Below are 57671 nucleotides of genomic sequence, written 5' to 3'. Positions count from 1 at the left end.
GGGTCCGATGCGCGGACGGGCGCATGCGGGGAAGACGAAGGCGCGCAAACGCTTGCGCGCCTTCGTCTTCCCCGATCAATGTCAAGGAGCGCTTAACGAACGTACATTGCGTTGCTTATGCCGGATATGATATGCTTGTAGTCGCCGTCTTGGTATATCCACACGCCTTGCTCGGTGCCGCCGGACAAACGAATGGCGACCCCGTCCCCGTCAAAGGGGAGAACTTCACCGTCGGAGGCGCCGATGAATACGCGGATTTCCGTTGTGGTCATGAAAGTGGGGTCCGTGATTTTAGAAAAATGCCCGTCGGCGCTTGCGATGAACCCATAAAATCCCGACTCGGTTACCGCAAGGGATGTTATACCTGTTGGGCCAAATTCCTGGGCGTTTGGTGTCGATGCGCTCATTTTATAGAGTGTTTGGCCGGCGTCGAGCATGTAGAAATACCCGCCCTTCTTACCCGCGGAATTGATACTGCTGGGTGGACCAGTGAGCGCATTCGTGAGTATTTCCGTAATGCTTCCGCCGGATATGCCGAATATCTTTATGGAATTTGATACATCAAGTGTTATAAGGTAGACGCTTTCACTCCCGGCCGCCTTAAACATAAAAAATGGGGAATACGTGCCCAGGAGAGAAGTTAAATCTTCCCTGTCTTCGAATGGATCGGCTTTCTGGAAGCTGTCCTCATGAAGCCTGCAAAGGTATATGGCGCCGCTCCAATCGCCCAGAAGAAGCACTTCCCCGTTGCTATCCGACAGATAATATACGTTACTTGGCGGGTTGGGACCGCCCAGAGCAGCCCATGATGAATACCCATCGGAATGGGTCCACACGGATGTGCCCCCGACTACCGCAAAAACGGTACTGCCACCCGCCCCGATCATGGTAGGAACAATACTGGTCATGGTGTCGATTTGCTTATGATAACCCGGCCGGGCGATATCGAGCATGGTGGTCGTGCTGAAGCCCATCGAGTACACGAGATCCACGCCGTTTTTCGCCATGTCGAACAACCCGATCCGGTCGCAACCGTAGAGCAGGCCGGCCATCAGGAATGGAACAATCAGGAAGGCAATTCTTCTATGCATATCGGTTCTCATATTTTCACTGTATATAAGTATGGTATCATGGTGTCGGGGAGTCAATAAAAATATCGGGCCCGGGGCGGGGTGTTTTAGGGTATTCGGTCCGGTGGCGGGGCATCCCGGTGGGCGCTCCCCTGAACAGGATGCCGGATCGTATCGCGGGGGATGCATAGTTATGCCTGGGGTAATATCAGCACCCACAGGACTTCCTGAAAGAGCGCGTGCTCACCTGAATGAATGCATAGTTATGCCACAGGTAATATCTGCGCCCCGCGTATTCCGGGGCCGGCTAGTACCCCTGCATCAATACGGTATGCGGGTTCAGATAGAACATCTTCAGCCATCCGCGATTTTCCCGCTCCCAGAGCCAGAAATGCGGTAGTATGCTGAAGATCGTGTAATGGAGGTGCGGGCAGTCCGAGGTGCCGGTGTTGCCCACCGCGCCGATCACCGATCCGCGGCATACGACGGGCAAGTGGAAGCGCCTGCGCACGCTGAGATGCCCGTACAGGTGAACCCGGAGCTTGGGGCTGAGCACCAGCATGGCCTCCCCGTATTTCCCCAGGCTGCCGGAATAGATAACCAGTCCATGCGTCGCCGCAAGCACGGGGGTGCCGTAGTGCTTGATAATGTCGATCCCCTTGTGTTTCTCTTCCGCGGTGCACCAGGGGCAATCCCAGAACAGGTAGGGGTTCCAGTCGTAGGGCTGGGCCCCCAGGACGGGTATGATTGTTTTTTCAGGGCACGCGTAAACCCAGAGTGCGCACAGGAATATGAGCGCGGGGACACGAGCTTTTTTTTTGCGGGACGCGATCGATTGTATGAATCCGAGAACGATCGCCCTTATCATGCCAAGTAACATGCGTTTCGGGAATCTTTGCCTTTTAATATCAGCCGGGTATTATCGAGCTGTTCGGCCCAGGCCCGGGAGCGGATTCAAGCCGAATAGTATGCACTGTCTGAATTGGCAAGCAATTTTAGTGCGGCGTGTGCCACTCAGGATCGGGGACAGCGCGCGCTATTCTCAGGATTTTGCATTTCGGAAGATCGGCCGCCGGGATACAGGCTTCAGGGCACCATGTATTGTTTTAATCTTGCATATAATTCCGGAAGATGGAACGATACTGCAATGGCTGCGTCCACGAATCGATCTTTGCGCCGCTTAGCAGGGCCATTATCGATCGATTAAGGCGGAAATCCCTCGATTACCGGATGATGGAATGGTGCGACTTATCACGGGCGTTCTAATACTTACAACATTGTATATCGGCGCCGCAGGCGCATACGCCGTTGAACCGGCTTCGGGAACGGAAAGCCCGGAGGATTTCCGCGGCCTGGTCCTGCGCATTCCCCTCGTCGATGTCCCGTTCAATTACGCGGACGGATATTCTTTTCCCTCGATGAACCAGTCGCTCTATCTGTCAAAGGACGCGGCGCAGGCGGCCCATTCGGCGCTTTCCAGCATGCTTCTGCCTCAGGGCCGGTGGACCGAATTCTTCGGGCTCGCGGTATTCGATTTTTTATTCTTCACTCTGCCCGGCGGAAGCGCGTGGGTGCACGAGGAATGGCATCGCGCCGTAATGACGAACCGCGGGATCGCGAGCTTCGACGACGTGTATAAATTCGACCTGTTCGCGGAATCCATCGCGGTGAGCCATGTGCGGGACGCGGACCTCGTCCGGCTCAAGGACCGGCACCCGGCCGAATTCGTGCGCTTGTCCGCGGCGGGCAACGAGGCGGAAATCGAGCTTGCCACGCTCATGCGGCGCGACAGCTTTTTCGAGGGACGCCGGCTGGGCCTTGACAGCCTTTACTGGTGGTTCAGCCTCATCAACTCATGGTATTACGTGTACATGTGCGGGACCCCGGACGCGACCAGGTTCACGGACCAGATGAACCGTGAGGACGGGACGGACGTGGCACGGCGTGACTTCACCGGGCTCGATTTCACCGCCTGGGTGTACGACCTGTTCCGGCCGGACGAGCCCTACGCCGCGCGCGGAACCCACCCGTCGGGCGTCGGGATCGACCGCTACATAAAATATTCCGATCTTACCGGCGACGAGCGGCGCTACCTGCGGCTTCAGGGAAAACTCGCGCTCATCAATTTCATCTCGCCCCAGCTCCTGGGCGTCGATTATTTCGGGTCCGAGAGCCCCTTTGGCGGCGATCGTTTCTTCTGGAATTTCGCCGCGGTGCACCATCTCACGCCCTTCGGCTACACGATCGACGCAAACCTGTTTCTCATGCGGCGGGCCGAGAAGCTTCACATAACGGCGCACGCGTACGCGAACCGCCGCGGCGCGATGCCGGGCCTCCACGCCGCGCTGGTGCGCCGGCCCGTTGCGCTCTTCGGGAATCGTGCCTACCTGAACGCGACCCTGGGTGCCTGGATTCAGCCGGAGGACCAGATGTTTCGCGGAAACCGGAACCGGCCCGGCGGGGAGTTCATCGCAGGCGTCGACGTGCCCGTCGCGGAGAGGTTGGAGCTCTATATGGAATGCGGTGCGAAGAGCGAAGGCTGGGTCGCGGGAAATGTAAGCCTTGAGCGCGATCTCCAGATGCGCGCGGGGGTAAGCGTTATCCTTTAGGGGTGCGGCTTCTTCGCGCGCTTGAAGTATTCCTCGAACAGCTCCTTGTCGATCTGGAGCAGGCGCGCGCGTATCTCCCTCATGTTGTCGAAATCGTAGTGCTGGAACTCGTAATAATCCAGCATCCAGAGGTACTTGGTAATGAGGCGCGGCGTGATATTGGTGCCGCGCACCTTTTCGGGCCCCAGCCCCTGGAAATTTTTTTCCAGGCTGTATATCTCCCGCTTGATGGTCTCCACCTGCTGGCTGTTGAGCTGGCGCTTCACGTAGAACACGTCCTCGGTATGCCCGTAGACGGGTATCCATTCGCGCGGGTCGATCGCGTCGGGACGCCGCTCCGCCACGATGAGCGTGAGGTCCGTGATCGGCGTGCATTTCAATAAGACCATGTCGATTTCCGAAGGGTTGAGAAAGAATGCCTCGCGGAAAAGCAGGAGGGACTTCGGGATCTCCTGCGCGTGGAAGTACGCCTCCCCGAGAATGGCGAGGAGCTTCGCGCTCGAACGGTACGAGCTCCTCGCGTATTCGAGCGTCTCTATCGTATGCTTGTATTCGCCCAGGGTGAGAAAACAAAGCCCCAGGTTCATGAGGAGATCGAAGTTGTCCGCGGTGCTCTCCTGTCCCTGGAACGCGGCCTTGTAATTTTCGGAGGCGGAAAAAAACACGTGGCGCATCGCCGCCCGGTACGCGTTCGTATCGGCGATCCCCTTTTCCGCCGCGTATTTCTTGAAGACCTCCCACTGGGTCATGAGGAAATCCGCGGTGTGCTTTCCCTTCTCGAGGCGGCGCACCTCGCCCGCGCGGTTCGCCCAGAACTTGGCCGTGCGGTACGCCTCGGCCAGTCCGGGGTACTCCGGGTTCTGGCCCATGAGCGAATCGATCCTGTTCACCGCGGCGGCGAACTCGCCCTGCTCGATGAGCTCGTATGCCTCGTTGATGCCGAGCAACAGCGGGTCGTCGGAAAAGGTGAGCTGACCGTTCTTGTCCATGGTCTAAAGCTCGATCCTCCGGTCGGGGTCGAGGTGGTGGCTGTTCTGGGTGAAGACGATCACCTGCCGGGTGCGGGCCGCGTGGCGAAGGATCGATTTCAATTTCTCCGCGCGCATGTCGTCCATGAACACGAACGGGTCGTCCGCGATGACCGGAAGGGCGAGCCCGGACTCGACCATCATGTCGGAAAGGCCGAGCTTCACCGAAAGGGCGAGGATATAGACCAGGGGGGCCGATAAACCCTCGGGTTCGACGCCGCTCGTGATGAGCCGGCGCACCTGATCCCGGTCGACCGCGGTGATGTACTGGTTGCCGGTGATATGGTTGAACTTGTCGAGCGTGGAGTCCACCAGCGCGTGCAGCCTCTCATCCTCCCTCTTCGCGATCACCTCGACGAATAATCCAAGGATGTAGCGCATCGCGTCGCCGTGCGCGCAAAGCTTCCGGTGCTTGTGCTGGAGCCTTTCCTTTTCCGCCGATGCCGCCCCCCGCTCCGCCGAGAAGTCGCCGCTCACCACGCTTTCCTCCTCCAGTTGCGTGCGCTGCCGGATGAGCGCGTCGCGCCGCCCGGTCTCCGCGGCGAGCTCGCGCTCCGTTACCGCAAGCAACTCGCTTATCGCATCCTCCGACGCGGCCGCCGGGTCGGGCACCCCTGCGAAACGGAGCGATTCATGAAGATCGGCCTTGGCGCCCGCGCGCCTGGATTCGAGGCCCGCCGCGTGTCCCTGCCGCTCCGCGCGCCACGCGTCGTCCCGGAGACCCTCACGGAGCTTGAAGAGGTCGAGCTGCTTTTCGGTGTAGTCGCCGTATTCTTCGAAGTATTGAAGCAGGATTTCGTATATCGACTCCAGCCTGTGGTCTTCCAGTACGATTTCGTTCTCGCGCAGGATAACCACGAGCCTCCCTTCAATCGATGATTTTCTCTGCCACAGGCCGTCCAGCGATGAGCGCCGGAAGGCGAGCATGAAGCGTGCGTAGAGGTAGCCGATAAAAGCGAGCGGAACGCCCAGCAGTACGGCCGTCAGGTAGCCTCGGACCCCGGCCGGAAGCGCGACGAAATTTCCCCTGAGGACCAGATAGGCGAGCGTGAGGGCGGAAAACACCGTGACACCCGCGTACAGGTGGGTCCGCCAGGCGCGTCCCGACCTGTCCATGTGAAACTTGTCGAGGGCGACGTGTACGTCCCGGATCTCCCTGTACGTCTCCTGGAGTTTTTTCAAATTCTGCCGCTTGGTGTCGGAAAAATCGCGGAACTGGGGGAACCGCGACCTGATCTCGAATTCGAGCTGTTCGATCTGCAGGCGCCGCGTTTCCTGTTCGCCCAGCTCCCCGGCGCACGAGCGCAATTCGGACTCCAGGAGGGTAAGCTGCTCCATGTCCGCGAGGGATTTTTCCAGCAGCTCCTTCCTGTGCTCCAGATCCCTCGTGGTCCGCTCGGACGAGGCGAGGTCCTCGTCGAGAATACTTCTTTCCCTGGCGAGCTTGCCCCCCTTGGACTGCTGCATGTCGAGTATCTGTATCTTCTTATCCGCGTCCTTGATGAGCATTTCGTGCCGGAGGATCTCGTTCATGAGAGGATTATGGACCTTCTTATCCATGTCCTCCGTCCCGAAATGGTCGACGATCTGCCGGTAGAGGGCGTAGAAACGCGACGCGTCGTCCAGGAACAGCGGTTTCAGATTCTCGTACCGGGGGGCCCCGTTCTGCATCGCGTCGGTGGGCGAGGGTATGAAGCACGCCGCCATATAGTCCGCGCATCCGACCCGCAGGTAGATTTCGTATAACGCCCTGTCGGCGTCCCCGGAGCCCAGTCCTTCGAGCACGCGGTCGGATACCGTTCCCGCGGCATCGTCGCAGGGAAGTCCGTGGTAAAGCGCGGTCTCCGCGCCCCCCGAGCGCCTGGTTATCTGGTAGAGCTTGTCGCTGTTGCGCGTGTACCGGTAGCTCGCGTCCCGGCTCTCCGCGTCAAGCTCGAGATAGAGATCGCTCCATGCCTGGTTTTTCAATACCTCCCCGCCGCGGGGACAACCCCAGATCGTTTCCACCAGCGCGCGCGAGACAAGGCTTTTCCCGGAGCCGTTGCGTCCGTAAATCACGGACAATCCCTCCGGCAGGTCGACCAGCCTGTTGCCGAACATGCCCGGCTTGGACACCATGAAGCGCGCTATCCTCACAGCCAGTCCTCCGGGGTATAGCGTGCGGTGAGGGCGATATCATGGAGGGTGCCGGCAAGCGTTTCGGAATCGACCGGTTCGGGGACCCCGCCGGCCGATACGCGCTCGCCCAGGAGGCGGAAAAACTCGCCGCGCAGCGATTTTTCGCCGGCATAGCCCTCTATTATCGTCCGGAGGCCGGGCACCGTTTCGTCGCGGATGATCAGGCGATGGTAGGCGCGGGAAAGCTTTTCCATTACGCGCCGATCCAGCTCGTAATCCCGCCGTCCCGTAAGGGTGCAGGTAAGAATGGTCCGCGGCGAAATCCCCTGGGCCAGCCGGGAGAGTATTTCGTCGGGTTTCACCGCGGCGCAGTCGAAGCTGATCGACTCGAGCCGTATCGAGTTAACCGCGAGGCGTTTGATCTGATATATCTCGTCGTTCTGTACCGAGATGGAAAGGACGAATCGATCTCCCGTTTCGTCCTCGCTGGTTGCCTCGGGACTCCCCGCGCAGGCGCCGATAATCCTGTTCCGGTACTTAAAGAGCTTGAAGAAGTGGAGGTGCCCCAATGCGTAGAAATCGAGACCCATGGCGCGGATATCGCTTTTCTTTAAAATGGGCGCACTGCCGGAATCGCCGTCCTCCCTGAGCCGGAAATCCGCGTGGAAGAGGCCCGCGTGGAAGCCCGGCTCATGGGTGCGCCGGAGGGACCGGATGAGATCGCCCCTCCCGGCGGGCGCGCCGTAGATCCAGATCGTCTGCCCTTCGCGCGAGACCGTGAAGCAGGAGTCGCTGCCCGACCCCGAAAAAAGGTGGCTCACGCCAAGCGTGGAAAGAAATTCCGCGGGTCCGCCCGATTCCCCGCATTCACGCTCCCCGGGTGAAAGAACTATCTCCACCCCGCGGGCGCGCAGCTCGGCGAATTCGGTGCGCGCCATTTCGAACGTGATATCGGATACCAGGGCGCCGTCGAAGAGGTCGCCCGCCACGAGCAGCGCGTCGTGCTCGCGCGCGAGCCCGCAAATTTTCCTGAACGTGCTCTGGCGCGCGGATTCGGGCACGGGTGAATGCTCGTCGCCCATTCCAAGGTGAAGGTCGGATGTCAGTAATATCCTAAACATTGTGTGTACCGGTAGAGAAGGTGATCCCCAGGCGCGCCGAAATTTTCTCTACATGCTCCCGAGTTTTTCTTGAAATGTCCATACTAATTTTATAGGGTGGGGCAATAATTGCACCCGATACGGGAGCACGCGGCGCACCCACCTCACGGCGCGTCCCTCACTCCGCCGCGGAGGGGGGCGCCTCTCTACAGTATCGGCATTCCGCGCGGCGGGCGTGATCCATAATTGGAAGATACGGCGGCATGGGAAAGATACTGGTAGTCGACGACAATCCATCCATCCTGAAATATGTCGAGGACATACTGGAGGGCTCGGATCGCGAGATCACCTCGTGCGGGGACGGCATATCCGCGCGTGATGCGTTCAGGGCGTCCAATTTCGACCTCGTAATATCGGACCTCGCCATGCCGGGAATCGACGGTTTCGAGCTTATCACCGAGATTCGTGCGATGGACCCGGACGTGCCCATCATCATCATCACCGGGGTGGGGGGCGTCGACGAGGCGGTGATGGCGATCAAGAAAGGCGCGAGCGATTTCGTGATCAAGCCGTTCCAGCACCAGGAGTTCCGCGTCAAGGTCGAAAAAAATCTCGAGTACTACAACCTCAAGAAGGAGGTCGAGCGGCTCAAGCGCGAATGCGGGGACAGGGACGGCCAGGCGATCGTCGTGGGGTCGAGCCAGATCATGAAGCGCCTGGTGTCGAATATACGGCAGGTGGCCCGCTCCAACGCGTCCATCGTGATCTACGGCGAGAGCGGCACCGGGAAGGAGCTCATCGCGAAGTCCATACACCGCGAGAGCGACCGGCGCGATCGCCCCTTCCTCCCGATCGACTGCAGCGCGCTCACCGAGACCATAATCGAATCGGAGCTCTTTGGCCACGTGAAGGGGGCCTTCACCGGCGCCGACCGCGCGAAGAAGGGATTGCTTGAGGAGGCCGACGGCGGGACGGTGTTCCTGGACGAAATAGGCAACCTCAACTGGCAGACGCAGAGCAAGCTCCTGCGCTTCCTCCAGGAGCGCGAGGTGAAGCCGGTGGGATCCAGCAAGGTGACCAAGGTAAACGTCAGGATTATCAGCGCCACCAACGCGAACCTGAGAAAAGAAATCGAAACGGGAAAATTCCGCGAGGACCTGTTCTACCGCCTCTCCGGGATCGAGCTGAACGTGCCGCCGCTGCGCGACCGGCTGGAGGACCTGCCCTATCTCGCGGAGCACTTCATCCGCAAGTACGCGCGCGACCTGGGGAAGGAGACAGCCTTCATAGACGGGGAAGCGATTGAAATTCTAATGAAGCGGGCATGGAACGGCAACGTGCGCGAACTCGAACACCTTATCGAGCACGCCATCGTGGTCGAGACGCACGAGCGCGTGACCGCGGCCACGATACTGCGCATCCTGCCCGAGCGCGCCGAGAATGTCGCGGGCAACGGTTCCCCTTCCATTGACGCGCCCCGGACCGACCTCGGGGAGGTCGTTGCCTCGTTTGAAAAGGGCCACATCCTGAAAGTGATCGACCTGGCCGGAAATAACCGCGCGCGCGCCGCCCGGATGCTGGGCATCAGCAGGAGCGTGCTCTACGAGAAGCTGAAGAAACACGGGATCGAGTGAATCGGTGCCTGGGCCTAATACTTAAAGTATCCCCCCCCCCCACGCAGTCCTCGAAATACGGTCTCTACATGTTGTCCGCAAGTTGTCGGCGTGTTAAATGCCATTTTTCCGCACCCCTTTTTCTCCTTCAAAATGCTTTTCTCTTTTTACGAAAACCCTATATTTAACTTGACAAATGTTAGCATATTTGCTAACTTCATATAATGAAACGAGAGATTCAACTGTATACAACTAATGATGGGAAATGCCCAATGAAAGAATTTCTCGATTCTTTACCAAGAAAGGTATTCCAAAAAGTTACGTGGGTTCTACAATTGCTTGTTGAACTCGAGAAAATTCCATCTACATACTTTAAAAAAATTGTTAATTCAGATAATATATGGGAATGTCGGATAGATTTTAGCTCAAATACATATCGCATCTTTTGCTTTTTTAAAAACGGATCAATAATAATTCTCACACATGGAATTATGAAGAAATCTCAAAAAACGCCACAAAGCGAAATTATGAAAGCTGAAGAATACAAGAAAGATTTTTTACGGAGGAACAAATGATAAAATTCAGCGACTACTTGGAAACCAGGCTTAAATCTGACACAAAGTTGGCAAATAAGTTCTGGGATGGATATGACAAATTTAAAATAGGGGTTATTTTAAAAGAGGCGCGTATTCAGGCAGGCCTATCCCAGGAGGAAGTTGCTAAGAAAATCCATACAACTAAAAGCGTTATATCTAGAATAGAAAATCATGCCGAAGATATAAGACTTTCGACATTGGATAAATTCGCAAAGGCTTTAAATAAAAGCATTCAAATATCTATTTTCTGATTTGGGCGGAAAAACGGCATATAACACGGCGTCATGTGTTTCGTCGTTGCGCTCCTCGGCCTCCGAGCCCAATATCAGAAGATGGGCGTTACGGCACATTTTCACCTCCGCTACGCCGCGGTGAAAACGTCGCATACGCCGGGCATGGTAAAGGCATATTGGTTGCCGGCGGATCGAACCGTCCAACGGGACGGTCGTATTTACATGATTAATTTTACATATTCAATGAATTATAGTTGACTCCGCCCGTCATTTTCCGATAACCTTCCCGCATCCACGCCATTGCATTACAGAGCTTACTCATTCCTGCTACAAAAAAAAACCGTGGAGGATGCTCTATGCTTAGCAAGATAGTTGTACGCACGTCGCACAGCGGCGGAATGCGCAAAACGGGTACCTGCCGAAGGAATACCCCCTCCCGTTCGTCCTGTCTTCTGAGATTTCTATTAATCGTTCCCGTCATTTTTGTCTTTATCCTTAACGTTTCCTGTTTTGGCGGTGGCGGCGGCAAGGATTCCGGCGATCCCGACCCCGGAAGCAGCTATACCCTGACCTTCAATGTTACTTATACCGATGCCGGGACGTATACAAGCGGGGACACGATATACGTAGAGCTCTACAAAAACCCAGCGGATATTGGCAACGTTGAAGCGGGCTCCTTCCAGGGGAAAAGAACGATTTCCTCCGTGAATGGAACGGTGAGCTTTGATCTGGCGGGCGGCACCTATTATGCCCTGCTGTATCTCGATAAGGACTCCGGGGGCTCTCTCTCGGAAGATGACTTTTATGTGATTTATAACAACCAGACCATAGAAGGAACGCCAACGGCCATAAACCTTTCCGAATCGAAAAGCATCGATATAAGCTTCAATAATGCCAATTCATATACCGAACCAGCATCAGGTCCGCTTAGTTTTAACCTTGCCTACACGGGAGCGCACTACGCAGCGGGTGATGATATTGTCGTAGAGGTCTATGACAACCCGGCAGATCTTGGCGACATTGGTGCGGATTCGTGGTGGGGTCTGGGACGGATAAGCGCCGCGACCGGGACGTGGAGCATCGATCTGCCTCCCGGAACCTATTATGCCATAACCTATCTTACGAAAAACGAGAATGAGTTTTTCGATTATGGCGATTATTACGAGATTTACGATAACAAGAACCTCGCGGGAGCGCCCACCGCGATACACCACTCCGGATCGACCGCCATCACCATAAGCCTCGATGATACCAACTGCTACACCGATCCATATAAATATCTCACGGTTAACTATGCGTATACGGGCACCCACTATACGTCCGGCGCATCAATCGATCTGGATGTTTATACCTCATCAATGACTTTAGTGGATAGCGACTACGCACAGGCAGCCTCGGGGAGCTTTCTTATGCGCGTGGATCCGGGGACCTATTATATCGTCGTATACCTGGACCTTGACAATAACTGGGAAATCGGCACGGGCGATTACTACGAGCTCTATGACGGCGTGAGCAAGACCGGTACGCCCACGGCCATTGATTTGAGTACTTCATCGCAAGAGGTTACTGTCAGCTTTGGGGACGCGTACCAGTGGTGAGCAGCCGGACATGGGGAACAGAAGCGCCGTAAGGCATAAAAACAGCTATTTCGCGGGGGAAAAAGATATGACGGGGAAACTAAACTCTGTAGCGCGCCTTTTTTGCCGGGGCATGCTTCTTTGCATGGCCGTATTTATGGCGGCCCCTTTGCTCGCCCAGACGGTGACGCCGGGCGGCACCTTTTCCCATTCATTGGATATTGAACTCCCGCCCGGGACCGCCGGCCTCATGCCGAAACTTTCCCTCGTGTACGATTCGGGAAATTCCGTAAACGGCAGGCTTGGCCTGGGATTCGACCTGCAAGGAATATCCTATATAACCCGTGATAATTCGCATCCCCTGCGCTACGACGGTACCGACCACTATACCACCGAATCGGATCGGCTGGTATGCGTGAATTCCGGCGAACGGGAATATCATACCGAGAACGAGAGCTTCGTTAAGTTTATAGAAAGCACCACAAGGACCGGTGACGGGCCCGAATCGTGGACGGCCTATTCGCCCGACGGAATGCTCCTCTTTTATGGAACGACCGGGGATTCGCGCATTGAGGCGCTCGACCAGGACGGCTCGGTGCGTGTGTGGGCCCTGTCGCGGGTGGAGGACGCCCACGGCAACTACTATACGATCGAGTACGACGAGCGGGACGGCGAATGGTACCCTACAAGGATCGTGTATACGCGCGGCGACGATATCTCCGAGTACCGCGTGATCGAGTTCTCCTACGAGGGGCGAAGCGATACGGTCATCAAGTACGATTTTGGCACCCGCGTGGAGACGCTGCTCCGGCTTCGCGAAATCTCCATCCACACCGGCGTCACGGAAATCTTTTCCCTGCAGACCGGCGGCGACCTGGTCCATCGCTATGAGATAGAATACGCGCCGGTAACGGAAAGCCGCGTGGAGCGGATTCGCGAATTCGACGCAAACAATGAAGAGCAGCCGTCAACCACGCTGGATTGGGAGGGCGACGATACGCTCGCGTATGACGGATACTACGAAACTATTGCACATTCGCTGGTGAACGGAAGAAAGCTCGTCACCGCGGATTTTGACGGCGACGGCGTGACCGACGCGATGAGTTATAGTGAAAACACGTATTCCTCCGGCGGAGATCCTGAAACGAGCACCTACTGGACGAGATTTGAAGGCTTTCGCTGGCATATCAACGATATGCCGGTATTTGGCTCCCTTCACTTTAATCACTACTCAAACGGTACAATCGCCCAAAATATGGGAGACGATGGAGTAATTGAAACCGGCGATTGGAATGCGGACGGCAGAACCGATCTCCTTTGGTATAATACCGCGACGGGCCAGAACGTCTGGTTTATCAATCAGGGTATATCGGGATCCACGCTGGTATTTACAGTCGTGGATGACCTCGTTTCCAGAAATATCGTCCACAAAAATGGCGGAGCCGTTATCCAGGGGGATTGGAACGGTGACGGACTCACGGATATTATGTGGTTCAATAGAGGGTCCGGCTCCAACTACTGGTATCTCAATAAATGGAACGGGACTTCTCTCGTTTTTGCCCAGATCAATCCCCTTGATCCCATATCCCGCGAGGCAATCAATGACGACGGCGTGTTGTATGCCGGGGATTGGAACGGCGACGGCCTCACCGATGTCATGTGGATTCAGAATTGGAGCGGAAAGAACCGTTGGTACATCAACCGGGGGTTGGCTCCCGCATCGAACGGCATATCCTTTGATTCTTCGCCGAATCCCATTTCGGGCGGCATTATCGATGATGGCGGATTTTATATTGTCGACTGGAACGGCGACGGCCTCACCGACGCCGTATGGTATGGAAAAGTAAATCATACTTATTATACAAGGTGGTTTGTCAATAAAGGAATGCATTCATCGGGTATTTCTTTCGACTTTTATTCCGGGCCAAACGGAGGCGCCGTAATTCCAGATCCCGCCATTGATGACCCGGTAGGGGCGCACTTCTTTTTTGCCGACTACAACGGCGACGGGCGCGGGGACGCACTCTGGTATAACAATTGCACCGGCGATATGTCGTATTGCGGCGCCAACCGCTTCTTCACGGTTGACAGGACCTCCGGCGGACATTTGTACGCGGGCCGCCGCCTTGTTAACGGCGCGGACCCGATCGATCATGAGGCGATTGACGAGCACGGTGGCCTTCGCTTTGGCGACTGGAACGGCGATGGGATTTTGGATCTCATGTGGTTCAACAGTGATGATAAAGGGAAAAACCGCTGGTATGTCAATTCCATAAAGAGGCCGCGGATACGTGAGGTGCATACCGATAGCGGGGCGGTATTCAAGGTCGAGTACAAATCGTCGGTGGAAATCGCGGCTGCACCCTACGCGTCGCAAAAACAGTATCCGTACGCCCCCAACCCCGCCCCCCGGATGCTCGTCTCCAGGACGACCACCGGCGACGGCAGGGGCGCGGAGTACACGAAGTCGTACCAGTACGGCCAGGCGTTCGTGAAGCTGGGACCGCCTTACGCGCGCACGGACCTGGGGTTCTCATGGGTCCGGGAAAACGACGAGGGCGCAGGCACCTACACGGTGAGCGAGTACGAGCAGGACGACGCGGCGCTGGCCGGCGCCGTGAAAAAATCGGTGACCTGTCTTGCAAACGGCACGCCGTTACGCGAACACACCTATTCATATTCACATCTCAATTCCGTAGAAACGCGCTTTAACGGCGTCGCATGCGTGCGGCCCTCGGGCGAGCGGGAGATGGCCTATGAAGGGGGAGCGCCGCTTTTCACAAGCGAAAAAAGCTTTGAATATAACGAGTACGGCGCGATAACAAAAAGCGTCGAAAGCGACGGCACGGCAACGATTGTGGCCGATTATACCTATGACATAGACGAGTCCGCGTGGCTTCTCAGCCGCCCCAGGGAGGTGAAAAAGACCTCCAATGGCATAATTCTCGTATGGGACCGATACACCTATGCGGGGACGCTTATCACACGGAAAGAGCGCTATCTGAATGAAGCGACCTGGGTGGTGACCTCATACGAATACGACGGACACGGAAACCCCATCATTATCACCGATCCGCTTGGCGTCGCCACACATATTGGATATGACGAAACGTATAAATGCTTCCCCGTCGTGATCACGAACGCGGCAGGGCATACCTTAAAGCGCGAATACGACGCGAGGTTCGGAAAGATCGCGTGGGAAGAGGACGCGAACGGCAATCGTACGAGCAATGAATATGACGGATTGGGCCGTCCCTTGAAATTAATTGAACCGGGCGATTCCTGGACGCGTTCATGGGTGTACCATGAGATGGGAAATCCTGCCGCTCAATATGCCGAAGAGCGGGTGAAAGATGACGCATCCCCCCTGGGATACCGTGCGGCGGAGACCTATGTTGACGGGCTTGGCCGTGAATATAGAAAAGTGACCGTATTTGCCGGTGACAGCGCCGCCGACCGCTATAAGCAGACAGTCGAAAAGGAGTACGACGCCGCGGGCCGGGTAAGCCGCGAAAGCGTTCCTTATATAACAGGCTGCGATACCCCGCGATATACCGTGTATCAGTATGACGCCCAGGGCCGTGTAATGCGCAAGACCCATCCGCAGGGGAACGGCTACATATTCGAGACCTTCGCCTATGAGGCGGCGAACGGCCGGCTCAAGGTAACCCGTAGTGACGTAGTGGGCAATGCCCACGTTACCGAGTTCGACGCGGCCGGAAACATGCGGCGCCGAGAGGACCCGCTCGGGGCATTTATCAACTATGACTATGACCCGCTCCGAAAGCTGGTCCGGACGACCGACGCGAAGGGGAACGTGACGGCGATTACCTACGACGCGCTGGGCCGGAAGACCTCGATAAAGGACCCCAATACGGGATTATGGACCTATTCTTATGACAATGCCGGAAGGCTCGTCGTCCAGACGGACGCGAGGGAAGTCGCGCTCGCGAGGACCTACGACGCGCTGGGACGGGTCACGCGTGAGAATTCATCCGACGGAACCATAGATACGCACTTCTCCTATGACGATACCGCGAAGACGAACGCGAAGGGAAGACTCACCGGCGTCACCGACGAAACCGGGGACACGACCTTTGCGTACAATGCCAAAGGGCAGCCCTCCGCGACGGTGAAGACCATTGATGGCATGGACTTCGCCTTTGGGATGGAATACGACAGCCAAAAGCGCCTTACCAAACTCACCTACCCGGACGGAAAAGCGGTCGAGCGGCGCTATTCCAGTCATGGCTTCCTCAAAGAGGTCCTTCATGAGGGCGAATCAATAGTACAATATGGAAGGGCCGAGGGTGAAACCTCAAACTGGTGCACGTCGCGCGTGGTGAAGCGCCGCACCGGCAACGGCGTCGAGACCGCGATACACTATAACGAGGAGACGCTGCGCCCGACCTCCATTACCTCTTCGAGAGTGGATTCCTCGAACCAGAACATAATCCTGGAGCAGGTGAACTATTCGTATGACAACGCGGGCAATATCACCGCCCTGGAGGACGTGCAAACGCCCGCCAATACGGAACGCTACGACTATGACGCGCTGGGAAGGCTCACGAGGGCGCAAGGCGCGTACGGCGACCGGAGCTACGCTTACGACACGCAGGGCAACCTCACGCAAAAGGACGGCTACACGCAGGGGTATTCCGATCCGCTGCACCCGCACGCCCTCACGAGCGATGGGCGCGGGAATACCTATGCCTACGACGCGAACGGCAATATGACTACCCGCAAACGGCGGACCCTCGCATACGACGCGAAAAACCGGCTTGGCTCGGTGGGGGTGGGCGCGGTAAAACTCAGGGAATATACCTACGATTACAGCGGCTTCCGCGTGAAGAAATGGAACGTGGACGGAAGCACCCTGTATAATATAAACGGCCTCTATGAGGTTGCGAAGGCGCTCTTCACCAACAAGGAGATGAAGTACGTGTACGGCATGGAGGGCGATCTCGCGGCCCAGGTCCCGTCACGGGGCGGACAGGGGGCGCGGATAGGCTTGTTCGGCATTAAAAAGAACATGTATAACTGGCAAAGTCCGGAAGGGCTTGCCCTCAAACTGTACGCAACCACCCGTTCCCTATTGGTGGAGGACTCGCGGAACTATCACGCGATGATGCAGATACTGCTCGCGCTCACGCTCATGGGATGCGGCGGGCTCTTCGTCTATACAGTCGGCTTCCGCAAAAAGCCCTTCGAGATCGCCTTTCCGCAGCTCGCGCACGGGGTACCCATCGTGCTCGCGCTTTTCATCGTCACCTTTGGCCTTACCGGTTGTGAAATCCTCATTCCCGGCGGCAATCCCGACACGGAAATAAACTATTTCCATCCCAACCACCTGGGCTCGGTGAAGATGGTCACCAACAGCGGCGGCGAGGTCATCGCGAATTACAAATACGCGCCCTACGGCGAATTGTTAACCGCATATTCCAGCGGCACCGATGTCTCAAAGTACAAGTACACGGGCCAGGAGGAGGACGAGGAGACCGGGCTGTACTATTATAAGGCGAGGTTCTATGACCCGGCGGTGGGGAGGTTTGTGAGCGCGGATACTATAATGCCGGACGCGAAAGACACCCAGGCTTTCAGCCGTTACGCGTATGTCAAAAACAATCCGATGATTAACGCGGATCCGACAGGGCATTTATTTGTTTTGTTTCATGCGATGGTAACACTAATTGCCTACCCTGTCATTGCGCCTGCCTTGATAGCGAAGAGTATCGCAAATATAATAAAACATCCAATGGACTGGAAAGCATGGACGAGTCTGGTAATAGACATGCAGCCGGGAATGCTTGCTCATTTATCAATGTGGCCTGATATTTATGATTATTTTAGTAGAAACAAAGACCAAACAAAGCACGCTACATTAAAAGAACATGAATCCAAAGAAAATGGAGACAAGGATTTTTGGAATTGGTGGGAAGATCAGGAATTCGATTTCTATAAAATCCACGCTGCACAGGACAGGGCCACGTCTTCTCACTACCATAAGAAATATAGAGGAATGACCAGTGCTCATATGTTGGGAGATATATCACCCTTATCAATACTCTATGCGTCAATAAACACAATACGGGTAGGATATGGGATGAAACCCCTTGGTTACTCGCATTATGAGAAACAATTTCCGCCGACATTGATTGCGCTCGTTGCCATACCTGTTATATTCGTAAATAATAATCGTGTGGAGGATTGGATGAATGAAGAAAAACACGACCTGGACCTAGCGTTAATGATAAGTGTGGTAAATGATTGAAGGAGTCGTGAGTACCGTGAAAAGGACAATGATTGTCTTCCAATTATTATACAGTATCATATGCGGAAGTGTGCTAGTTTATGGAATTGAGAATGAGACTAATTTCACGGAAAAGAAGATAGAGAATAAATCGTTTTCAAATATTAAGCTCCCGCCTCACAGAACAAGTGTAACTTGGAGTGCATTTGATCAAATTATCGACAGTGCATATGATGATGGATATTTACCCAAAGTTTATGACATATTTCTCGCAAATCATTTAAGCTTCTCATACGATTATTTATGGGAAAAAATCTTTCTAGGATGCGGTTTAAATATTATGGGGGGATCGAAATGGCTTAATGATACTAGTCCAGACTATATTGGCAATACTCAGATTTCTTCAAAGGGATTTAATGTTTTTTATGCGACTGCAAACGCGGGCTTTCAAGCAATGCCGAAAAATAAACATTATGGGATTCAGCTTTATATTAATCTTGGATATGGTGTATTTTTTGAACGTCACTGGTACCAGACCGCGGAACAGGATCCAATTACATTACAGTTGAGGTGGAGCGGGGAAGAGGAAGGAGACATCAGGTGGGGCAATGGTTTTGTACTTGGCACCGGCATTTGTTTACCCTTTAGATTCTGGGAGGCGAATCTATTTATTGCCCCTTACGCGGAGATCGTGCGGTTGCCGGAGATGAAGTACTTTGCGACCAAAGGGTCCAGTCACCCCATCGTATTCTCCACCGGGCTCAAGATCGATTATTTTTTCAACAGTGAAGGATTGCTGGAGTCGTGGATTGGGCCGTAAAATAGCATAAATAGGGTCACTATCATGCGCAAACACGCGGGCATGGGTATTCCCGGCATGAAACCGCGTGGATACTCATACTTTACGAAACAATACTTCCGCCGTTTTTGATTGGGAGGGCCTTTCGGAATCCTGGTTTGGGCCTTAGCTGCCATCGTTAAGATTATATCCGACATCGCAAAAATAAGCTCTTTGAAAAGCCTCAGTAATCTGCGCGAATAGACAATTCTCCACGGTTTTTTTGAGCATCAGCCGGGGACAAGCGCGACGTCCCCTTGCGACGCTGTTCAAGCGGGCGGCTCGCCACGGTCCCGCGTTTTTTGTGTTGACGCACGGGACACGCGCTATGATACACTGTGGCCAGCGTACTGGCTGGACCAGATCATTTTCCGAAAGCGAATGGTACTGTGAAATGGCGACCTACAAGATAGACGGTGCGAAATTTTCCTCGATCGAGGAGCTCAAGGAATCGCTGTGGCCCCTTTACGAGGGGAAGATGAGCCGCGAAGAATTCGAAAAGTACGTGAAGGACAACGCGCAGAAGGTCGAGTAGTCACTCCTCGCCGCACAGCAGTGTCACGGCCTCGCTGAATCCCGCGGGTCCGGCCTCCGCCGTCTTGATCACCTCGAAACCGCAATCGATATACGAGCCGTCGTGCCTGCGCACGAGCACGGGCATGGTCACCGCGCGCAGGAGCGGAACGTCGTTTTCGCTGTCGCCGATACCGCCGCTTTCCAGGGAATCCCATCCCCAGGTCCTCAAATAATACCCGATGACGCGCCGCACCGCCTCGCCCTTGTCCGCCCCCTTGCCGATCAGGTGGTAGAAGCGCCCGCCGCGCGTGACGACGAGCCCCAGGCGCGCGACCCGCGCGCTCGCCGATTCCAGGTCGATACGCGCCGCCGCGTCCGGGACGATGAAGGGCATCGAGGCACGCCGCATCTTCGCGAGGCGCACGCGTTCGGGGGTGAGCCCCGTACGCGCGGCAAGCTCCCCGTCGTCCAGGTCGCCTATGGGCGTGATCGCGAATCCCAGGGCCTCCTCCACGGCGGGAACCGCGGCGCGTATCTCTTCGAAGGGGATGCCGAGAATTTCCACGCTGAACTCCTCGTCACCCGAGGGTTCGACCCAGGCGATGCCGCCCCCGTTCTCGAAGATGAACGGGGAGTGAAGGGAAAGCTCCGCGTGCAGGGCCGCCATCTCGGGAAAGGTTTTGCTGGACACCATCACGAGCGGGATGCGGAGCGCGCGCACCAAATCGAGGCCCGGGAGCGCGCGCTCGTAGCTGTAGGTGGCATGATCCAGGAGCGTGCCGTCCAGGTCCGTGAAGATTATCTCCGCCGGCTTCTTCGTCATTGGGTTTCCTTTTTCTTTAAAAGGAACTCGACGCGGCGGTTTCGCCGCTGGTTTTCGGCGCTCGTGTTCGGCAGGAACGGGGCGGTTTCGCCCATGCCCCTGAACGTAAGCCGCTTCTTGTCGATCCCCTTGTCGACCAGGTAGTCCATCACCGATTTCGCACGGTCCTCGGAGAGACGGATATTGTATTCCTCTTCGCCGATATCGTCGGTGTGGCCCTCGACCAGGACGAAGTAGTTCTCGTACTTCTCGAGGATGTCGACGACCCTGTTCAGGATGGGGCGCGCGCCGGGGGTGAGCCCCGCGCTGTCGAAGGCGAACTCGATGTTGCTGATGCGGATCTTTAAGCCCCGCTCCGTGACCATCACCAGGACGTCCACCGGGAGCTTGAGCCGCGGGGCGCGGGCGCGGTTTCCGGCGAGGTCCACGGCCTCGAACTCGATGAAATAGTCGACGGCGGATTCCAGCACCTCGTTCTTCTCACTCAGGCCGTCCCACACAATCTCCCGGGCCGGGATGCCCTTCCCGCGAAACTGCTTGAAGGGCTCGTTCGCGGCCGAAAATATCGTTATGCGCCAGTCGTCGATGCCGGTCTCATCCTGGAGCCCGGGCCTGAGCACGAGGGTGTCGTTTTCCCCGTCGGCGTCGGGCGAGAAGGGGGAGGGGGAGAATTTGATCGAGATGTCGGGCGCGGTGCCGTCAAGGACGAGCTCCTTGGTGAACGACGCGGGCGCGTTCCCGCTCGCGAATCTGGTGCGCAGGCTGTAAAAATATTTCCCGTTCGCGAGTGGCGTGCCGCCCGCGTCCCTGCCGTCCCACGCGACAAGGTTCTCGAACGCCGCGCCGAAAAATTCCCTGAGGGGCTTGCCTTCTTTGTCCGCGATGATGACCCTCCAGTCATCGAGCCCTTCGGTTTTAGAAAGCGAAAGGAAGAACTTCATCTCCCGCTGCAGGGGAATGGAAAAGTACTCGAGGGAGGCGGTGATATCGGCGCTCTCGAAGGCCCGCGTGAGGGAGATGTTTTTGAGCGTCCGTTTCACGGCGTTGTCCGCCCCGTCCCGGGACTCGACCGCGAGCGTGTAAATGCCTTCCGGCGCATCGGCCCCCGCGTCGTCCTTGCCGTCCCATGAGAGCATGGCCGGTATCGCGTCTCCCTTCCAGGTGAAGCTTCGCACGGCGCGGCCGGATGCGTCCGCGAACACCGCATGCCACTCGTCGGCGGGCGCGGACGAGAATACCTGTTCCACGACGAGCTCGTCCTTCCGTCCGTCGCCGTTGGGCGAGAAGAGCAGGTCGGCGGCCTTCAGCTCGATCGCGGGGGCCGTGTTGTCCACGATGACCGATCCCGTGCGCGCCTTGGAGATATTGTCGAACTCGTCCCACACGATGAACGCATAATCGTAGCGGCCGTCCGGCACCGTGCGCCCCTTCGAGTCGGTGCCGTCCCAGAGTATCGATTCGGGGACGATCATGGATTCCTGCGTGCGGACGATGCGCCCGAGCAGCGCGAAGGGAGAGGCGCTCTCCTCCATGTCGCGGTCGGATATGCGATATTCGCGGACGAGCGCCCCGTCCTGGGCGGTTATCTGCAGCCGCCACCCCTTGATGGCGCTGCGGTCGCGCACCACGGTCGCGAAGCGCACGTAGTCCTTGCTGCCGTCGAAGTTGGGCGACATGTAGCGGTCGGACGCCGTGATTCCCGTCCTGGGGGGTTCGCGGTCGAGCTCCCCGAACTGCAGGGACAGTCCCACGTAATGCGCGAAGTCCGATTCGCGGTGATACGCCATCGCGTAATCGAGACTTATCGCGTACGCCTGCGACTCCAGGCGGTACCCGGCGCCCATCGTGAAGCTTCCATAGGACAATTCATTCGGGAGGGACATGCCCGTCCTGAGCGCCCAGTTCCCGAAAAGCAGCGCCTCCAGGCCGAACCTGAGCGCGCGATCCTGGACATTACCGAATATCCACATCTCGTTCATAAAGCTTATTGTAAGAATATCGTTCTTATAGAAGCCCATCCGGTAGCCCGCCCCGGCCGTGTTCAGGTCGGCCGTGTCGCCCAGCCCGCCCGGGTGCGGGCCCACCCTGCCCGATAACGCGAGCGCCGGATCGTAGATGCCGAATCCGCCGCCCGTGCGGTAGGGCACACCGTATACAAAACCAAGAGACGCCCCCGGGTATGTCCCGTTCCCGCCGGGACCGCGCATGGACACGCCGCTTACCGCCAATCCCGCCTGGAGATTGCGCGTGAGCCGCTTCGCGCCCCCCAGCGAAAATGAGTACGCCTTTTCGATGTCGGGCGAACCGGGAACGGATATTCCGGAGAACGCAAACCCGAACGACCCGTACGCGGTGGGATAGGCGGCGGCCAGCGCAGGGTAGACCATGTCGCCGTCCACGCCGCCGTATGCCGTCGAAAGGGCGAAACGCTCGGCCGCCGCGATAGACGCCGGATTTACAGAGAAGTACGAGAGGCCGGGGGAGGCGATGCCGGTAAGCCCCGCGCCCAGGGACGCCGGGGAGTTTCCCCCGAGGAGCAGGTCGCGGCCGCGCTCGTCGAATCCCCAGGCATGACCAAGCAGGGCCGGGATGAGAAGCGCCGCGCAGGCGGCGCGCGGAAGGATTTTCCGCATCCGGGGTATGGGGACCGATATTTTCATTATGGCAGATATGACTCCTTTTCTCACCTTGCAGGCCTCTCGCATGTCCTGAAAGGAATATCATCGTGTATCGGCGCGTCAAGATGTTTTACCTGGGCGCGGCGGCCTTCCGCGGGCGGCTAAAAAGGGTTGACCTTCGCGCGCGCAGGAATTCTACTTGGGGAAATGCCGGGCCGCGATGAATATTTAACTGTACAATCGGCCCCCGAGAAAAATATAAATAAATGACAACAAAATTTGTTTATTTGTCAAGCCGTGGTAAAGATTAATACCAGAGAGAGGGCGGATCGACAGCCTCGTCAACAAGGAGGAGCGCCGTGACGAGCGAGCACCTGCATCCCAAACTCGAGGAGCTCCGCAAGGACTTCCCTGAAAAATTTTTGCCGACTCAGGAAATATTCAAGCGTGTCCACAGGGGAAACAGGATATTCATAGGGACCGCCTGCGCCGAACCGCAGTTCCTGGTACAGTCGCTCGTCAATTACGCGGAGTCCTACCCCAAGGCGTTTTTCGACGCCGAGGTCATCCAGGTGTGGACCCTGGGCGTCGCGCCCTACACCGACCAGAAATTCAAATCTAACTTCCGGCACAACTCGTTTTTCGTGGGGGACAATACCCGCAAGGCGGTAAACGAGGGCTTCGCCGATTATACCCCCATCTTCCTCTCGCAGGTTCCCGGGCTTCTTCACCGGCACCTGGTCGAGATCGATGTGGCGCTCATCCAGACCTCCCTGCCCGACGATCACGGCTACCTTTCCCTGGGGATAAGCGTGGACATCGTGAAGGCCGCGGTAGAGAACGCGAAGCTGGTAATCGTCCAGGTGAACGAGGCAATGCCCCGCGTGCACGGCGACGGCTTTCTCCACGTGAAGGACATCGACTTCCTTGTGCCGCATAACGAGCCTCTGCTCGAGTTCAACGTCGAGGTGCCCGACGAGATCGCGCAGAGCATAGGGACGCACGTGGCGAAGATCGTCCAGGACGGGGACACCATCCAGGTGGGGTACGGCAGCATACCCAATGCGGTGATCGCCAATTTGAAGGAGAAGCGCCACCTTGGGGTGCATACTGAGCTCCTCACCGACGGCATCGTTGACCTGATTCGCTGCGGGGCCGTGGACTGCACGAAAAAGAATTTAGACCGGGGGAAGGTGGTCACCGCCTTCTGCATGGGGAAGCGGTCCACCTACGAGTTCCTGCACGACAATCCAAGCATCGAATTCCGTTCGATAGAATACACCAACGACCCGCTCACCATCGCGCGCATGCGCAACCTCACGGCCATTAACGCCGCCCTCCAGATCGACCTCACCGGGCAGGCGACCTCCGAATCGATCGGGCCCGTGTTTTACAGCGGGATCGGCGGGCACGCGGACTTCATGCGCGGCGCGGTGCTCGCGCCGGGCGGCAAGACCATTCTCACCATCCGGTCCACCTCCAACGACGGGCAGTTCTCGCGTATCGTCCCCTTCCTCTCGGAGGGCGCCGGCGTTACGCTGGGGCGCGGGGACATCCATTACGTGGTGACCGAATACGGCATCGCCTACATGCACGGGAAGAACATTCGCGAACGGGCGATCAACCTCATCTCGATCGCGCACCCGAAGTTCCGCCCCTGGCTCATCGAGGAGGCGAAGCGGGTGGGGCTCATCTACAAGGACCAGGCCTTCATCCCCGGCAAGAAGGGCGAGTACCCGGAGATTTTCGAGACCTACCGGACCACGCGCACCGGCGTCAAGATATTGCTCCGGCCCGTGAAGATGAGCGACGAGCCCATCCTCAAGGATTTCTTCTATTCGCTCTCCGACCGCAGCACCTATCGGCGCTTTATTTCCACGCGGCAGGACATGACCCACGAGCGCCTGCAGGATTTCGTGATCATCGATTACACCCGCGAGATGGTGATACTCGCCATCGTGGAGCATTTACAGAAGGAGATCGTGGTGGGCGTGGCCCAGTACGGGAAGCAGGAGCACTCGCACTCCGCGGAGGTCGCGATCGTGGTCTCGGACGAGTACCAGAACAAGGGGATCGGTACGGAGCTCCTGTCCTACGTCACCTACCTCGCCCGGAAAGAGGGTCTGCTGGGTTTCACCGCCGAGGTGCTCATGGAAAACAGGCCCATGCTCCACCTCTTCGAAAAGATGGGGTTCATCATAGAAAGGCACAGCTCGGCGGGCGTGTACGAGTTGAAGCTCCAGTTCAGGGGAGAGGCGTCATGAAACGGGAATCGAAGATCCGGTCTCTTTTCGAACCAAAGTCGATCGCGGTGATCGGCGCATCGGCCAAACCGGGGAAGATTGGATTCAGCGTGGTGCGCAACATCGTGGAGGGCGGGTTCCGCGGAAAAGTATATCCCGTCAACCCGCAGGGCGGCGAGATATTCGGGCGCGCCGTATCGAAGAGCGTCGCGGCGATCGGCGAGCCGGTGGACGTCGCCTCCATTATTGTGCCGGCCAAGCTCACCTTCGACGCCGTCCGGGACTGCGCCGACAACGGGGTGAAAAACATCCAGATCATCACCTCGGGCTTCTCGGAGATAGGCGAGGTCGAGCTCGAGCGTAAAATCGTGGATTACGCGAAATCGCGCGGGGCCCGCATACTCGGCCCCAATATATTCGGGGTATATTCCGCGACATCGCATTTCAATTCCACGTTCTCGGCGTCGTCCATCACGCCCGGGCACGTCGCGATCCTCACGCAGAGCGGCGCGCTGGGAATCGCCATGATCGGGAAGACCGCGGTCGAGAACATGGGACTTTCGACCATCGTGTCGATCGGCAACAAGGCCGATATCGACGAGGCCGACTGCCTCGAGTACGTGATGGAACAGGAAGAGACGCGCGCCATTCTCATGTACATCGAGGGGGTGAAGGACGGGGAGCGACTCATCGAGAAGGTGCGCGAGGCGACCTGGAAAAAGCCCATCGTGGTCGTGAAGTCCGGCCGCTCGAAACGGGGGGCGCTGGCGGCGGCCTCGCACACGGGCTCGCTCGCCGGGTCCGACGAGATTTTCGACGCGATCATGCGCCAGTGCGGCGTGCTCCGGGCGGAGTCCCTGCAGGAGGCGTTCGACTGGTGCAAGTTCCTCGCGGGTGCGCCCGCGCCCAAAGACCTGAGCGGGGTGATCGTGACCAACGGCGGCGGGGTAGGGGTGCTCGCCACCGACGCGTGCGAGAAATTCGGCGTGGAGCTTTACGACGATCAGGCGGTGCTCAAGGAGGTCTTTGGTCCCGCGACGCCGGATTTCGGCTCCACGAAAAATCCGGTGGACATTACCGGGGGCGCGAATTCCGGGTCGTACGACCTCGCGCTCTCGGCGCCGGCCGCACACCCGGCCATGCACTGCACCATGGCGCTCTACTGCGAGACCGCCACGTTCGATTCGGAAAACCTCGCGCCCATGATCCGGGAGACCTATCGGAAACACATGGAGGCGGGCAAGCCCGTCGTCTACGCGATCGTGGGGGGCGCCCCGGTCGAGAACGCGATCACGAAGCTGCGCAGGGAGAACGTGCCGGTGTACGGCGACACCTACAGCGCCATCTCCTGCATGGGCGCGCTGCATCGCTACCACCGGTACAACCGCGAGCGTGACGACGCGATCGATACCGCCGATATCGACGCCGCCGCCATCAATGCGGTTATCGACGCGGCGCTCGCGGACGGGCGGGGCTTCCTGCTCGCCAACGAGGGACAGTCCGTGATGCGCGCGGCGGGTATCATCATTCCCGGCGCGGCTATCGTGAAGGGCATCGAGGACGCGGTCGCACAGGCGAAGAAAATAGGGTATCCCGTCGTCATGAAGGTGGTCTCGCGCGATATCCTGCATAAAAGCGACGCGGGCGGCGTCGCGCTCGATATCGAAAACGACGAAGAGGTGATCGACGCCTACCAGGCCATTATCAGGAATTCACGCGCCTACAAGCCCGACGCCGTCATAGACGGAATAGAGATCTGCGAAATGGTCGAAAAAGGCACGGAGCTCATCGTGGGCGCGCGGCGCGACGTGCAGATGGGGCCCATCGTCATGTGCGGGCTGGGCGGCATTTACGTCGAGGTGATGAAGGACGTGGCGTTCCGGGCGGCCTCCCTCTCGCGCGGCGAGGCGCTCAAGATGCTCTCGGAGGTGCGCTCGTACGCGCTCCTGCTGGGGGTCCGCGGCGAAGACCAGAAGGACATAGAATCCGTGGTCGATACGATAATCAAGGCGGCGACCATCATACGAAAGGTGCCGCGCATTACGGATATCGAGATCAACCCGGTGGTCGTGTACGAGAAGGGACGGGGACTCAAGGCCGTGGACGTGCGCATACTGATACGCAGGGAAATGTGAGAGCGCGGGACGCGGAGGCGCCCATCACATCATGAGCAAGGAGCGGGGTATGAACAAACTGGTGATCGCATCGACGAGGGAAAGCGCGGGGAAGACGAGCCTCATCGTGGGGCTCGCGAAGGCGTCCGGGAAGGAGTTCGGCTACATGAAGCCCTTTGGCGACCGGCTGCTCTACCGGAAGAAGAGGCTATGGGACTACGACGCGGCCCTCATCACGAACGTGCTGGGCATGCGCGAGAGCCCCGAGGAGATCACCATAGGCTTCGAACACTCGAAGCTCCGCTATATGTACGACGCCGAGCGCGTGCGCGGGAAGCTGAACGAGCTCATCGCCGTGCTCGGGAAGAACAAGGAGGTCCTGTTCATCGAGGCGGGACGCGACCTGTCCTACGGCGTGTCAGTGGGGCTGGACGCGTTTTCCCTCGCCGCGTCCGCCGGCGCGGCGCTCGTGCTTCTCGTCTCGGGCTCGGACGACACCATCGTGGACGACATCATTTACGCGAAGCGATTCGTCGACGCGGCGAAGACGGATCTTAAAGGCGTGATCATCAACAAGGTTCACGATATCGAGGACTTTACCGCGACCTACCTTCCCTTCATCGAGAGGACCGGCGTCAAAGTCCTGGGCATGATCCCGTACCGGACGGAGCTGCGTAATTTTTCGGTGGGCTACCTCTCGGAGTGCCTGTTCGCCAAGGTAATCGCCGGCGAGAGCGGGCTGGGCAACGTTATACGGAACATATTCGTGGGGGCCATGTCCTCGAGCGAGGCCCTGCGCAGCGCGCAGTTCAACAAGCCCGAGCGATTCGTGATCACGAGCGGGGACCGCAGCGACATGGTGCTCGCCTCGATGGACGCGAACACCGTGGGGATATTGCTCACCAACAACATCCTGCCGCCCTCGAACATCATCGCGAAGGCGAGCGAGCTCAACATCCCACTCCTCCTCGTGCCGTCCGACACCTACCAGGTCGCGCGCCAGATCGATACCATGGAACCGCTCCTTACCAGGGACAACACCGCGAGCATCGCGCTCGTGGCCGACCTGGTGCGGCAGTACGTGAAGGTGGACGAGATCATTTGAGCGGCATCGGGGGGACCGATACTCGTACGGGTTTCGGACGCGCCCTTGCAGCGGCGGCGCTCCTCGCGCTCACGCTCGACTGTTCCTCCCGGAGCATCTCCAGCCTCGCCCAGGCATATCGGTCGTTCCATACCCGGTTCGGGGAAATGATCGTCGCGGAATTTTCGGAGCTGGTCGACGGCGCGCTCGCGTATCGGAACTCCCGCGGCCGGTGGCCGGACGACGGCAGCGAATTGCGCACAACGCTCATGTCGCCGGATCGCCCGAGGCTCCGCTATCGCTACCTCGCCTTCGAGGATCGCGGGCGCGGGCTCTTCGAGGCCGTCTTCCATGCGTCGCATTCGCCCCGGGACGCGCGCGTAGACAGCCTGGAGTACCACGGCGTCGCAAGGCTCACGATACCCTGGCCCGCGGACGGACCCGTCGCGGGATGCGACCTGGAAATAAGCATATTCGAAACGGTCATCCAGGACGCCGACGACCTGCAGGTCGACAAAAGTACGGTAACCGTAATCAGCAAGAGATACGTTCCCGGGCAAAAAGTCGGGGCCGGTAAGTTCATATCGGGCGGGGTTACCGTTTTCGAAATGCGAATGCGGTAGGGCCGAATCGCGATCGGACCCGGCAGGAAATCCGCCGGGCGCTTCCGGGCCGGGAAATTGGAGGGCACATGTTTTTCATTTTTCTTACACTGTCTGTTATCGCGCACGCGGGACGCGCGGTCTATGAGATCCTGAAGATCCGCGGCCGGGTCGACCCCCAGAACAAGATCGTGTTCGCGTTCGTGTTCGCGGACATGTGCGTCCTGTGGATCTCCTGGTTCCAGATGTGCATGGCGGACCCATGGCCGGTGGGACTTGGACCGGTTATGCGCGGATTCGGTCTCGCGGTATTCATTTTCGGCATGATCTTGTTCTGGGGAGCCCTCATTCAATTAAGAACGCTCGAAAACTATAAAGGACCGCTGGTGACCGGCGGGATATACCGGTACCTTCGCCATCCCATGTATTTCGCCTTCCTGTGCTGGCTTTTTGGATTTGCCGCATTCATGGATGGGGGCGCGTCATTACTGTGCGCGCTTCCGTTTGCCGCGAATGTCCTCTACTGGAGGTGGAACGAGGAACGCCTGCTGCTAAAGATCCACCCGGACTACCTGGAATACGCACGCGGTACGATTTTTTAGGGATTGCAGGAATTCCCGCGCACGGTTCGACAAGTCCGCTGCACGCCTAAATTTGATGCGGGGGCGGTGGCCTGGTATGAGTACCAGCCTATCGGACCTGCTGATTTTTATGCCGCTTTCGGACGGATTGAGTACCTGAAAAAATCGATGTCCCGCTTGATACGCTCCGCTGATCGTTGTTATTATATAACCATAAATAAAACGCGGGAGAAAGAGAGAACTCTTGTGCGCACGGGCCTGCAGAATAAGAGGTTAGGGAAATGAAAGTTAACTATTACGTCCTTACAGTACTTGCCGCGGCAACTATCGGAACTATGAGTGTGCTGTCGCAGTGCTCGCCGGGCAATACGGCGTTTGTTACGATCCACCTTGGAGCATCCCAGCATTCGCTCCAGGTACCGGAAAGCGGTATCTTCGAGAAAATATTCGGCATGGTCGTGTCTTCGGCTCACGCGTTCAGCCCCCCTACGTGGGATCCGTCGCATACCGCGGTGAAGGTGAGCATCACTGCCGGCGGCGCGGTGATCGCCGAAATCGACGCTTCGCCCTTTGCGGAGTCGGTTACGATCGAAGTCCCCGCCGGAGCGGCGCGCACCATTACCGCGATAGCGTTCAATGGGCTCTCGCGCACTACCGGGGGCCATGTAACGGTCGATCTGGAACCCGGCGACGACATAGCCGTGATGATACAAATGCTGCCGATCCTGCAGCTGTTGAGCCCTTACGGTTCGGGATCGCTCGGTTGGGCAGTGCTTCCCGGTGGTTTAATCCTGCCGATCGGCGGATATATTATTTATGAGTCAGATACCGCACAGGGACCCTATACGATGGCACTAACCCTCTCAATCACAAACGAGTGCATCAGTTGTGGAGTGAGCGGCAAGTATTACCGCATTGCCGCTCTGTATACAGGTTACGGCGAGGGGGAGATGAGCGATCCTTACCAAATGCCTTAGCGATGAAATTCTTTCCGCCAGGTGGACTTCCGGCGGTTTCTTCTGCTTTTTTGTGTATGGTTTTTCCCAGGCAAAGCCCGGGAAATTATTATACTGAAATGAGGATACATATGAAGAAATATATAATTCTGCTGGCGGCATGCGCGATGCTGTCCCTGGGCGTTTCCGGTGCGTACGCGACCGGGGTCAACGTGGGTGTGAACACGTGGTACACGCAATGGAAACTGACCCCGACCGACAATTTCAAGTCCGATCCGAGCCTCATGTACGGTCCCGTGCTGGGGGTGGACCTGGCGAAGGGATGGACTCTTACGAGCGTGCTGTTGACCGGTAACTTCAAGGTCCCCATGCCCGACGTGAACGACAGTTTCAATTATCGACGGTACGATTCCGACACTGCCCTCAATTATTCCCTGCTGAAATGGCTGAAGATATTCGGCGGGGTAAAATATATGAGGTATGAGGGAGAGAAGGAGGGCAACCTGCTCATGCCGTTCGAGGGCGGGTATTTCACGCATGCGTCAATCGGCCCCGCGCTCGGTGTGGGGGTAACGCTCCCGGTTACCGAATCGCTCTTCGCGCTGGTCAATTTTTCAGGCATGTATCTCTGGGGAAAGGAAAAACTGCCGGGCAATCCGACAGAAAAATTTATCGAATCGGGGTATAACGCCACACTTTCCCTGGCGTATTATATCGCTTCGTATTCGACCACGCTGATCGCGGGCGTGCGCTACCAGTATTTCAAGATGGATTTCGATTCCAGCAGTATCGGCGAAAACGAAAACCGTTTTTACGGGATAACGGCGTCCGTCGTGTATAATTTCAATATTGGAAGCGACGGGTAGGACGGCATGCACCGCCGGCCCTGCGATCCGGCGTGCATGCCCTGTGAAGAAGGCTGTATTTAGTCAGGCGGAAGGAGCGAGCGTCACTTAAAAAGCTTCCCCCGTCAACTACCCGCGATCCTTCGCCTGAATTTCGCGTAGCCGACCAGATTCGCGATCGCCTTGAATCCGTCCCGGGTGTGTTCGACGAAATAGAGCCCCTTCTCGCGGTACCAGGTCCGCGCGTATTCGCCCACCTCCCTGAAGGCGAGGAGGACTACAGGCTTGTGTGTGCCCGGGAGGGATGAGAGAATATAATCGTTATGACCCGTGGCAATCGAATCCGACACCGCATCAGGCGGAAAGGAAAGGGTGGCGACGATATCGGTGTTCTCGTCTTCCATGAGTATGCGCAAGACCCGGTCCATTCCCTGCGCGAAGCCGGAGCCGGTGACGTCGAGCGGGTTACCCGGGCGCGCGAAGGGCGGAAGCGCATCGGTCAGATCCGCCATTGTTTTCGTCGAAAAATCGGGGAGGTCTATCCCAAGACTTCCGCACAGGTCGGCGTAAAGTCCCGCGAGCCCGCCGGAGAGGGTGCACACCGCGAGCCTGCCGCCCGAGGGGAGCGGGCAGCGTGAGAGTATGCCCGCCGTCTCGACAAGCTCTTCGATCGTGTCGGCGCGAATGATTCCGTGCTGGCGGAGGAATGCGTCGGTGACGGCATCGTCTCCCGCGAGCGCCCCGGTGTGAGAGCGCGCGGCCTGGACTCCTTTATCGGACCTCCCGACTTTAATCACCGCGATGGGTACGCCGCGCCGCGCGGCCTCACGCGCGATTTTCGCGAGACGCGCGACATCGCGGAATCCCTCGATGAAGCCGATCGCCACGCGCGTGCGCCCGTGAAGCACCATGTGCTCCAGGCAGTCCTCGAACGAGATCACGGCCTCGTTGCCGGAAGAGACGAAGAGCGAAATGCCCAGTCCTTTTTTAAGTACCCTGGTCGCGATCACCTCGCTCGAGGCCCCGCTCTGGCCGATAATACCCACGTCCCCGGGGATGAGCGTCCCCTCGATGGAGCCCCCCGCGAAGACCGCCGCCCTGTCCGCGACGTTCAGGAAGCCCAGGCAGTTGGGCCCCATGAGCATGACGTCAAGTTCGCGGCAGAGCGCGACCAGCTCCGCTTGCAGGCGCTCACCATCGCCCTGCACCTCCGAGAATCCGGACGAGACGAGAAGCACGTTTTTTATTCCGTGCGCCGCGAGGGCGCGTACGGTGTCGGGGACGATTGCGCTGCGCACGATTACGGCCGCGAAATCTATGATCCCTTTTGGGAGGTTCGCTATCGACGGGACCGCGGGGATGCCGCACACCTCGGCGGCGCCCGGGTTCACCGGGTAGAATCGGCCCTGGAAACCGGTCCGGCCGGCGTAGTCCAGGACGTTGTGAAACCAGTGGGTCTTCGCGGAGGCCCCCACCACGGCGACATGGGAGGGGGAGAAGAACTGCTGCAGGCGTTCGATCTTTGTCATTGTTCGTTCTCCATATATCCAGCCAAGGGTCCGCGCGGCAGGGCATTTTTCAATTATTTTTTTTCATGCGGGTGCGGACATCCCGTATTCTGTGAACTCAAAGGAGAAGGTGCAGAGTGACAAATTCGAATGTGAATGAAGCTCGAATATCCGCAGGCGGGAGAATCGGCGCCCGAATCAAAACGCTTGACTTCCCCCGCATTTGACTGATAATCACAGCGGTCCAGGCGCGCGGTTACGGCGCGGAATAAAATGAAATTATGATTTCGGGAGGGCACATGACGCGTCGATTGTTGTTGGTACCGGCGATTGCGCTTGCGCTGGCGCTCACGGGAGCGGCAGGCTGTTCGAAGGGCGGCGATATCGCCGTTGATTCATCGAAACTCGGCTATTACGCTGGTACGTGGGAAGACTGCCGCGCGCAGTTCATAAAGGAAGCGGATGGATTGAAGCGCGCGTACAAGGGAGTGGAAACCTCAAGCATCGAGGTGAAGAGCGCTACAGACAAGGGCCTCACGATCGACGCGTGCTATGTACCTGCCCAGAAGGAAAAGGCCGGCCTCATCGTGATCAGCTCGGGCGTGCACGGCATCGAGGGCTTCGCGGGAAGCGCCGTCCAGCGCATGGTCATGCGCGAACTTCTTCCAAAAATGGACCTTTCGACGACCGGCGTGCTTTTCATCCACGGGGTGAACCCGTACGGCATGAAGCACGAGCGCCGGGTCAACGAGGAGAACGTGGACCTGAACCGCAATTTCGATGTAGATAAAAAGCTCTTTGCGCTGAAGAACCCGGGCTACCCGGTCATCAAGGACCTGTTGAATCCGGAGGAGAAGCTTTCCACCTGGAGCCCGGGCTATGTATTCTTCCCGGTCAAGGCGATCTACTATATTGTGAAGTACGGGATGGGGACGCTGCGCGAATCGATCCTCAAGGGGCAGTACGAATTCCCCATGGGCGTGTACTATGGCGGAAAGGACTTCGTGCCGCAGAAGGCGCCGCTCGAGGCGCTCATTACGAAGAGCGCAGCGGGATGCGCGCGCGTATTCGTGATGGATCTGCACACGGGTTACGGAGAGCGCGACAAGATGCACTATTTCCCGAATCCCATAACGATCCCCAAAAACCTCGAAGCGGCGAAGAAGGTGTTCGAAGGCCGTACGGTGGACTGGGGCGATACCGGCGACTTCTACATCACCACGGGCGACATCACCGACTATATCGAGAAGCTCTTTCCCGCGAAGACCGTGATCCGCATGACCGCGGAATACGGCACCATGGACAGCCAGACGACAATGGGCTCCATCAAGTCGCTCAAGATCACGATCATGGAAAACCAGGCGGCCAACCAGGGCGGCAAGTCCGAAAGCGACTTCAAGGAAGCGAAGGCGAATTTCAGGGAGATGTATTACCCGTCGTCGCCCGAATGGCGCTCCGAGATTATGCGCCAGACCGCCGAGGATTTCCCTGTGCTGTTCAAGAGGTTTGCCGAGTTGAAGTAGGGATAAACTTGAACTCGCCATGAAAGCCCTCACCACCCTCATCGCCTTCCTGCGCGGTATCAACGTGAGCGGGCAGAAGCCCGTCCGGATGACGGACCTCGTCGCGCTTTTCGAATCCCTGGGGTATGCGCGCGTAAGGACCTACATTCAAAGCGGCAACGTCGTGTTCGAGGCTGCGGCAGGAGGCGTCGATGCGCTGGAAAGCGATATCGGCGAAGCCATCCGTAAAAAATACGGTTACGAGGTGACCGTGATCATACGGACGGCGGACGAGCTCCGTGATATCGTCGCCGGCAATCCGCTCCTGAAAATTCTCGGGATAGCACCGGACAGGTTCTACGTGACGCTGTTCGACCGAATCCCCGACGCGCGCAAAGTCGCGGGGCTCGCTATGGGCGAGGACGACGCCGAGCGCTACGAGGTGAAGGGGCGCGAGGCATATCTCTACTGCCCCCGCGGGTACGGCAGGAGCAGGCTGAACAACCAGGCATTCGAAAAAAAGCTGGGGCTTGCGGCAACGACGCGCAGCTGGAAGACGATGCTGGCCCTGCTTGAAATGACGCAACCTTGATGCGGCCGGGAGGTGACGCCCCGCATTTTACGCCGAACGACAGGTGAGACAGACATGGGTAAAATCCTGAATGCCGTACGCCTTGCATGGATCCTTTCTTGGGCGGCCCTCGCAACGCTGCTTGTGTTCTTTCCCATAATCCTGGTCTCGATGATAAGCCGGACGGGAAATCTCGCTTTTTCGATCTCGAAAATCTGGGCGCGATTAATGCTCGCCGTGTGCTTCGTCAGGGCGGAGATCGTCCACCGGGAGCGTATCGAACCTGGCCGGTCCTACATCATAATCTCCAACCACCAGTCGCTCTTCGACATACTCGCCCTGGTGACCACGCTGGGCGTCCAGTTCCGCTGGGTGATCAAGCGGGAGCTCTTAAGAATTCCGCTTTTCGGCTACGCCCTTTACGCGGCGCGCAATATTTTCATAGACCGCGGGAACAGCGCGAAGGCGATCGCGAGCATCAATCGCGGTCTGTCCCGCCTTCCCGCCGGCGCGAGCGTCATGGTGTTCGCGGAAGGGACCCGTTCCCCCGACGGCGCGATCCATGATTTCAAGAAGGGCGGCTTCGTGATGGCCGTTACGCGCCATATTCCCATTCTCCCGGTCACCGTGAACGGGAGCCGCAGGGTCCTCGCCAAGGGCAGCACCGCGGTGCGGCCCGGCAGTATCCGGGTGGTGGTAGGGGAGCCGATAGACACGTCGGCGTACAGAGAGGAAATCATCCCCGAACTGATCGCGCGCACGAAAGAAACGGTGACCGCGAATTTCGATCCCGGGTTTCCGGGCCGGGATTGAGCGATCTGGCAGGTTGATGATTCCTCCGACGCAGATCGCCTGAAGGGATTCCCTGTTTCGGCTTAAATTAATATTGTAATTTCAGGCCGGGATGGGATGATATATACATCCGGCATGCGTGCCGGAGATTCACGTCGTTTAAATATATATCCTCACACAGCGGAACATGGCCGGAATAATCGCAAAGTGAAGCCGGGATACGCGGCTCCGGCCAAGCTACGGCCCCATTCAAGCAAAAGGCGGTTTATCGATGAAACCAGTGAGAATCACGTCCATGTTGGCGGTCTTGTTGCCTGCAATCCTGTTTTCCGCGTGCTCCCGGGAAAACTTCGTCGATCTTTCCCAGGACTGGAGGGCTTCATATGGAGAAGGGATCGAAAACGCGCGGGAAGGGGTCGATGATTCAGGATGGACTGCGGTGGACCTTCCCTCACGTCTTCCGGGCATGTCCGCGGGGAAAAAGATATGGCTGCGCAGGCAGGTTGTTATCCCCCCCGGCCTGCAGAACAAAGATATCGCGCTCTATATCGGAAAAATCGACGCTGCTGACGAGACCTTCTTCAATGGCGCCCCCATAGGGAAAACGGGCCGGCTGGGCCCGGACTACTTTTCCACCTGGAATATGGACCGTTACTACTGGATCCCCCCGTCCCTGATCAGGGACGGCAAACCCAACCTAATCGCGGTAAGCGTGTACTCCTTCACCGGAAACAACATCAAGAACAAGCCCGTCCTGGGCGCGATGAAGGATATTGAAAATCACGCGTTCTGGAAAAGATTCCTCGCGCACTATTTCCCGCTGTCTTCGGGAATATTGACGCTGATGCTCGCGCTTCTGCTCGTCTTCCAGTCCCTGCTCGGAAAGAGAGACAGGGGTGCCCTGTACCTTGCGGCCGCGAGCGCGCTTTGGAGCGTGCTCACGCTTCATTTCTTCCTGCCGGATTTCGGCATATCCTACGTGCTGGCCGATAACCTCTATTACGCGTTGCTCTCCGTTGAAATAATTTTTATTTACATGTTCATCGAAACCATACTGGACGAGCGAAGCCCGGTCCTCCAGAAAATCATTTTCGTGAATTCGGCGATCGGCGCGGTTGTTGCGCTCACGGCGACACAGGCGAGTCCCGTAATCGCAAGCTGGAGGTCGATGGCGGTGGGGGTCCTGGGTATCGTGGCGCAGATAATCTGGTCGGTTCCCATCGTGCGGGCGACGATTAAGAAAAACCGGGAGGCCCTTCCACTCCTCGTATCCTACATCATCTTCATGCTCTGTCTCGTCCATGACATACTGCTGGTCGTAGACATGATGAACGCCGATCTCTACTGGATCAATTTCGGCTATGTCTCGATGATCATTTCGTTCGGGATCGTCATGACCCAGCGCATGGGCATCATCGCGCAGAACCTCGAGTCCGCGGTGGAAACCGCGTCGGCACAGAACGTCCATCTCTCGGTGGTGCTCAATAAGGTCAAGCACTCCACCAGTGAACTGAAAGTATTCTCTTCGACGATTAAGGAAACGGCAGACCGGCTCCAGGAGGAGATGGCGAGCCAGGGGGGAAGCCTGGAAGAAACCTCTTCGGCGATAGAAGAGGTGTCGGCTTCCATTGAAAGCATCAGCGGGAACGCGCTCAGCCAGGACGACGCGATCAAGAAGAATAACGAGGTCGCGGTGCAGTACGTCGGGTCGCTTTCCAGGATAAGCGCCGCCGCGCGCGAGGCGGGCACGCTGAGCACGGAGAGCCTGAGGCAGACGGAAACCAGCAGGAAAAGCCTGGACGACATCGTGAACGGCATGCAGCGGATAAAGGACTCCTCGGGCGCCATCCGCGAGATAGCCCAGATTATCAACGAGATATCCGAGCAGACGAACCTGCTTTCGCTCAACGCCGCGATCGAGGCCGCGCGCGCGGGCGAATCCGGCCGGGGGTTTGCCGTGGTGGCCCAGGAGATAGGCAAGCTCGCCGACAGATCGATGGAACAGGCTAAAATCATACACCAGCACATCAATTCAACCCTCGAAAATATCACGCGGGAAACCGAAACCGTCCGCGAATCCGCCGCCGTCATTCTCTCGATCGAGCAGGCCGCCGTGAACGTGGGCAACTCTATCACCACGATAGGCAGTCTCTGCGGGGAGCAGGAAAAGCTTGCGCTGGTTTTGCAGGAAAACATGGAGAAAATATCGCACGGCTCCGAAGACATCGCGCGGTCCACGGACGAACAGAAGATCACCACCTTCGAAGTCACGAAGTCCATAGAGTATCTGAATGAGATCATGGAGGGGGTCATGCGCAATGCGGGCGTCCTTCTCGATGCGCTCAAGGGCCTGCAGGCGCATATCGAGACGCTCACGGCGATAGTGGAATAAAATAACCGGTCTTTTCCGGCAATAAAAATGACACGGGCACGTCGTAGCAGCCGGACTGTATAAACGGAGGCGAAAATTGAAACCGACGAATACGACGCGGGTGTGCCCGGTCGAACACGCGGGTGCGCTCGATGCGGGGATACGAAAACTCGTCCAGGATCCCGCGAAAATACTGCGCCCGTGGGTGTGGGAGGGAATGACGGTACTCGACCTGGGATGCGGGCCGGGATTTTTCTCGATAGAGATCGCGAAGATGGTGGGAAAGACGGGAAAGGTTTTCGCGGCGGACCTGCAGGAAGGGATGCTCGAAAAGCTGGGACGGAAAATCGCGAACACGCCCCTCGTACAAAGAATTCAATTGCATAAGTGCCGCGCGGACGGGGTGGGTCTTTCGGCCGCGCTCGATTTCGTCCTGCTCTTCTATGTGCTCCACGAGGTTCCCGACAAGCCGGCGCTTTTCAGGGAGCTTCGGGGAATAATGAAACCGGGCGCGGCCCTTCTCGTGGTCGAGCCGAAGTTCCATGTCGGGAAAAAAGATTTCATGAAAGCGACCGGGCTGCTGGTGGATGCGGGGTTTACGACGGGAACGGGTCCCCGGGTGTTCTTCAGCCGCTCGGTACTGGCGCGCCGGGACTGATCGCGGTCGCGAAGCATTAGGCGCGCGCGACGCCGTTGGGCGCGGTGCGCCGGCCGGCGGGTGAATCGGCCTGCCGCATGGAATCTCCAGGGCACGGCGCGCGGGTTAACCGGGCGCCGTGCCCGTCTTCCCGCGCATCGGCCCCCGATATCCGTTATGCGCCATTACTTTTACGCGCGAGCCATGCCAGCCGGTAGAGTCCAATGTCCTCGTAGGAAACCGCGCCCGCGAGCGCATCGTAGACGGGACGCAGGGACTCGCATCCCCGCTCCTCGAATGCGCGAAAGAGCTCGTCCCGCACGGGGACGGGAAGCGCGAGCAGCGGCGCGAGCCCGTCGGCCCGGAGGGCGCCCTCTTCGAGTATGAAGCGGTAGAGGTGCGCGGTGATGGTCGCCTGTTTCACGTCGTACGCGCGCATCAGCTCGTCGATGTCCGCGCCTTCATTGTAGGCGCGTCCCACCTCGCGGTGCCGGTACTGGTCGGCGGGTTTCGTGCGGTTCGTGGGCGGCGCGGGCACCCCTCCCGTTCCGTGCGCGTCGCAGTGCGCGGCGATCTTTTTTAGAAAGTCGTCCCCGTAGCGCTCCAGCTTCGTTTTTCCGACGCCGTTCACCTCGAGGAGCGCTTCCTTCGTGCGCGGGAGGCGCTCCGCCATCTCCATGAGGCTTTTATCCGAGAAGACCAGGTAGGGCGGGATACCCTCCGCGTCCGCGACCGATTTGCGGAGCGCCCTGAGCGCGGCGAAGAGCCCCGTGTCATGGGTCGCGGTCCCCGCGCGCTTCGACGCGTACTGGTGGTCGATGATCGCCGCGCCCCGGAATTCGCCCTCGCCCTTGAGGAGGGGAATCGCCTTCTCCGTGAGCTTCAGCGCGCCGTAGGCGTCAAGGTCCTGAAACAGGAGCCCCTTCGCGACAAGGCGCCTCCCCAGTGCCATCCACTGCTTTTTCGAGAGCTCGCCGCCTATTCCGTACGTGGAGAGGGCCTGGTGGCCGTAGTCCAGGATCTTTTTCGATTCCGAGCCCCTGAGCACGTCGACGACGTGCGCGTAGCCGAACGACTCCCCGGTGCGCCGCACGCAGGAAATAAATTTCCTCGCCTGCTCGGTGTAGTCGACTTGTTCCGCGGGGGGGCCGGTGCAGTTGTCGCAGCAGCCGCAGTTGTGGACCCCGTACTCCTCCCCGAAATGTGCCAGGAGCGGCGCGCGCCTGCACTCCGCGGTCTCGGCGTAGGCGGTGAGCGAGGCGAGGTGCCGGGTCGCCGCGGCGCGCCTCACGTCCTCGGGGATCTGGTTTATGAAATAGCGAATCTTCACGGCGTCGCCCGGATTATACAGGAGCAGGCAGCGCGCGGGGAGCCCGTCGCGGCCCGCGCGCCCCGTCTCCTGGTAATACGACTCGATGCTCTTGGGAAGATCGAAGTGCACGACGAAGCGGATGTTCGTCTTGTGTATGCCCATCCCGAAGGCGATGGTCGCCACCATAACGCGCGCGTCGTCGCGCGCGAAGAGCTCCTGGTGGAGGCGGCGCGTGTCGTCGTCCAGCCCCGCGTGGTAGGGCCTGGCCGATATTCCGGCGCGGTTCAGGAATTCCGCGAGCGTATCGACGCCCTTGCGGGAAAAGCAATAGATGATGCCGGCCTCGTCCCGGTACCCGCGCAGGAACTCGAGCACCTGCTTGTACGGGTCGGTGCGGGGGAGCACCTCGTAGAAGAGGTTCGGCCTGTTGAAGCTCGATATGAACTCGCCCGGTTCCCGGAAATTGAGCCGCTCCCTGATGTCCTCCCTGACGCGCGGCGTCGCCGTCGCGGTGAGCGCCACGCACGCGGCGCCGGGAAACGCCGCCCGGAACGCGCCCAGCTGGCGGTACTCGGGGCGGAAATCGTGTCCCCATTCACTTATGCAGTGCGCCTCGTCGATCGCGACGCAGTCCACCCTTACGCGTGAAAGGAGTTCCATGGTCCCCCGCTTGAGCGCGGATTCCGGGGCGAGGTAGAGGAGCTTGACTTTTCCCGCCAGGAGCGCCTCGGTCGATTCACGGTATTCCTCCGGCGTGAGCGAGCTGTTGAGCGTCCGGGCCTGGATTCCCAGGGCGCGCATCTGGTCCATCTGGTCCTTCATGAGCGCGATGAGGGGCGAGATCACGATCGTGATCCCTTCGAAGATGAGCGCGGGAAGCTGGTAGCAGATCGATTTCCCCGCGCCCGTGGGCATGATGATAAGCGTGTCGCGCCCCGCGAGGACTGAGCGTATCGCCTCGGCCTGAGGCGGGCGGAAAGCGTCGTAGCCGAATATGTCTTTGAGCAGCTTAAGTTCCATGCGTTCGTTCAACCCCGTACAAGAGTATTTGTTCATCTCTTACTACGAACGGGATGAGCGCAAGCATGAAAATATTTCCGGCGATTGTTCGCGGGACACGGGCCTGTGCACCGCGCACCCGTCGGGCAACCGGCGCCTTTGCGCGGTAATCCCGGAGAGCGCCGTGCTGCCCTCCCCGGGCCGCGCGATCGAAGCGGCGCCTGAATTATTGGGGGGCCGATACTGCCGGTTCGAGCAGGGACGCAAGCGTGTCCTTCACCTGGGCGACGTGTCCGGCGGCATGCACTCCAGTCCACGAATGGCGCACGGTTCCCCCGGGGTCGATAAGGAAGGTGCTGCGCACGACGCCCGTGGTCTCTTTTCCGGGAAGCGTTATCGGCTGCCACGCGCCGTATCGCCTTATCACCGCGTGTTTCTCATCGCTCAGCAGCGTCACGTGCAGGTCGTGCTTGTCGTAGAACCGGCAGTGGCTCTCCTCGGAATCGGGGCTTACCCCCAGCACCGTCGCGCCCATCTCCGCGAGCGTCTCGTTCTCGGCGCTGAAATCGACAGCCTCGAGCGTGCATCCCGGTGTGTCGTCCTCCGGGTAAAAATAAAGCACGACCCATCGGCCGCGGAGCTCCTTGAGCGTGACCTTCTTCCCGTCTTTGTCCGGGAGCGTGAAATCAGGCGCCGTTCCGCCCGGGGCGGGGACTTTCGTTTCGGCCATGTTCGTTCTCCTGGTGGGGAAATTTCAGACGATACTGGAATATAGCATTAAATTCCACGGGAGGCAAGTGCGGGGACGTCAGCTGAGGGCTTCGGGGCATACCACGGGAAGCAACATGGGCTCTCCGAGGAGAAACCCCTGCCCGTAATCGATACCGATCGTTTTTACCATGTGAAGCAGTTCATGCCGGTCGATATGCTCGGCCACGACAAGCGTGCCCAGCTTCCTGCACAGCGCGACAATACCGTCCACGATGTCGTAGGCCTGCCTGTCGGTGAGCATGCGCTGGATGAGGGCGCCGTCGATCTTCACGATGTCGATGGGCAGGCGCGCGATGTTCGTGAAGTTCGAATACCCGGAGCCGAAATCGTCGATGGCGATCTTGCAACCGAGCTCCTTTACCGAATCGATGAAACGGGCGCACGCGTCGATGTCGGTGAGCTCCTCGCTTTCCAGTATCTCGAAGATGAGCGCGCCGCGCCGCTCGGGGATGGCCGCAAGGCAGGCGCCCACGTGCTCCAGGAATTCCCGTTTGAGCATGTCGCCCAGCGAGATATTCACGGATATGTCGGTGGCGGTGATTTCCAGGGCGTAGCACGCCTGTGCCACCATGAAGCGCGAGATGTCCCGGTCCTCGCCAGTGGCAAGCGCAATGGGAAGGTAATGGTACGGCGATTCGTACTCGCCGTTCCGGTTGAGGATGCGCAGGAGCCCCTCGTACCAGACGACGATCCCCGATTCGATATCGAAGACGGGCTGGAACACCGCGCGGTAGGTCTGCTTTTCCCGGTTATCCATAAGGGTGGAATACTTGATTACCGACTGGAACGCCTTGTCGCGCATGTTGGTGCGCGCCTGGAAGAATGCCGCGGGTATGTGCAGCTTTTCCGCCTCCTTCAGGGCCATGTCGGCCTGCGAGAGGGCGGCGTGGCGGTTCTGCGAATCGACGAGGGTTCCGCCTATACGGTACGAAAGGCGAATCTCGGAACTTTCATAGGGAAGGGGATGACGGTTGAGATATTCAACAATCTCCCGGAGCGCCAACTCTATTGCCGCCGTGTCGTGCGCGGGAAGCGCGTCGCCCGTATCTTTCAGTATCCCGAACTCGGTGCCGCGCAGCCGGTATGCCCGGAAGCCAAGCTTCCTTTCCCCGGTCTTGAGAGTGCCCGCCACAAACTGGAGCACAGTATCGGAAAGCTCGTATCCGAACACCGCCCCCAGGTCGTTGAAATTATTGACCTTGAGGATGGCGAGCAGGCACGGGAGCTCCCCGTGGATGCTGTTCATCATCACGTCGCGCCGCGGAAGGCCGGTGATCTCGTCGAACATCAAATGGCGCGTCGCGCTTTCCAGGAGGGCCTCGTGCTGGCGCTCGCCGCTGTGCGAGAGAAGCAGCGTGATGGCAAAGGCGATCGCCGCCATGAGCATTTGTGCGATCGAATACATGGGATTGTCGTACGGGTTGTACGTGAGCGTGACCGCGAACGTCGCGGCGCACACCGCGATAAACGCCGCGGTCCACCGGGTGCCGCGGCGCGTGCCGCGCATCTGGAACGCCAGGATGGGAAAGGTGACGAAGATCACGAGGCTCGTGTGCATGCTTCCGGGAAGGAAGCTGCACAGCACGAAGCCGGCGGCCGCGGTAAAGAGCACGGCGTCGCCCAGGCGCGCCAGGTCCTTCGTAATTACAAGCCAGGCGTACAGGCCGGCGAGATATACCAGGGCAAGAAAATAATTATACGGGTTCGCGGCCGTTCCCGTCGCCTGCCCGTACAGGAACAGGAAGGCCACGATGCCCATGGCGAAAAGAATCGAGGCCCGCAGCTTCGAATACATGGACCTGTCGAATCCCGATTTCAGGCTCATGTACCATGAGGCCTCGGTGATGCTGAACCCCGCGGGAAGATCGGTCCTTAATCGATGTCTAATCATGCAATGCCGTTCATTTGGTCGGGTCCATGCGTATCGGCCCCCATTCCGTCGCCGGTTGCCTGACTCGGATTACCGCGTTCGGACCGGGTTCATACTGATGAGAGCATAAAAATGAATGCCATTTTGTAAAGTACTTTACCGTCCAGCGAGCCGGTTTTTATTTTTTTCACGACCGGGCCGGGTTTTTGGCATAAAAAATGATTGTTTTAATCCGGATCGATAGTATTGTTCACCCGGCGGTAACAAAAATATTTCCGCCGGGGCGTAGTCGATCAGAGCCGCCCAATGTACCTGTTTTCTCCCGGAAGGAACCGTTTCACCCGCAGTATAAGTTCCCAAAGCGGTCTATATGACGCTCCGCTTATTATTGAAAAGTGACGTGGGTCTCTGGAATTTTTATTATAAAATTGAAAGGAACCGAATGCAACGCATACTACGTGCAGTTAGAATTCATCTCCCGCTGCAAATGCTAACAATCGCCATACTGATGGGCGGGTGGGATACGCTTGTTTCCCAGGATAAAAAAGCCGAAGACTTTGTCGTGTACAGTATCGAAGGGAAGCGGACGATTTTTTATGATTACCTTGCCGCCATCCCCGGGAATGGCGTCGTGCTTCTGAATTTCACCTCGATAAATTGCAAGCCGTGCAGGAAGGAAATTCCGGAGCTGGTAAGCGTAATCGAAGGATCAGGGGGCAGGGCGAAACTCCTTTGTATCTATTCCGAGAGCGGCAATTCGGTGAGGGAGCTGGCGTCGGAATTGAACATACTCGACAAGGCATACGTCGATCCGTTCGGGAACATCCAGAAACAGTATGACGTCAGAAAGATACCCGTAACGTACGTCATTCGCGGGGATGGCACGATTCTGGGACGATATGACGGATATACGGAAGATAATATCAGGAAGATTCAGGAAATAGTCCTCGTGAAATGAATTATTAGACTTGTTGCGAAACTGCCGTCTCGCGCTCGCGGGGATCCCCTGCGGGGGGCTTTTAAGGGGCTTCGCCCCTTAAACCCCGTAAAGACTAGAGTTATGCAACAAGTCTATTGTTAATTTGATTCAATTACCATGCCCGGAGGCGTTCAATGAAGAAGCGATTCCTCGACAAGAACCTGCACACCGCGATCGTTCTCATGCTCTCGATGCTGTTTGCCGGCGGCACCTTCACCCTGAAAGCGGACGAAAGGGACTTTAAAAAGAAGAAGCTCTACATATCCACGATTAAGGCGAATGGCGTCAACGCGAAGCTCGCGAACAGGGTCAAGGAAGGCATACGCCTTGCGATTTTCGAGGGATTCGGGGCGCAGTACCAGGTGATCGATGACGACGCGATCAAGGTCATGTACAAACAGGCGGAGGCGATCATGTCCAGCGGCTGCGACGATACGAGTTGCATCACCCAGATCGCCGACGGCATAAACGCGGATGAAATTGTGTATGGTGAAGTATCGCAGGACGGGGCAAAGATCGCCATAAGCGTTACCGCCCTTGAGCGCAAGGGAATGACCCTTGGGACGAAATCGATCGTCAAACAGGCCTTCCTGGAAAGCCAGGTGGACTGGATATCGTCCGAGACGGCGAAGAAGTTAATGAATCCGGGTCATGTTATCGATATGGCGAAAGCGCCGGAGATGCGCGCGGACGTGAACCTGGGCGGAATCGAGGTCAAGGCGATCGAGGGGCTCGATATTTCGATCATCCGGTTCAAGAGCGAGGACGAGACGGTAAGCAAGATTATCGACTATTCCAAGGTGCTGGTCGCCGAGGGAGACCGGTACTTCGGCAAACAGGATTACGCGAGTGCCCGGGCAAAATACGGCGAAGTGGTGGAAAAGGTACGGACGAAGCTTAGCGGGGCCAAACAGGCGCAGGTACAGGAATATGTCGACGGGATCCAAAAGCGCATCGCGTCCGCCGTGGTGATGGAATACAAGCCGCAGATAGAGAAAATTGACACGCGGCTCAAGGGAATCACAAACCCGGAGATGGACGATCTCGAGGACGGATTATCGAAATATATCGCGATAGAAGAAGAAATTAAGGCCATTCCCTACGGCGAATCGGGGGGACAGATAACCGCCGCGATCGGGGACAGGAAGGACAGCATTGTAAGCGCGATTGTCTCCGCGTACGAGAGGAACGGGGACGTTTATTATCGGGACTATAATTTTATCGAGGCGATGAACTTTTATAAGGCGGGGAAGGAGAAGTCCGGAATCATCCTGAATGCCGCGAAGAAAAACGAAGCTGCCGGGAGGATCGATAAAAAAATCGACGCCACGATGAAAACCGGCGAGGGCTACCTCGTAAACCGCGTAAAATCGCTGGTCGACCAGGCGGAGTACTATAACTTTCAGGACAGGACCTCCAGCGCGAAAAGCGCCATGAAGGAGGCCCGGAAGATCATCACCGGCCCCCTGCGGATATTCGTTACCCCGGTGGCGATAGAGACCTTCAATAACTATGCCGCGGTCATTAAAATCGACCCCATAACCGGGACGTCCGAACAGGAGATAACCGAGGCCGAAAGCAAAAGCAAGGATGATGTAGAGCTTTCCGCGCGGATAAGCCTGATCCCGGTCACAAAATGGTACCTCAAGAGCTACGGTAAGATCGATTACGAGATGGACGCCTCCAGCCTTACGACCTATGATGCGAATCTTCTCTTTAACAGCATAGGACTTCACCTGGGCGGGAGCGTAACCGTGGATGATACCATGACCGGGAAAACGATTAACACGATGGGATATATTGCGTACAAAAATTTTTGCGTGAAGGGCGCGCAGGGAACGTTTCGGGGAAAAGCAAAATGGTCGGGCGATCTCGCGCCGGGGATGCAGTCCGAGTTCCGATACGACAATAAATATACGGAAGCTGATTTCTTATATTATATAAACGGGATTCTTGGGCTGGGCTTCAGTTATTACAGCTTCAGCATGCCTCTCCAGATACACACATGGAGAGACGATATGCAGTCCAGGAACGGACTTGTCCCGGAATCGCTAAAACCGGTCTATGATGAGAATTTTCGGATACAGAGTTATAGCGCATACCTGGAAATCGATACGTTTTCCGATAGACTAAGGCACTATGGAAGCATGCCGGCCGGCTTCGGGCCGTTCTGTACGCTTCATTTTTGGGAAGGCATGGGAGTAGGGAAGCTCAGCGATGATGCCGCGCGCAATGCGGAGGCATTGAATCCCACGAAGGAAATGGTGAATAAGTCTACTTTAATGCTTTTCCTTAAAGGTGATTTAAGTTTCGGGGTTTACTGGGCTCCCACATTCGCCGGCGGGAAGCTTGTATTGGGCGCTGGATATAATCTTGAGGTAGTGGGCCTCCCCATGAATAACCTGTCAATCAATCAAATCAATGATAGCCAAATGGGATATGACGCCAGTTTTTACTCGGTACGTCACGGCATTATCATCAGGGCGTACGGGGTCTGGTAGGAATAAACGCGTTCCGGTGCCGCGTGGGCGGATTTGCAGAGAATGCGATAGGTGCGCGCAGGCTTGGCACAACCGGCACAACACCCGCGCAGCGCCTTCATGGCTGCGCCGATACACGTATCGCATAATCAGGAAAACCCTTTAAATCCCCACGCGGCAGGGGCACGGGAGCCGTGCCCCCGGGGGTTCGCCTACAACCTCACTCCCGCCTCGAGCCCCGCCGAAATGTCCGCGTAGAGGACTTTGTTCCCCGTCATCCGGTAGAGAAGGTAGTTGACCAGAATGTTCACCGGGGCCTGGAAGGCGGGGACCGCGTCCGCCGATATCGCCGTGCCCCAGAGATAGGCGTTGCTCAGCGCCGTGACCGCGAGGTTCATCGCCATCGCCGAGTGTATAGGCAGGTAGCCCGAATAGCCCAGGCGGCCGTTTATGTACACGTTATCGGTGAAGTTGTATATGTAGCGGTTGATGATATTGTCGCGGTACAGCGAATTCGCCTTCGTGGTTTTGCCGTTGTCCTGGTACGCGATCACCATCCCGACCGTATCCCCGTCCGGCTTCCTGAATTTCGCCACGCCGTACGAAGCCTCGCACTCCAGGGTGAGCCCGCCCATTTTTCCTGAGGTGGACAGGAAGAGCGAGTGGGTCTCCGCGGTCACCGCCTCGATGGCGCTGTCCTGGGCGATCCAGAACGGCGCATAGAGCTTGTTGTACCCGTACCCGGCCGCGAAATAGTACCAGGGACGCGAGATCACCATCCCGGCGGAATAGGTGCGCTGGAAGGTGTTGACGTGGTAGTCCTTCCCGGGATCCAGTAACGTTGTGCCCGTATTATCGATAAAGGACGTTGTCTGGTCCACGGTGAGCTTGGTCTGGAACAGGCGGAACTCGCCCTGGGCGAATATCCCCTTGCGCGTGTCGTCCTCGACGAAGGGCGTGATCGTACCGGTCATGTTGAAGATGCGCTCCCTGGTCTTACTCTCCTTCGAGCTTTGCACGGAATCCTGCTTGTTGACGGGGTTCTCTTCCAGGCTGTCGCGCGAGAAGCTATTCTTGAGCCTCGCGCCGATCCCGAAAAAGCGGAAATCCCATCCCATTTTCGCGTCGAAGTAATAGAACGGCGTGGACTCGATCTTTATATCGTCGCTCTTGGGCATGAAGGTGCCCGGGTCAATGTAGAAATAGTCCGCCCCCGCCTTCACGCTCACGTAGGGGAGAAGCGGGTTCCGCTCTCCGCGGTCGAGCTCAAGCGCGGCCAGCGGCGCCGCCGCGCCCGTGAACAATAGAACAAACATCCATGCGCAAAGTCGTGCTCCCCTGGAATTCATCGGTATCCCCCTGGAACGGCGTATGCGGGGCGGCGCGGATCGCCCCGGGCGTTATGCGCCATTACGGGCGGTCCGGGACGCGTACCCCTGGTTTGAAGCATTTTAAGAGAAACTGCCGTATGCGGTTACGGCGCGAAAATGATACCCGGGAATCGGACGTGCGTCAAGAATAATAGGCCGGGGGGCCGATAGCCCTGAATCCGGGATTTCCGCGCCCCCGCCTCCATTTTTTGCAACCAGTCCGCCGTCTCTGCTGTCTCTCCACGTACAAGCGCTAAAGCCAAAACGATGCATACAATTCCCGCCCCGGGCCAAGGCGCACATCCAGGCGACGAGGAGAGTCCCATGAAGAAGATGGTGTTTATCGAGCCGCAGGCTCCCGGCTTCCATATTTTTTCCAAGTTTCCCATCCCCCGGCTGGGAAGCTTCATCCTGGCGACTATGATGCGCGACCGCGGCTGGGAGGTCGAGGTGGTGGTGGAACAGCTCGAGGGCGTGGACTTCGACACGCTGAAAGGGGCGGATCTCGTGGGGATCTCGACGATAACGCCCACCGCGGTGGGAAGTTATGCGATTGCCGACAGGGTGCGCGCGCTGGGCGTCCCGGTCATCATGGGCGGCCCCCACGTGACCCACCTGCCCGACGAGGCCATGGAACACGCCGATTTCGTGATCCGGGGCGAAGGGGAGAGGGCCCTCATGGCCTTCGTGGACGCCTGGGAGGGCGACCGTGATTATTCCCGCGTCCCCAACCTGAGCTACCGCGCATCGGACTTGACAATCCATAATCCCATCCAGCCGTTCCTGGAAAACCTGGACGAGCTTCCGCACCCGGACCTTTCGCTCATCAAGGGGGGCTTGAGAACGATATCGAACCTGCGCATCATCCCGGTCCAGACCTCGCGCGGCTGTCCCTTCGATTGTTCCTTCTGCTCGGTCACGGGCATGTTCGGCAAGGGATACCGGTACCGCTCCACCGAAAACGTCATCGAGGAGCTTCACCAGTATGACGGGGGGAACGACTTCGTGTTCTTTTACGACGACAATTTCACCGCGAACCGCGCGCGGGCCAGGGAATTGCTGAACGCGATGATCGATGCCGGGTTCAGGTTTCACTGGTCCACCCAGGTGCGCGTGGACGTCGCGAAGGACGAAGAGCTCGTGAAACTCATGAAACGGGCAGGGTGCCACACCGTGTTCATAGGATTCGAGTCCGTGAATCCCGCGAGCCTGAAGGAGATGAAGAAAAAGCAGACGGTGGACGATATTGCGGCGGCCATACGCGTCATCAAGCGGCACGGCATTCACATTCACGGCATGTTCGTCTACGGGTTCGACGAAGACTCGCCGGAATCGGTCGGGGCGACGGTGCGCTTCACCCGGGAGGTGCAGCTGAGCTCCCTGCAGTTCCTCATTCTCACGCCGCTTCCTGGCTCCGATCTCTACAAAAAACTCAACGCCGAAAACCGGATACTCACCACCGACTGGTCGCTGTACGATACGCACCACGTCGTCTTCCGGCCGAAAAACTTCACCCCGTGGGGACTCATGAACGCGCAGCTCTACAGCCACACGAAGATGTATACCTGGAGGGAGATGGCGAAAAAGCTTTTCCAGGGAAACATTATCGGGCTGGGGCTCGCCTATTACGCGAGGAACCTCAATATCAAGTGGCAGAAGATCAACAGGAAATACGTGAAGGGACTCAAGAAGCTTTCAACAGGACCTGAACTGGAGAAACACGCTCCCGGCGTTGCAATCCCCCCCGGCACGGTGAACGAGGAGCGGACGGCGGCCGTCCTCTAGGGAGAGGGCGTATCAGAACCCCCCTGAATTCCGCTCGGGGGTGTGGGGGCATTTCGGGTCAATTGTTATTTGGTTTCGATTTTTTCTTCCGCGGTCCATTCTCCTCTTGAAAATCCCGGGAGCCCGATCGATACTGTCGCGATATCAGGCCCCCCGCCCCGAAAAGACCGGGACGGGAAGGCCGCGACATTTCGGATGGAGATACCCCCATGTATAATCCGCACCGCCCGCGCCGCCTGCGCGCCACCGCCCCTATACGGGAGCTCGTCGCCGAAACGATGGCCGACAAAAACAAGCTCATCATGCCGCATTTCGTCGTGGAGGGAACGCCCGCGCGGGAGGAGATCGCCTCCATGCCGGGGATCGCGCGCGTCTCGGTGGACGATCTGCTGCGCGACGCCGAGCGCGATTTGAAGAGGGGGCTGCGCTACCTGGTGCTCTTCGGGATACCGGAGCGCAAGGACGAGGTGGCGACCGGGGCGTGGGACGACGACGGGATCGTGCAGCGTGCGGTGCGCGCGCTCAAGGGGGCGCTCCCGGAGATATGCGTGATCACGGACGTGTGCCTGTGCGAATACACCTCGCACGGCCATTGCGGGGTCGTGTGCGACGGGAAGATCGCGAACGACGAATCGCTCGAACTCATCGCGAAGACCGCGCTCTCGCACGCGCGCGCGGGCGCGGATATCGTCGCCCCGAGCGACATGATGGACGGACGGGTCGCCGCGATCCGGGATGCGCTCGACGACAACGAATTCGACGGGGTGCCGATACTCTCCTATGCCGCGAAGTACGCGTCGGCCTTCTACGGGCCCTTCCGCGAGGCGGCGGGGAGCGCCCCCCTGTTCGGGGACCGGCGAAGCTACCAGATGGACTTCCGCAACGCGCGCGAGGCCGAGCGCGAGGTCACCCTCGACCTCGAGGAGGGCGCCGATATCGTGATGGTGAAACCCGCGCTCGCCTACCTGGACGTCGTACGCCGCGTGCGCGAGATCGCCGACGTCCCCGTGTGCGCTTACAACGTGAGCGGGGAGTACTCGATGGTCAAGGCGGCCGCGAAGGCCGGCTACGTGGAAGAGGAGCGGATCGTGCGCGAGATACTCACGGGAATTTTCCGCGCCGGGGCGGATATGATTATCTCCTATCATGCGCGTGAGGTGTTTGAGAAGGGGTGGATGTAGGAAAAAATGCCGGCGTTGCGTCCGAATGTCGCGTCTTTAGCCGGCCGTTCACGCGCTGCGCAACATGCCTCACGGCGTTGCATCTCAGTCCCCTGGCAGGGGGGGCTGGTTACACGAGGTAAAGAGGGGCCAGCCCCTCTCTCCCTCGTGGCTCCCACTCTCCGCGCCCTTCAAGCGCCAGGGAGGCTGGCGCCCTACTGTTTCGGCCCTGCGGGCTCCCCTGCGCTTCTCGGTTTTGGCGGGCCTGCGGAAATCGCCCATAAGGCCGGGCGATCAGTCCTCGGCCTGTTTCCGGACAAGACAAGGCTTCCTTGAAGGGAATTCCAATTCTGTCCACCGCCAAAACCTGTGACGTACAGGATGTACTAATGCCGGCGTTGCGACAGGAGGTCGCGCCTCTAGCCGGCCGATGCTCGGCGAAACAGGATGGCGCTTGAAAATGAATGCTTTGGATGAATTTGGGAATTTGTTTTCAAAGAGCACGAGCATAGCTAAAATCGCCAGTATTTGCAATGATCACCTATTCAATCCTCAATGTGGTTTAAGCCTGATGTCATGAAAACTTGCACGCACATTCACACGCATTATCGCACTCATCTTTCAATATCAAAGGCTCCTTATGCTTCCCTTGCTTTCGGCTTTCATGAAATTATTGCTGTTCGGATTTTCCTCGAAAAAAGCCCTTATCGCCAGAATCTTGCTTCTCGAAAAAGAGCGCGAGATTCTGTTACGGCATTACCGCTTTGAGAACAAGCGAATCCCTATTCGTCACCTTGACCGCATATTCCTTGCCGTTCTCAATTCAGCGCATAGCATTATAAATAGCCTTGCCATCATCAAGCCCGAAACCCTCCTCGCCTGGCAGAGGGTGCTCCTTAAAAGCTTCTGGACCTATCCCCCGCATCCCCGGGGCGGGAGACCTCCCGTTTCGCAGGAGATCAAGGAGCTTGTTCTTCGCATGAAAAACGAGAACCTCTCCTGGGGATACGTGCGTATCAGCGGAGAGCTGAAGAAGCTTGGCATCGACCTGGATTCCACGACTATCGCAAATATCCTCCGTCATTATCGCCGTAAGGGAAAGATCCGCGCTTCGCTTACCTGGAAAAAATTCCTGAAATCCCACATCGATTCGCTTTTTGCGACGGATTTCTTTACGATCGACACCATTTTCAACCAGCGATTCTACATTTTCTTCATCATAAGTCACGGCACAAGGGAAATCGTTCAATTTGCCATTACCCGGAATCCCGTGAAGGAATTCGTGAGACAACAGATGATCCTTTTCGAGGAAAAGATCAAGCGTCCCGTGTATCTCATCCATGACCGTTCCGGGGAACTCTTTCAGGACTATGCCTCATTCGGTATAAAAGAAATCGTTACCTCCGTCAAAGCCCCGAACATGAATGCATTTGCTGAGCGTTTCGTCGGCTCCATTCGCAGGGAAGCGTTTGATAGCTTCATTGTTTTCAATGAACAACAAATTCGGAGAATTCTTGTCGAGTATATAGATTACTACAACTCAATGCGTCCCCATCAAGGTATTGACTGCCGAATTCCTGCCGGAACCTTGCCTCCGGATGATCCCTTGCATCCTCTAAAATGCTCCGGTATCCGCTCTAAACCGGTCCTTGGAGGACTTCATCATCATTATTTCCGGAAGGCATCGTGACGTATGGTGTTTACTCTTAGTTGTAATTAATGTTGAATACGATCACCAGGTCGCACCTCCATCCAGAGAAAGTCCTGAAATCAAATCCGCCGGGGTATTACAAAAATAGCTTACTCCGAGATGCTCGTCCGCGGTGACAGTGATTGATAAATCATAAGCGGACACAAGGTGTATAAGCGATAATTCCCATGTTGCGCCGGAATCATTTGATTTCGCCAGATGAATACCGCCTTGATAATAAAGGACATAAATACTATTACTATTTGCGCCTATTACCGCATATGGGACAAAAGATACACCTGCTTTGATGGTTTTAGCAGACCAGCTCGTACCAAAATCGGTCGATTTTGCGAATCTCAAGCATTTATCAGTGTCGTTATAATAACTGATAAATACATTGTTGCCATTTACTGCGACAGACATCTCTGTTAAATATATTCCCACTGAATTGTCTACCGTTGCGAGCGACCACGTGTTCCCGTTATCGGCAGAGAGTGCACATTTTAAATATCCCGTCTCATGATCTAGATAAGTAATGGCAACATTATTTCCGCTAACTGAGATAGAGGTATGAAACAATAAGTACGAAACTGTTATTAGCTTCATATCGCTGCTTGCCCAAGTCGTTCCACCATCCGTCGATTTGGCAAAACGCAATTCATCGAAATCCGCTCCGTTAGTAACGTAACTAACATACAAACTGGACCCGTTATTAGCCATCGACAAACTCACGCCAGTAATACCGGTCGAGTCTATCGTCTTTTTATTTGCAGCGGGCCATGTTGCACCTCCATCAGTTGACTTTGCAAATTTGAGAGTACTGTATTTGTAACAAATATACACATCTGATCCATTTACTCTAATAGCAGTTTTATCTCTATCACAATCTGTTGATATGACCGATTTATTCCAGCTTACTCCTGAATCAATGGATTTGCCGAATTTCAGGTCATAATTTGTATCATCATAATATGAAAGGTAGACATTATTTCCATTCAGGGCTATCGAGGATTCTCTTCCAACGCTGCCCACTGAATCAACTGTCTTGAAAGAAGAACCATGTCCCTTTATTGTGAAAGTGAAAACGCTCGTGTCAGGATCATCACTTTGGATGGTAACCGTTGCCGTTTTTTCGCCCAATGTTAGTGGTGTGAAAGTAATAGTTGCCTCATTATTATAATCACCATCAATTACGGGTGTATGTGGCTGTGTTGTTACAACAAACAAGTCCGCATCGGGCCCAGAAATCTCGACCAAAGGGGTCCCGGTCAAATTGACAGGATCTTTACTGTAATTATTCAAATCAAAATGAAAATTCTGCGATCTGGTTAGTTCTACATTGCATATATCAACAGTTCCATTATTGGGGATCCACTCCTGAAAAGGTGTACTCCCATAAATCTGAAGATCAGGTGGCAAATCGCCCGAATCGTCAGCGCCGCCCCCACCTCCCCCGCCGCATGTGACCAATGTTATCATGACAGTCGTCATGATGATCCCAGAAATATTTCTCCCGATGGCACGCATTTTACTTTTCATCAATACTAATTCCTCCAGTAATGATCTATCATTATGTATTGAAATACTAAATGCTCATGCAGCTATTATGTTACTAATTCCATGGTGCGATAAAAAATATTTCACAATCGCATAACGTCTCACACGGCATTTCAATTCTTCTTCCTCTGCTCAACCTCAACGATCGCCCCAATATTCTGTTCATACATCTTGACGTTCTCGCTTATAATGCGCGCGAACTCCTTGGCGAACTGCGGGCTCATGCGCACATTCACAAGTGGCTTGATTCCCTGGTAATTGCTGCTTCCCAGTCCAAACGTGAGTTCGAACTCGTAAGGGCTGAAGTTTACGATTGCGGTGTTCGTGTAGACTTCGGGGACGACGATTTGTTGGGGTGAAGCAGGTGCTTGTTGTTTTTGATCTTCTTTGGTCATGTTATGTATTCCTTGGTTGTGTATTAAAATACTAGAACTATTTGAAAGGCCTTTGATTAATGCTCCCGACACTCATGCCATATTTCTTTGTTTGAATAATCACCGTCAACAGTTCCGACTAAATATTTTTCAATAAAATCATCAAGCTTGTTATCCTGAAGATATTCACATGCCGAATATTGACCATATTTATCAATATTGAAATCACCAATACCTGTTGGGGTTTTGTTTATTGCAACATATGAATCATATATATCAAATTTATTATGCGGGTAAAAACTGATTCTCACCATGTCTTTGGGGATTCCACTTCCATATGGTTCGCTGTGAAGCAATATTGTATATAATTCATTTTTAGTTTTCATGGTAATGGTTGTTCTTCTACTGAATTGTCCAGAATATATTTCAGCTGCTTTCGTTTTACCTATAATTAAATGACGAAATTCATTAATTATATTCTTATCCTTTATATAAAGGTAACATATCCTATCACCTGCATATGTCACAATTGAAAGTGCTTCAACCTCTTTTACGCATTCCTTCTCCAATTCAATTATTCTTTTCCTTGATTCTTCTGGATCACATTTTCTTCCACAATTGACGGCTATTAGAATTAATCCAAAACCAATAATTATTAGATTTCTAAAATTCATTTAAAATCTCCATTTAAATGTTTTCCTATAGTTCTCATTAACTGATGTATAAGTTTTTCCAATATTCACTCCCCCACCGCCTATACCATAACTTGCACCAACTGAAGCCCAAGATTTACCACTTTTATTATCAGGTTCTGTTGATGAAGCCGATATTCCCAAGTAAGTAGGCAACCCAATTCCATAGTTCATTTCATTGCCCTTACCTGTATAGTTTTCAATGGCATCTGTTGGGCTATTAAAGCTTGCAAAACTAATATTTGCTCCCCCTGAAATAAGGTTACTATACCATCCATACATAGGATTATTACCCACTTCAGCATTTTCTGAATACTTCCCGGTTTTATCCACACTCGCAGGAAATAAATCAACCACCAGATCGATTTTCGAGTTTGAGAGATTCTCACTATCAATATTCACTCCTGCATGCAGCATTGCATTTCCCTGATACTCTCTCCCTGCCGAAAGCGCAAATAATGATACGGATGACTCAAAAACCAAGGAATACATTACTTGCACTCCATGTGGCCCAGCCACTGAATCAAGATACGGTTGCATTAATTCTCCTGCTGCACCCTTGGCAGTGTCATACGCATCACTAATACCACCACCAACATTTATTCCAGTCAGTTCGTCAAATGCGGAATTTGCATTGTTGAAAGCAGTTACAGGATTAAATATTGAATCCATTGTATCCATAAGATTCTGCGCATAAGGCGAATCAGTTCTCCCATTCAATAAACTCCCCACCCCCTGAAACAACTCAGATAATCCATTATCGTATCCAATCGTATTCTCATAATTATCTCTCGCCGCGTTTGACCTCACCACCGTGCTCCCATTTTCTTCATCCAGGTGCCACGCAGTTCCCGCTCCCGCGGTATACGCCCATCCCGGAATCCCTGTATCTGTCATGGTGCCACTAGGCGAGGCTATACCGGAAATCAATGCTCCTCCAAATGGGTTGCTAGCCAGTTCCATAAGCCGCTCGGTTCGTGACCTTGCCATCTCCTGGTCTACCAGATTCATCCTCATTCCATCAACCTGTGACTGTACTTTGCTCGTATCATACCCCATCTGTTCCATCATCGCGATCTTTGCCTCGGTCACTTCTGTTGAATCGTTGTAGAAGTTCCCCGTGACATCCCCAGACATCTTCTGGACCATTCGCGCGTCCATTTCTCCGCTCGCCCACATGGCCTTGGAGTCGTCATAGTCTTTGGAGAATCTATCATACTCTCCCAGCGCCGCCGCGACGGCTACCTCGGTATTCGTCCTGTACCCATCTCCCGAAGCCAAATTGAACGTACTCTGGGCAAAATCGCTCACCCCATTCACAATCCCCATCGAATCCCTCACCACGCTCATCGCGGAATTCTTCAATCCAAGCCATATACCGCCCAGGAACGTGTCCGCCTTGTCCATGTTATCGGCGGTCTGCTGGGCTTCGTTCGGATCGGTTTTTCCATTCTTCTGGTCCCACCACGCCTTCGTGCTCTGGAGCGCGGCGTCAAGCGTGTTCACGTAACACGCCTGGTTGAGGTCAAACTTCTGCTCCCTTCCCATGGCGTTGTAGGCGAGGTTGCTCACGGTGTAAGACGTAAAGTTCTTTATAAGAGACTGCGTGTATTTGTTATCCGACCCCACACCCTCGGACGCCTTGTCAGCCATGTAGGTGCTCATAGTATCCGCCGCGCCCGCCTTCCAGTCAATGCGGTTTCCGTTTAATCCTGCGGTCATGAGCATTTTGGTGGAACCGCTTGCGAGGGCACCGGCGAACGTGCTGCCGCCGTATGCTCCTTTGAAGCCCGCCTGCATGGTCGACGCGGCGTAGCTTATTGCGAGGCTCTTTCCC

40 protein-coding genes are annotated in these 57671 nt (G+C 56.7%); 25 read left to right on the top strand and 15 right to left on the bottom strand.

All coding sequences use genetic code 11. The annotated features are described in order from the left end of the window. Window positions 1–92: 92 nt before the first annotated feature. Window positions 93–1091, bottom strand: coding sequence for a hypothetical protein (locus EPN93_09285; protein ID TAL35982.1), 999 nt, complete (start codon window positions 1089–1091; stop codon window positions 93–95). Window positions 1092–1377: 286 nt separating this feature from the next. Further along, window positions 1378–1950 (bottom strand): M23 family metallopeptidase, encoded by a 573-nt coding sequence (locus tag EPN93_09280; GenBank protein ID TAL35981.1) that lies wholly within the window; start codon window positions 1948–1950, stop codon window positions 1378–1380. Between the two features lie 358 nt (window positions 1951–2308). On the opposite strand from EPN93_09280, the gene EPN93_09275 reads away from it, so the two are divergent. Then, complete coding sequence (locus EPN93_09275) at window positions 2309–3679, top strand: hypothetical protein (GenBank protein ID TAL35980.1); 1371 nt, start codon at window positions 2309–2311, stop codon at window positions 3677–3679. Here EPN93_09275 and EPN93_09270 read toward each other — a convergent pair. Genes EPN93_09270 through EPN93_09260 form a run of 3 tightly spaced genes read right to left on the bottom strand, consistent with a single transcriptional unit; the run spans window position 3676 to window position 7946 of the window. Further along, a complete protein-coding gene (locus EPN93_09270; GenBank protein ID TAL35979.1) occupies window positions 3676–4668 on the bottom strand; it encodes a hypothetical protein in 993 nt (330 codons plus the stop codon). The genes EPN93_09275 and EPN93_09270 overlap by 4 nt on opposite strands. A gap of 3 nt (window positions 4669–4671) precedes the next feature. Further along, window positions 4672–6843 carry a hypothetical protein gene (locus EPN93_09265; GenBank protein ID TAL35978.1) on the bottom strand — a complete coding sequence of 724 codons (2172 nt, stop codon included), beginning with the start codon at window positions 6841–6843 and terminating at the stop codon, window positions 4672–4674. Further along, on the bottom strand, window positions 6840–7946 hold the full coding sequence (locus tag EPN93_09260) for a hypothetical protein (GenBank protein ID TAL35977.1): 1107 nt from the start codon (window positions 7944–7946) through the stop codon (window positions 6840–6842). Before EPN93_09260 ends, EPN93_09265 begins: the two co-directional genes overlap by 4 nt. 242 nt (window positions 7947–8188) lie before the next feature. On the opposite strand from EPN93_09260, the gene EPN93_09255 reads away from it, so the two are divergent. From EPN93_09255 to EPN93_09225, 7 genes are all read left to right on the top strand, one after another. Then, on the top strand, window positions 8189–9559 hold the full coding sequence (locus EPN93_09255) for a sigma-54-dependent Fis family transcriptional regulator (GenBank protein TAL35976.1): 1371 nt from the start codon (window positions 8189–8191) through the stop codon (window positions 9557–9559). 203 nt (window positions 9560–9762) lie between these two features. Next, the gene (locus tag EPN93_09250; GenBank protein ID TAL35975.1) at window positions 9763–10113 is read left to right on the top strand and encodes a type II toxin-antitoxin system RelE/ParE family toxin; all 351 of its coding nucleotides are present in this window, start codon (window positions 9763–9765) and stop codon (window positions 10111–10113) included. After that, the gene (locus tag EPN93_09245) at window positions 10110–10385 is read left to right on the top strand and encodes an XRE family transcriptional regulator (GenBank protein ID TAL35974.1); all 276 of its coding nucleotides are present in this window, start codon (window positions 10110–10112) and stop codon (window positions 10383–10385) included. Before EPN93_09250 ends, EPN93_09245 begins: the two co-directional genes overlap by 4 nt. A 338-nt stretch (window positions 10386–10723) precedes the next feature. Continuing rightward, window positions 10724–11965, top strand: coding sequence for a hypothetical protein (locus EPN93_09240; GenBank protein ID TAL35973.1), 1242 nt, complete (start codon window positions 10724–10726; stop codon window positions 11963–11965). Between the two features lie 10 nt (window positions 11966–11975). Next, window positions 11976–18215, top strand: coding sequence for a hypothetical protein (locus tag EPN93_09235; protein ID TAL35972.1), 6240 nt, complete (start codon window positions 11976–11978; stop codon window positions 18213–18215). A 16-nt stretch (window positions 18216–18231) separates the two neighbouring features. Beyond that, window positions 18232–19014: a hypothetical protein gene (locus EPN93_09230; protein TAL35971.1), complete on the top strand. Its 783-nt coding sequence runs from the start codon at window positions 18232–18234 to the stop codon at window positions 19012–19014. Window positions 19015–19360: 346 nt separating this feature from the next. Beyond that, a complete protein-coding gene (locus EPN93_09225) occupies window positions 19361–19567 on the top strand; it encodes a hypothetical protein (GenBank protein TAL35970.1) in 207 nt (68 codons plus the stop codon). Here EPN93_09225 and EPN93_09220 read toward each other — a convergent pair whose 3' ends face one another. Then, window positions 19568–20371: an HAD-IIB family hydrolase gene (locus tag EPN93_09220; protein ID TAL35969.1), complete on the bottom strand. Its 804-nt coding sequence runs from the start codon at window positions 20369–20371 to the stop codon at window positions 19568–19570. It abuts the gene before it with no gap. Beyond that, window positions 20368–23076 carry a hypothetical protein gene (locus tag EPN93_09215; protein TAL35968.1) on the bottom strand — a complete coding sequence of 903 codons (2709 nt, stop codon included), beginning with the start codon at window positions 23074–23076 and terminating at the stop codon, window positions 20368–20370. Before EPN93_09215 ends, EPN93_09220 begins: the two co-directional genes overlap by 4 nt. 272 nt (window positions 23077–23348) lie before the next feature. Here EPN93_09215 and EPN93_09210 point away from each other — a divergent pair, with 272 nt between their 5' ends. The 7 genes from EPN93_09210 (at window position 23349) to EPN93_09180 (ending at window position 31435) form a co-directional block, all read left to right on the top strand. Further along, window positions 23349–25253: a GNAT family N-acetyltransferase gene (locus tag EPN93_09210; protein ID TAL35967.1), complete on the top strand. Its 1905-nt coding sequence runs from the start codon at window positions 23349–23351 to the stop codon at window positions 25251–25253. Next, window positions 25250–27367 (top strand): CoA-binding protein, encoded by a 2118-nt coding sequence (locus tag EPN93_09205; GenBank protein TAL35966.1) that lies wholly within the window; start codon window positions 25250–25252, stop codon window positions 27365–27367. The genes EPN93_09210 and EPN93_09205 overlap by 4 nt, the downstream gene beginning before the upstream one ends. Before the next feature lie 31 nt (window positions 27368–27398). Beyond that, complete coding sequence (locus EPN93_09200) at window positions 27399–28451, top strand: phosphotransacetylase family protein (GenBank protein ID TAL35965.1); 1053 nt, start codon at window positions 27399–27401, stop codon at window positions 28449–28451. Further along, complete coding sequence (locus tag EPN93_09195; protein TAL35964.1) at window positions 28448–29053, top strand: hypothetical protein; 606 nt, start codon at window positions 28448–28450, stop codon at window positions 29051–29053. Before EPN93_09200 ends, EPN93_09195 begins: the two co-directional genes overlap by 4 nt. Before the next feature lie 68 nt (window positions 29054–29121). Further along, entirely contained in the window at window positions 29122–29634 is a 513-nt protein-coding gene (locus EPN93_09190) for a DUF1295 domain-containing protein (protein TAL35963.1), read from the top strand. A gap of 260 nt (window positions 29635–29894) precedes the next feature. After that, window positions 29895–30590 (top strand): hypothetical protein, encoded by a 696-nt coding sequence (locus EPN93_09185; protein TAL35962.1) that lies wholly within the window; start codon window positions 29895–29897, stop codon window positions 30588–30590. Between the two features lie 110 nt (window positions 30591–30700). Beyond that, window positions 30701–31435 carry a hypothetical protein gene (locus tag EPN93_09180; protein ID TAL35961.1) on the top strand — a complete coding sequence of 245 codons (735 nt, stop codon included), beginning with the start codon at window positions 30701–30703 and terminating at the stop codon, window positions 31433–31435. A gap of 104 nt (window positions 31436–31539) precedes the next feature. On the opposite strand, the gene EPN93_09175 is transcribed toward EPN93_09180, so the two are convergent. Next, window positions 31540–32943, bottom strand: a complete 1404-nt coding sequence (locus EPN93_09175) for a hypothetical protein (GenBank protein ID TAL35960.1) — start codon at window positions 32941–32943, stop codon at window positions 31540–31542. Between the two features lie 260 nt (window positions 32944–33203). Here EPN93_09175 and EPN93_09170 point away from each other — a divergent pair, with 260 nt between their 5' ends. The 5 genes from EPN93_09170 (at window position 33204) to EPN93_09150 (ending at window position 38816) form a co-directional block, all read left to right on the top strand. Beyond that, window positions 33204–34445: a DUF2817 domain-containing protein gene (locus tag EPN93_09170; protein ID TAL35959.1), complete on the top strand. Its 1242-nt coding sequence runs from the start codon at window positions 33204–33206 to the stop codon at window positions 34443–34445. 19 nt (window positions 34446–34464) lie between these two features. Continuing rightward, the gene (locus EPN93_09165) at window positions 34465–35016 is read left to right on the top strand and encodes a DUF1697 domain-containing protein (protein ID TAL35958.1); all 552 of its coding nucleotides are present in this window, start codon (window positions 34465–34467) and stop codon (window positions 35014–35016) included. Between the two features lie 54 nt (window positions 35017–35070). Further along, the gene (locus EPN93_09160; protein TAL35957.1) at window positions 35071–35808 is read left to right on the top strand and encodes a 1-acyl-sn-glycerol-3-phosphate acyltransferase; all 738 of its coding nucleotides are present in this window, start codon (window positions 35071–35073) and stop codon (window positions 35806–35808) included. A 250-nt stretch (window positions 35809–36058) separates the two neighbouring features. Then, entirely contained in the window at window positions 36059–38179 is a 2121-nt protein-coding gene (locus EPN93_09155) for a hypothetical protein (GenBank protein TAL35956.1), read from the top strand. A 100-nt stretch (window positions 38180–38279) separates the two neighbouring features. Then, window positions 38280–38816 (top strand): class I SAM-dependent methyltransferase, encoded by a 537-nt coding sequence (locus tag EPN93_09150; GenBank protein TAL35992.1) that lies wholly within the window; start codon window positions 38280–38282, stop codon window positions 38814–38816. A 154-nt stretch (window positions 38817–38970) separates the two neighbouring features. Here the strand turns inward: EPN93_09150 and recQ are convergent, their stop codons facing one another. The 3 genes from recQ to EPN93_09135 all read right to left on the bottom strand — a co-directional run bounded on the left by recQ (window position 38971) and on the right by EPN93_09135 (window position 43768). Further along, entirely contained in the window at window positions 38971–41163 is a 2193-nt protein-coding gene (gene recQ / locus EPN93_09145) for a DNA helicase RecQ (GenBank protein TAL35955.1), read from the bottom strand. A 169-nt stretch (window positions 41164–41332) separates the two neighbouring features. Then, entirely contained in the window at window positions 41333–41836 is a 504-nt protein-coding gene (locus EPN93_09140) for a peroxiredoxin (protein ID TAL35954.1), read from the bottom strand. Between the two features lie 78 nt (window positions 41837–41914). Continuing rightward, complete coding sequence (locus EPN93_09135) at window positions 41915–43768, bottom strand: GGDEF domain-containing protein (GenBank protein ID TAL35953.1); 1854 nt, start codon at window positions 43766–43768, stop codon at window positions 41915–41917. A gap of 349 nt (window positions 43769–44117) precedes the next feature. On the opposite strand from EPN93_09135, the gene EPN93_09130 reads away from it, so the two are divergent. Together EPN93_09130 and EPN93_09125 are read left to right on the top strand one after the other, a co-directional pair. Continuing rightward, window positions 44118–44705: a TlpA family protein disulfide reductase gene (locus tag EPN93_09130; protein ID TAL35952.1), complete on the top strand. Its 588-nt coding sequence runs from the start codon at window positions 44118–44120 to the stop codon at window positions 44703–44705. Between the two features lie 155 nt (window positions 44706–44860). Next, the gene (locus EPN93_09125) at window positions 44861–47227 is read left to right on the top strand and encodes a hypothetical protein (protein ID TAL35951.1); all 2367 of its coding nucleotides are present in this window, start codon (window positions 44861–44863) and stop codon (window positions 47225–47227) included. 191 nt (window positions 47228–47418) lie between these two features. Here EPN93_09125 and EPN93_09120 read toward each other — a convergent pair whose 3' ends face one another. Further along, entirely contained in the window at window positions 47419–48555 is a 1137-nt protein-coding gene (locus EPN93_09120; protein ID TAL35950.1) for a hypothetical protein, read from the bottom strand. A 345-nt stretch (window positions 48556–48900) separates the two neighbouring features. Between EPN93_09120 and EPN93_09115 the strand changes: the two genes are divergently transcribed. The 3 genes from EPN93_09115 (at window position 48901) to EPN93_09105 (ending at window position 53211) form a co-directional block, all read left to right on the top strand. Then, window positions 48901–50361 (top strand): B12-binding domain-containing radical SAM protein, encoded by a 1461-nt coding sequence (locus EPN93_09115; protein ID TAL35949.1) that lies wholly within the window; start codon window positions 48901–48903, stop codon window positions 50359–50361. Between the two features lie 209 nt (window positions 50362–50570). Beyond that, window positions 50571–51542 (top strand): porphobilinogen synthase, encoded by a 972-nt coding sequence (hemB, locus tag EPN93_09110; GenBank protein ID TAL35948.1) that lies wholly within the window; start codon window positions 50571–50573, stop codon window positions 51540–51542. A gap of 619 nt (window positions 51543–52161) precedes the next feature. Beyond that, the gene (locus tag EPN93_09105) at window positions 52162–53211 is read left to right on the top strand and encodes a hypothetical protein (GenBank protein ID TAL35947.1); all 1050 of its coding nucleotides are present in this window, start codon (window positions 52162–52164) and stop codon (window positions 53209–53211) included. 42 nt (window positions 53212–53253) lie between these two features. Here EPN93_09105 and EPN93_09100 read toward each other — a convergent pair whose 3' ends face one another. The 3 genes from EPN93_09100 to EPN93_09090 all read right to left on the bottom strand — a co-directional run bounded on the left by EPN93_09100 (window position 53254) and on the right by EPN93_09090 (window position 55816). Beyond that, window positions 53254–54750: an exo-alpha-sialidase gene (locus tag EPN93_09100; GenBank protein ID TAL35946.1), complete on the bottom strand. Its 1497-nt coding sequence runs from the start codon at window positions 54748–54750 to the stop codon at window positions 53254–53256. Window positions 54751–54881: 131 nt separating this feature from the next. Next, window positions 54882–55163 (bottom strand): DUF3467 domain-containing protein, encoded by a 282-nt coding sequence (locus EPN93_09095; GenBank protein ID TAL35945.1) that lies wholly within the window; start codon window positions 55161–55163, stop codon window positions 54882–54884. Between the two features lie 56 nt (window positions 55164–55219). Beyond that, window positions 55220–55816: a hypothetical protein gene (locus EPN93_09090; GenBank protein ID TAL35944.1), complete on the bottom strand. Its 597-nt coding sequence runs from the start codon at window positions 55814–55816 to the stop codon at window positions 55220–55222. Between the last annotated feature and the right edge of the window lie 1855 nt (window positions 55817–57671).

This window comes from Spirochaetota bacterium (assembly GCA_004297825.1).
In the GTDB taxonomy this organism is placed as follows: Bacteria; Spirochaetota; UBA4802; order UBA4802; family UBA5368; genus FW300-bin19.
Note: the sequence above shows the minus strand (reverse complement) of the source record. Positions and strands in the feature narration are given on the sequence as shown.

Coding starts and splice junctions, on each gene's coding strand:
- EPN93_09285 (TAL35982.1), bottom strand. CDS start 1,091: ATGCATAGAAGAATTGCCTTCCTGATTGTTCCATTCCTGATGGCCGGC.
- EPN93_09280 (TAL35981.1), bottom strand. CDS start 1,950: ATGTTACTTGGCATGATAAGGGCGATCGTTCTCGGATTCATACAATCG.
- EPN93_09275 (TAL35980.1), top strand. CDS start 2,309: ATGGTGCGACTTATCACGGGCGTTCTAATACTTACAACATTGTATATC.
- EPN93_09270 (TAL35979.1), bottom strand. CDS start 4,668: ATGGACAAGAACGGTCAGCTCACCTTTTCCGACGACCCGCTGTTGCTC.
- EPN93_09260 (TAL35977.1), bottom strand. CDS start 7,946: ATGTTTAGGATATTACTGACATCCGACCTTCACCTTGGAATGGGCGAC.
- EPN93_09255 (TAL35976.1), top strand. CDS start 8,189: ATGGGAAAGATACTGGTAGTCGACGACAATCCATCCATCCTGAAATAT.
- EPN93_09250 (TAL35975.1), top strand. CDS start 9,763: ATGAAACGAGAGATTCAACTGTATACAACTAATGATGGGAAATGCCCA.
- EPN93_09245 (TAL35974.1), top strand. CDS start 10,110: ATGATAAAATTCAGCGACTACTTGGAAACCAGGCTTAAATCTGACACA.
- EPN93_09240 (TAL35973.1), top strand. CDS start 10,724: ATGCTTAGCAAGATAGTTGTACGCACGTCGCACAGCGGCGGAATGCGC.
- EPN93_09235 (TAL35972.1), top strand. CDS start 11,976: ATGGGGAACAGAAGCGCCGTAAGGCATAAAAACAGCTATTTCGCGGGG.
- EPN93_09225 (TAL35970.1), top strand. CDS start 19,361: ATGATACACTGTGGCCAGCGTACTGGCTGGACCAGATCATTTTCCGAA.
- EPN93_09220 (TAL35969.1), bottom strand. CDS start 20,371: ATGACGAAGAAGCCGGCGGAGATAATCTTCACGGACCTGGACGGCACG.
- EPN93_09215 (TAL35968.1), bottom strand. CDS start 23,076: ATGCGAGAGGCCTGCAAGGTGAGAAAAGGAGTCATATCTGCCATAATG.
- EPN93_09205 (TAL35966.1), top strand. CDS start 25,250: ATGAAACGGGAATCGAAGATCCGGTCTCTTTTCGAACCAAAGTCGATC.
- EPN93_09200 (TAL35965.1), top strand. CDS start 27,399: ATGAGCAAGGAGCGGGGTATGAACAAACTGGTGATCGCATCGACGAGG.
- EPN93_09190 (TAL35963.1), top strand. CDS start 29,122: ATGTTTTTCATTTTTCTTACACTGTCTGTTATCGCGCACGCGGGACGC.
- EPN93_09185 (TAL35962.1), top strand. CDS start 29,895: ATGAAAGTTAACTATTACGTCCTTACAGTACTTGCCGCGGCAACTATC.
- EPN93_09180 (TAL35961.1), top strand. CDS start 30,701: ATGAAGAAATATATAATTCTGCTGGCGGCATGCGCGATGCTGTCCCTG.
- EPN93_09175 (TAL35960.1), bottom strand. CDS start 32,943: ATGACAAAGATCGAACGCCTGCAGCAGTTCTTCTCCCCCTCCCATGTC.
- EPN93_09170 (TAL35959.1), top strand. CDS start 33,204: ATGATTTCGGGAGGGCACATGACGCGTCGATTGTTGTTGGTACCGGCG.
- EPN93_09165 (TAL35958.1), top strand. CDS start 34,465: ATGAAAGCCCTCACCACCCTCATCGCCTTCCTGCGCGGTATCAACGTG.
- EPN93_09160 (TAL35957.1), top strand. CDS start 35,071: ATGGGTAAAATCCTGAATGCCGTACGCCTTGCATGGATCCTTTCTTGG.
- EPN93_09155 (TAL35956.1), top strand. CDS start 36,059: ATGAAACCAGTGAGAATCACGTCCATGTTGGCGGTCTTGTTGCCTGCA.
- recQ (TAL35955.1), bottom strand. CDS start 41,163: ATGAACAAATACTCTTGTACGGGGTTGAACGAACGCATGGAACTTAAG.
- EPN93_09140 (TAL35954.1), bottom strand. CDS start 41,836: ATGGCCGAAACGAAAGTCCCCGCCCCGGGCGGAACGGCGCCTGATTTC.
- EPN93_09135 (TAL35953.1), bottom strand. CDS start 43,768: ATGATTAGACATCGATTAAGGACCGATCTTCCCGCGGGGTTCAGCATC.
- EPN93_09130 (TAL35952.1), top strand. CDS start 44,118: ATGACGCTCCGCTTATTATTGAAAAGTGACGTGGGTCTCTGGAATTTT.
- EPN93_09125 (TAL35951.1), top strand. CDS start 44,861: ATGAAGAAGCGATTCCTCGACAAGAACCTGCACACCGCGATCGTTCTC.
- EPN93_09120 (TAL35950.1), bottom strand. CDS start 48,555: ATGAATTCCAGGGGAGCACGACTTTGCGCATGGATGTTTGTTCTATTG.
- EPN93_09115 (TAL35949.1), top strand. CDS start 48,901: ATGAAGAAGATGGTGTTTATCGAGCCGCAGGCTCCCGGCTTCCATATT.
- hemB (TAL35948.1), top strand. CDS start 50,571: ATGTATAATCCGCACCGCCCGCGCCGCCTGCGCGCCACCGCCCCTATA.
- EPN93_09105 (TAL35947.1), top strand. CDS start 52,162: ATGCTTCCCTTGCTTTCGGCTTTCATGAAATTATTGCTGTTCGGATTT.
- EPN93_09100 (TAL35946.1), bottom strand. CDS start 54,750: ATGAAAAGTAAAATGCGTGCCATCGGGAGAAATATTTCTGGGATCATC.
- EPN93_09095 (TAL35945.1), bottom strand. CDS start 55,163: ATGACCAAAGAAGATCAAAAACAACAAGCACCTGCTTCACCCCAACAA.
- EPN93_09090 (TAL35944.1), bottom strand. CDS start 55,816: ATGAATTTTAGAAATCTAATAATTATTGGTTTTGGATTAATTCTAATA.